Source organism: Staphylococcus auricularis, from assembly GCF_001500315.1.
Lineage (GTDB): Bacteria > Bacillota > Bacilli > Staphylococcales > Staphylococcaceae > Staphylococcus > Staphylococcus auricularis.
The window spans coordinates 1-57,671 of record NZ_LLER01000015.1 but is presented as its reverse complement, the minus strand read 5'-3'; the positions used below and the strand labels follow the sequence as shown (position 1 = coordinate 57,671).

The window sequence follows — 57,671 nt, the reverse complement described above, 5'->3', positions numbered from 1 at the left end:
TTACTTTTTCATCTACATTAAAGCCTTTCCCATCATCTTGGATACGTAATAATAAGTAGTCAACTTTATTAAATAACTCTACCGTCACCTTCGTACCCTCTGAATGGCGTAACGTATTCGAAATCGCTTCTTGTGTAATTCGGAATAAGTGGTCTTCTATTCCTTTTGGTACTTCAAAATCTTCAATTTCATGCGCGACTTTCATCGGCACTTTACGCTGTAAATCTGTAACCAAATCTTTAATCCCTTCGCCGAGAGATTTGTCTTTCAATCCAAGTGGTCTCAAGTGTAATAATAGCGCACGCATTTCTAGTTGTGAATCTTGAACCATTTTTTCTAACGTTGGAATTTGTTGGTCCAATGGAGGTTCAAGTTTCGTTTCTTTAATCGCTGAGAGCATCATACTCGCCGCAAAGAGTTGTTGACTCACTGAATCATGTAGCTCTCTTGCTAAACGCTGACGTTCATCTTCAATGATTTTTTTCACTTTAACATCATTCATGTTGTACGATTCATTGGTCATATTTTGCGTTTTCATGCGGAGACGATGCAATTCTTGGTTAAGTGGTACCAACGTTTGGTACAAAGCGATGGTTTCATTATAAAGTTCGATGTTTTGATCATTAATTCCAACCGTTTCGCCTTCGATTGCATGTTCAATTTGTGTTTGTAACCAATGATTTTGTTCGTTAATTTTATAAGCCAAGATAGACCCGACGATAATACATAACAAAATGATAATCAAATTGAGAAATAAAATGACAGGTATCCCTAAAATTTGTGTGTAAAACATGCCTTGAAAATAAATAATATTAACGAAGAAACGATCAATGAACAAAAACGTGATCAACACACTATAAACGAGTATCAACATTGAGCCAATGGTTCTAATATAGTGGTTCATCTATAGACCACCTCAACATCACCAATTAATGTTGAGACGTAAATATTAACAGCGTAATTATCTTTTTTTGTTTCTTCAAGCACTTGTATGTGATTATTTTCCACACGATATGTCTTATCATTAATGAAAACTTTGCCAAACAATGCTGCAAAATGTAAGTTCACGTTATAATTAAACGGCACAAAAATTTGTACCTTTCCGATGAGATGACGGACCACTATCGTATTATTTTCTTTAATATTCGCAGCTTTAGTCATATCGAGGTGTACTTCACCTATTGCGTGTTGAATCTGTACATCTTCCCATTTATATACATAGACTGGCGTGCGTTGCTCACCTAACCACTTCTGCTTGATGAATTGAGGTGACGTCACAGGTTCTTCAGTCGCGTTGACTTTAAGTGGCTTAAATTTATAAAATAAATATCTCACAATCACTACGAGTAAGAATAAAAATAAGATAATAATCGTATACTTATTCGACAGCAAGGTAAAGGCAATCAGTAACATACCAATCCAAAACGCTAATAACCCTCTGATCTTATGAAAATATAAGTATCCGATATAGGTAAGAATGCACCCTAATAATAAGACGAGTAAAAAGCCAATTTTCTCAAAAAAGATGTAATAAAAATTGGCAATAATCATGAGCGCAGTAAAAATAATCAACATTTCTGTTGATATATATTTGTGAGTCATTGTTCGCCACCTTTCTATTAAGCGACTAAATAGATTTGTTCAATTAAATCACACTCAGTTTCGGCAGTCGCTTTCTCTTTCGTTTGTTGTGATATCGTTGCATCAATACGTGCAACATCTGCTTCCATTTGATTGAGCTTCTGTTTAATATTATTGATTTCAATATTTTCTACTTCTTGCGCAAAATTAATCTTCATCGTTTCAATGAATTCAACATATTTATTTTCTAATGTAATCGTGAGCCTGTCAATCATCTCGTTAACGTGCTGTTTCTTTAAATTCAAATAGTTTATGTATTTTTCAATACTACTTAATTTGATATCTAAGTATTGACGATAATCTTTAATGCTCATATTTAATATATTTTCAGTCATTTTATTTAAGTATTTCGCTAAAACGTTCATAAAACCACCTCATTGTTGAATGGTTCCATTATAAAATGGTTCCGAAGCCAACAGAATAGGCTCCGGAACGATTTTAGTTTCCTACTTTAGACTTAGCTACATGAAATGAATCTTTTACTTAAGTCGTTTGTTATTCACCTGTGTTGATTGATCTCATATTATGAGTCAATTTTAGTTGTGAGCACTGGGCCATCTTTCGTTACAATCACTGTGTGTTCGATTTGAGCAACATAGCTTTTATCTTGTGTTTCAAAAGCCCATTCGTTTTTGCCTTCTGTTACAAATGTTGCATTAGAAGAAATGAATGGTTCGACCGCAATGACTGTGCCCTCTTTAAGTAACGTTTTGTCTTTCGCATCAAAGTAGTTAAGTACATGACTTGGTGCTTCATGTAATGATTTACCTACACCATGACCAGTTAAGTTTTTGATCACTTTGACATCATTACGACGTGCAGTCGCGTGTACCGCTTTACCAATTTGGCTTAACTTCGTACCTGCTTTCACTTTTTTCATTGCTGCTTCAAACGCTTCGTTAGCGACATCGCATACTTTTTGTTTCATAGGTTCGTCAGTTTCTCCAACTACGAAAGAGACGCCTGTGTCTGCGTAGTAGCCATTTTTCAGTGCTGAAACATCGATGTTCACTAAGTCACCTTCACGGATTTTACGTTTACCTGGGATGCCGTGTGCCACTTCTTCATTGACACTGATACAAGTTTGTCCAGGGAAATTTTCATCGTGGATTGGCGCTGAAGTTGCACCGTGTTCTTCAAACATGCGTTTTGCGATATCATCTAATTCTTTTGTAGTGATGCCTGGTTCAGTTGCTTTACGCATTTCATCACGAATGAGTGCACATATATATCCAATTTCTTTTAATGCTTCTAGTTCTTCTTCTGTTTTAACAATCATTTTATCCCGTTCCTTTATAAGTTTGTAATACACTTACGTATTATATCAAAAATTGCGTCATCCTTTTATAGTAAAGGTCCATGTTAGGACGCTAAATTTATCTATACCCTTTTAACAAGCGCTTTAAATAAAATGATTTTGTGCTAAAATAAATAAACAAAACGAACGATTATTATTAAAGAAAAATGAGATGTATGCAGCTCAAGTTTTAAACTTAGAACAGCACACGCAGGAGCTATGAACATGGACAATAAATGGTACAAACACATTATAGGGGCACGGACGCTAAAAACGGGATTAGCAACCTTATTAACCGCATTCTTTTGTTTATCCCTCAACTTAAATCCTATATTTGCGATTTTAACAGCAATCGTTACGATTGAACCGACAGCTAAGGCATCTTTGAAAAAAGGCTACCAACGTTTACCTGCAACGGTCATCGGTTCTCTACTCGCAGTGGTCTTCACTTATATTTTCGGTGACGATTCACCGCTTTCTTATGCTTTTAGCGCTACCTTTACGATATTGTTATGTACCAAACTCAACTTACAATCCGGTACAACCGTTGCTACACTGACTGCCATGGCTATGATTCCAGGTATTCACGAAGCCTATATGTTTAATTTCTTTTCACGATTACTCACTGCGATTATTGGTCTAGTGACTGCTGGCTTGGTAAACTTTATCATCTTACCACCAAAATATTATGATCAGGTCATCAAGTTGACGCAACAAATTGAAGAAAATTTATATCAACTCTACAATATGCGCATGCAGCAGCTCATCTTTGGTCAATTTCGTTCAGAAAAAGCCAACAAACGCTTGGAATCCTTACAATTATTAAATAATAAGGTCGATACCTTGTTGTCTTATCAAAAAGATGAATTGAACTATCATAAATCACGCGATAATGAATGGATTCAATTACGCCAGCTTTCAACGCGAGCACAAACGAATCGTTTACTCATCGCTCATTTGTCTAATATTATTTACTTGCCTAGAGATACGCAAATTCAGTTTAATTCTGAGGAAAAAGTAGCGATTTTGAAAATATCTAATCGCATCAATGAAATTATTTCTACCGGACACTTCGAGCGTGAACGACAAGCCGCTTCTGTACTCAAACGCTCAGTTAAAGGTTTAGACGAATTTGATGTCAACCAACTTAAGAGCCACGTCATTTATGAAATTCTGTTGATTTATCGTATCCTGGATTCTCGTTATGCCTAAATCACAAATTGAGATAACTTCACATACAAAAAGCCAGCTTTACCCCAACACGAGGTAAAACTGGCTTTCTCATTTATCCTTTACTTACGCGGTCTACGATCACTTTTTTAGCCGCTTCTTCTTCTGTATTATCGAGTTCTACAGGCTCAAATGGAATTCCTTTTCTTTCACAAGCCGCTTTGAGTAGATAATCCGTTAATTCATGGTTTTTCGGTAAAATAGGACCATGGAGATACGTACCTAATAAATTTTTATAATGGATACCCTCTTTCGCATCATGATCATTATTGCCGTAACCATGCGTGACATGACCTAATGTATCGAATTGATGATATGTTCTGCCACCGTGATTTTCAAAACCAACGATTGTACCAAAAGTATCACTTTCAATCACGATATCTCCTGTTAAACGGTCTGTTTGAGATTCTGTATAAAAATCTAAAATACCTAGCCCTTCTAATTCAGTGCCATCTGGAGTGATATATTTCGTTCCTAAGAATTGATAACCACCACAAACAGTTAATCCAGGTAATCCATCTTCAATCGCTGCTTTCAACGGAATTTTGATCTTCTCTAATTCTTTCGTCGCAAGACTTTGTTCTCGATCACTACCGCCGCCGATGAAGAAAATATCGCAACCTTCGAAATCAATCCCATTGGTTTCGTTCACATCGACCACATTCAATTGAATGTTACGTTTTTTCGCGCGTTGTTTTAACGCCATGATGTTACCAATATCACTATATAAGTTTAATTTATCTGGCATAAAATGGTAGACAGTTAATTCATTCATGCGTCTTTAACCTCCTCGAAAGAGCGGTTCAATTGTTCTAACATCGGTGAAAGTGATGTGTAGTTAGGGATTGCCACAGTATAACTACTGTAATCCATCGTTTTCGCCGTTGCTTTATAAATATCTTTTTCTACAATGATGGGTACTTCTACCTCAGCGAGTTTAAGTCGCAACTGTAATTCTTCAGCACGTGTGCCTGTCACGATAATCGCAGAAATATCTTGACGAGAGAGCTTTTCAAAATCTGCGTCATAAATCCATGACGTATCACGGCCATCCGCTGCATTATCGTTTAAACTCATCACGTAGACTTTACTACCTTCAATTTGCTCACCGACGGATAAGCTCGCATTCATACCTGCAGGATTCTTAGCTAAATTGATCATCGCTTCTTTTGTGCCATTACTGAAATACTGCATGCGTCCGTTATCTGCAGTATATGTTTCAAAGCCTTTACGGATCGATGCATCGTTTAGACCTAATTCACGTAACACCGTATAAGCCGCGAGTGCATTATATGCATTAAAGTCCCCCGCAATCTTCATATCAAATATGGTTTCATCTACGTCCAATTGAAGGAATGGAGATAAGTCGAAACGATTCACTTCATATGTTGGCTGTTCACGTTTAAAACCACATTGACAGTGATAGTGTCCGAGTTGGTTGTAATGTACGTAATCATATACTAATAATCGGCCACAATTTGGGCAGTAACGGCTTTCATTCATCGTGCTCTGTTCAAATTCATGCGCACGTGCTTTCATACCATAGTAAACGCGGTCTTCACTTGCTATTTTCAAACGACTCACGAAAGGATCATCAGCATTTAATAGGAGTTTGATTCCTTTATCTTTAATCGCTTCAGCTATGTTGTTCACCATGATATCAATTTCACCAAAACGGTCCATTTGGTCTCTGAAGAAATTGGTAAAGACCATCATTGAAGGTGTCATTTCTTTTAATACACGTGGTATAGAGCCTTCATCAATCTCTATGACTGCGATCTTTGTATCCGGCTGATTCTGCAAAATAAACGCAGAAGTAATGCCCGCTGCCATATTGGCTCCTTCATTATTATGGATAATTGGTATGTCATTTGCTTTTAATGTATGCCCAATTAAATTTGATGTTGTGGTTTTCCCATTTGTACCACTAATAAAAACGATATCATCTACCGTCGACGCTAAATTTCTTAATATATTTTGATCCACTCTTCTAGCAACTTGACCAGGTAAATCTGTACCCTTTTTACCTACAGCTTTACTTGCTACACGCGCCAATTTTGCTAGGTGGGTTGCAGTCCATTGTCTCACTCGTTACCCTCCTATTTAATTCACTCAATTATTATAGCATGTTCGGTCTTGAAGCTAAAACATTCTCAATTAGAAAATGACATTTTCAACCTTAGATTATAATTATTATTTACTAATGAGAATAAACTATGCTATACTACAAGTAGCTTCAAAATTGGAGGGATAAAAATGTTAAACAATGAATTATTAAACGCTTTAAATGAACAAATGAACCAAGAATACTACGCAGCACAAGCATATATGGCAATGGCTGCTTATTGCGACTATCACTCTTATAAAGGTTTCGCAAACTTCTATATCCAACAAGCAAAAGAAGAACGTTTCCACGGTAAAAAAATCTATAACTATATTGATGACCGCGGTTCTAAACCTGAATTTACAGCACTTCCTGCACCAAAAACAGAATTTAAATCAATCTTAGAAACATTTGAAGACGGTTTAGCACAAGAAGAAGATGTGACAAGTCGTTTCTACAATTTATCTGATATCGCAACAAGAGAAAAAGATTATCAAACAATCTCATTCTTAAACTGGTTCTTAGATGAACAAGTTGAAGAAGAATCTATGTTCCAAACTCATATTGATTACTTAAGACGTATCGGTGACGATTGCAATACACTTTATCTTTATGAAAAAGATCTTGGAACACGCGAATTCGAAGACTAATTTAATTGAACTTTAAAAAATATATAAACAAAAAGAAGGAGAGGCACAAGGTCTCTCCTTCTTTTTTAGGTCTAATTATTTAAATATCGTACACACGTCCATCACTCAGCTTAGTTGACATTTCACCAGTTCCTCTCAGTGCTCCCCCCACTATTTTCATCCTTCAACAATCTGCGATGAAGTCGCTTAAACTTGACGTAGCTTCAAATCTTATTTAAAGTCATTGCATAATCAATCTTCTAAGATCAGAAAGGAAATGACGATAAATGACAAATGAAGAAGCTTTCGTTGCTTTGGACTTTGAAACCGCAAATGGTAAACGGACAAGTATCTGTTCCGTTGGTATGGTGAAGGTAGTCGATCATCAAATCACCGAATCTTTTTATACCTTAGTGAATCCGAATGACTATTTTTCACAAAAAAATATTGAAGTCCATGGCATCCATCCAAAAGATGTCGAAGATGCCCCAGACTTCAATTATGTGTTGCCTTATATGTTAGATTTTATCGATGATTTACCTGTCGTCGCACACAACGCTGCATTTGATATGAGTGTGCTTCATGCAAGTATTCAAGCACTCGGTCTCGAAACACCACCGATGACTTATTTTTGTTCTTTACAACTGTCTCGTCGTACTGTCAATAACCATCGCTACGGGTTAAATCACATGATGGACTATTATGATTTAGATTTTCACGGTCATCATGATGCCTTAAATGATGCTAAAGCCTGTGCTATGATTACGTATAGATTACTTAAACACTACGATAGCTTAGATGAAATGCTATCCGTATACGGTAAACAATTAACCGATAAAGATTAATTCATTTTCTAAAAAGTGTGAAACGCACCCACTCTAAATCACAAATAATCGTAAATCGTCATATTTTCGTACGTCACTTGTTCTAAATTACCCACTGTCACTCCGACGAGTCGAATCGGTACATCCGGCTCTTTCAAATCGGTATACAAATCATAAGCAATATTGTAAATCGTCGTTTCATCTCGCACTGGATCTCTCAAACTACGTTGTTTAGAAATCGTTTCATAACGATGCGTTTTTAGCTTCACAGTTACTGTTTTGCCTGATTTTTGTATATTAGCTAAACGCTCTGCTGTCTTATGACTGAGCTCCCAAATCTTCTGCAGTATCGCTTCGTCATCATTCATATCTGTCGCAAATGTACGTTCTGTACCGACAGATTTACGAATGCGTGTCGGCTTCACCTCATTGTGATCAATACCCCGTGCTTTATTATATAAGCCATGGCCTCTCTTACCGAACAAATAAACCAGTTCACGTTCACTCTGATCATAGAGGTCTTGCCCTGTATAAATGCCATGCGCATGCATTTTCTCTTTCGATGCTTTACCCACACCTGGAAAATCTCCGATATCTAAATTCATTAATATATCATGGACATTGTTATAATCAATGATTGTGAGCGCATTCGGTTTATTCATGCCACTCGCTAATTTTGCTAAAAACTTATTATAAGAAACCCCGGCTGATGAGGTCAGTTGTGTGGCTTCGTAAATATCTCTGCGTATATACTGCGCAATTTGTGAGGCTGGAAGATCAGGTCGAACAAGTTCTGTCACATCTAAATAAGCTTCATCTAAAGACAACGGTTCTACAATTTCTGTATAACTTCTGAAAATGCTCATAATTTTGTTTGACGCTTCTTTATAAGCACCAAAATTCGTAGTGACATAATAGCCATCTGGACAGAGTTTATGCGCTTGCGCCATAGGCATTGCTGAGTGTACACCATAGTCACGTGCTTCATAAGAGGCTGTAGATACGACACCACGACCACTCGCTTTACCACCCACGATGACAGGTTTTCCTCTCAGTTTCGGATTATCACGCATTTCTACTTGCGCAAAGAAATAATCCATATCAATGTGTATGATACGTCGTTCTCCCATTTCCTCACCTCCTCATCACATACGTTGTGTCACGCTGGTTTCACAGTAGTTGTACCACGCATGAGAAAGATTTGCTAATCATTTGTCTAAATGGTTTAACGCTGACCTTTTCTCACTGTCTGCATTTTCTAACCCCTATAATTTTCGCATGAAATGTCTCGCACTTGAATAAAAACGTAAGCCTCCAGGAATCTCTTCAACATACTTTACTTGCGAACTCATAGATGACAGGACAAGACAAAAATCAAGTGCACTGTAACCGATAAAGCTACTCATGACCAATATCAATGATGAATAAGGAAAATAACTAAACACAACGCCCCATAAAATCAAGATGATGAATAAAGGGACAATGGTCATCAAAATGTAGACCCATTTATGAAACTGATTTTCTGGCATAAGGGCTCTCACCATACCAAAGCGTAATTGTAAGCCAATCGTTTTCTGGGGCGCTGCTACGCGGTAAAAGAGATAAAGTAATAAGAAATGAAACACACATAGTAAAATAAACCCAATGCCCCCTAACATTAAGTTCATCACTAATCCTTGTTCGATAATATGTGTAAAAAAGAAAGCAATTCTGTAGCCAATCAATACAGCCACAAGCGTAATGACGATTTGTGCTAAGATAAACCGTCTTTGTTGTTTATAATTTGATAACATTTCTCCTAAAAACATAATGTTGTCTCCTAATGATGATGTCTAGAGATGGCATCGTATATTCTTCGAACCATCACCATGTCATATAATCCCGAATTGTGTGATGGTTCAGTTTCATCGTTAATTATTATCACGTTTGTTAAACATCTTTGCGTATGAATTGTGCTACCGTTTCAACATGTGTCGTGTGGGGGAACATGTCTACAGGTGTAATCTGAACTAAGTCATAATTTGAGGACAGACGTAACGCATCGCGCTGCTGAGTCGAAGGATTACATGAGATATAGATAATTTTTTGTGGTTTTAAAGCTAATAATGTATCTAAGAAAGTTTCATCACAGCCCTTACGTGGTGGATCCACCATGACCACATCGGGTTTAATCCCGTTTGATTGCCAGTCTAATATAACTTCTTCTGCTTTACCACATACAAAAGTCGTATTTTGATATCCATTGATTGTCGCATTTTCTTTTGCATCTGTGATCGCTTCCGGTACCACTTCTACGCCGTACACGTGCTTCGCTTGAGGTGCCATATATAAACCTATCGTACCGATACCGCAATATGTATCCAGCACGGTTTCTTCTCCAGATAACGCTGCATAATCAATGGCTTTTTGATATAGCTTTTCAGTTTGTGAAGTATTAATTTGGTAAAATGACTGATCACTAATTTTAAATCGTACGTCGGACAAAGTATCTTCGATTTGATCTTTACCATACAACGTTACGGATTCATCGCCCATAATGACGTTTGAGTGTGTCTGATTAATATTCTGCTTAATGCTTGTGATATTAGGAAACGTAGCAACGAGGCGATCAACTAAGGTTTGACTTTGTTTTAGTTTGCGGCCGTTCGTCACGAAAATTACCATCAGTTCTCCTGTATGATGACCCGATCTAATCACAACATGACGCACGATTCCCTTTTTCTTACGTTCATTATAAATGCTGACTTGCAGTTCATTGAGCCAATCTCTCACTTTATTCATGACCTCGTTATGAATATCATCTTGAATCAAACATTCATCCATATCAATAATGTCATGACTGCGTTGTCGATAAAAGCCCATCACCGTTTCTTGTGCTTTATTTTTACCTACAGGAATTTGAGACTTGTTTCTGTAGTGCCATGGTGTTTCCATACCAATCGTATCGTGAATCGTCGTACTATCGAAGCCCGCTTTTCTATGGAATAAGTTGACCACTTGTTCTCGTTTCATGTCTAATTGTGCACGATAAGTCATATGTTGCAGTTGACATCCACCGCATTTTTGATAATACACACAAGGAGGTGTGACACGATCTTCACTCGCATCGTGAATTTCTAACAACTTACCAATCGCAAAATTTTTCTTCACTTTAATAATCTTATATTCTATTTGTTCATTGATTAATGCGTGAGGTATAAAAATAGGATAACGATCGATCTTTACTACTCCATGTCCTTCGTGTGTGAGATCGATGACCTCTCCTTCTCTCACTTCATTTTTTTGTACGACTGCCATTTCATTTCACTCCACATTAAAAAAGGTTAGGAATCGTTGTCGCTTCGCAATACCTAACCTTATAGTCTAAACTGTTTCACCTGTTATACTGTTATCTTATTGTAACCTATAGACCAATTTCACTTCAAGATGATGATTTGTAATCATGTTTTGAGTCTATCGTTTGAAATTTTGCACACACGTTGATGACAATCATTCCATGTTACGCTTCCTCATCTTGACTGTCTTCTTCGTCTTCAATGACTTCCTCGTCTTGATTGTCATGAATGAGTTCTTCATTATGTGTATCATTCGGAATGAAGATTTCAATGTGTTGTTTTAAATTCAAGAAATTAGCTGGTAACTTGCCGCCATATTCACCATCCACATTCAGTTGTAATTCTGAAAATGAAGAGATGTTGATAGATTTAGCTTTTTTATAAACCACTTTCGGGTGTTTAACGTGTTCTCCTCTAGAAGCAAGTGTCATGATATGGCCTAATTCAGCTAAATTCGCTTTTTCTACGATTAATAACGTAAAGTAACCATCGTTTAACTTCGCATCGGGCACAAGTTTTTCGAAACCGGCCATTGAATTTGTTAATCCTAGGAAGAATAGCAAGGCTTCTCCTTGAAAGACTTCTTCATCATATTCGATGCGTAAATCAATCGCGTTCATTTGAGGTAACATTTCAAATCCTTTGATGTAATAAGCAAACGGGCCGACAATCGATTTCAGTTTGCTTGGTGTTTCGTAAGAGACTTCAGTGAGCTTCCCACCTGCTGCGAGATTAATGAAATATCGACTGTTCATTTTACCGATATCGACACGTGCAGTATATCCTTCAATAATCGTATCGATTGCTTTTAAAATATCGGTTGGTAAGTGAAGTGCTCTACCGAAATCGTTCACCGTGCCCATCGGAATCACACCGAGTTTAGGGCGATTCGGTCTTTCTGCAATCCCATTGACGACCTCATTTAGCGTCCCGTCGCCTCCTGCAGCGATTAAGATATCATAATTTTCTTTAAGTGCACGCTCTGCTTCAACGGTTGCATCACCAGATTTTTCAGTTGCATACGCACTGGCTTCAAAACCAGCTTTATCCAATTTGATTAAGACATCAGGTAACATTTTTTTAAAGAGCTCTTTACCTGATGTTGGGTTGTAAATTATTCTTACTCTTTGTCTCATTAGCTATCCCTCAATTTTATATACTCATATCATATAGTAGCTGATTTGAACGCGTTATAAAAGTATTTAGCATGATTTTTGTAGTGAAAAAATCTCAGATATCTTTGCGATATTTACGCAACGTTTTTCACTATTTTAACAGAATGATTTTGTGAGGATTATAACCAAAAAACCATCCAAAAAGTTAGATGTTGATGGTTTCTTACATCAGTCTCTAAGTGAAAATGACTGATGCTGGAACACGTCTGCACTGCTTTTTACTACGTCAATTGGAAATCAATAGCGCATTTTGTCAAGTTCAGCAGACATGATCAACATGTTCTAACTTTATAGGATGGCTTTATAGTAAGTTTACTCTGTAATCATTTATGATATTTTTAATTAGCGATTATCTAATTGTTGTTTTAGTAATTTGTTAACGATTTGCGGATTGGCTTGTCCTTTTGAAGCTTTCATAATTTGACCTACGAGATAACCCATCGCTCTGCCTTTACCATTTTTATAGTCTTCAACAGATTGCGGATTATTATCAAGTGCTTCATTGACATATTGAAGTAATGTATCTTCGTCTGAAATTTGAACTAAACCTTTGTCTTCCATGATTTGTTTTGCGTCACCGCCATTTTCAGCAAGCTCTGGGAAGACTTTTTTAGCGATTTTACTGCTCATTGTACCGTCTTCAAGTAATTTAATCATACCTGCTAAGTTTTCAGGTGTTAATTTTGTATCTTGAAGTTCAACTTGGTTTTTGTTCAAGTATTCGTTCACGCCGCCCATTAACCAGTTAGATGTTAATTTTACATCTGCGCCATTTGCAACTGCTTCTTCAAAGAAATCGGACATTTCTTTAGTTAAAGTAAGCACGTGAGCATCATAAGCTGGAAGACCGTATTCATTAACATATTTTTCTTTTCTTTCGTCTGGAAGTTCAGGAATGGTTTGACGTACACGTTCTTTCCATTCGTCATCTACATATAATGGAACTAAGTCCGGTTCTGGGAAGTAACGGTAGTCGTCTGAACCTTCTTTGACACGCATCAAAATAGTTTTACCAGTAGATTCATCGAAACGACGTGTTTCTTGTAAGATTTCTCCACCGTTTAATAATTCTTCTTCTTGGCGTTTTTGTTCGTACTCTAGACCTTTACGTACATAGTTGAAAGAGTTTAAGTTTTTAAGCTCTGTTTTAACACCAAATTCTTCTTGGCCTACAGGGCGTAATGAAATGTTGGCATCACAACGAAGTGACCCTTCTTCCATTTTACAGTCAGAAACGCCTGTATATTGTACGATAGAACGTAATTTTTCTAAGTAAGCATATGCTTCTTGAGGTGAGCGGATATCTGGCTCAGAAACGATTTCGATTAATGGTGTACCTTGTCTATTCAAATCTACTAATGAATAGCCATCTTTATGTGTTGATTTACCAGCGTCTTCTTCCATGTGAAGACGTGTGATACCAATACGTTTTGTTTCACCATCAACTTCTATATCGATATGACCATGTTCACCAATCGGCTCATCAAATTGTGAAATTTGATATGCTTTCGGATTATCTGGATAGAAATAGTTTTTACGATCGAACTTAGATTCAGTCGCAATGTCCATATTTAAAGCCATTGCTGCTCTCATTGCCCAATCAACAGCACGTCTGTTTACAACAGGTAATACACCTGGATAAGCTAAATCAATCACGTTGGTATTAGAATTTGCTTTTGCTCCGAAATGTGCTGGTGATGGAGAAAACATTTTTGAGTCGGTTTTTAACTCAACGTGGACTTCGAGTCCAATTACTGTTTCAAAATGCATTGTTTTTCCAACTCCTTATAAATTTTCATACTCATCATGAAGATTGTATTTTGTTTCGTATTGATATGCGACACGGTAGAGTGTTTTTTCATCGAATGGTTTACCGATGATTTGTAACCCTATTGGTCGGCCATTAGAAATACCACATGGTACTGAAATACCTGGTAAACCTGCTAAGTTCACTGGTGTTGTTAATAAGTCGTTTGTGTACATTGTTAATGGATCGTCTAGTTCATCACCTAAGTTGAATGCAGTCGTAGGTGTTGTAGGACCAACAATCACATCATATTTATCTAAGACACCTTCAAATTCATTTTTGATGATTGTTCTAACTTTTTGTGCTTTTTTGTAGAAAGCATCGTAGTAACCAGAGCTTAACGCAAATGTACCTAAATAGATACGACGTTGTACCTCTGCACCGAAGCCTTCACTTCTTGACATTTTATATAGTTCTTCTAATGTTTTTGCTTCTGGTGAATGGTAACCGTAGCGAATACCATCAAAACGTGCAAGGTTAGCTGATGCTTCAGAAGATGCGATGACGTAATAAGAAGGAATACCATAACGTGTGTAAGGTAGTGACACTTCTTCTACAGTTGCACCTAAAGATTTCAACGTTTCTACAGCTTCTTTAACAGATGCTTTAACGTCGTCATCAACCCCATCACCTAAGTACTCTTTAGGTAATGCAATTTTCATACCTTTAATATCTTTACCGATATCTTGTGTGAAGTCCGCTTCTTCTACTGGCGCACTTGTTGAATCATTTTCGTCAACGCCACTAATCGCTTCTAATACAAGCGCATTATCTTTAACGTTTCTAGTCAATGGTCCAATTTGATCTAGAGAAGAGGCAAAGGCAACAAGACCAAAACGAGAAACACGTCCGTATGTTGGTTTTAAGCCGACAATACCACAGTACGCTGCAGGTTCACGGATAGAACCACCTGTATCTGAACCTAAACTAAATGGAACAAGCCCTGCTGCAACCGCTGCTGCAGAACCACCTGAAGAACCACCAGGCACTGCGAGATGATCGAATGGGTTCACAGTTTGTTTAAAGTATGATGTTTCAGTTGAACCACCCATCGCAAACTCATCCATGTTTAATTTACCAATGAGTACCGCATTTTCAGCTTTCAATTTATTCATTACAGTAGATTCATAAATCGGTACGAAACCTTCTAACATTTTACTTGCACAAGTTGTTTCGACACCTTCAGTAATGATGTTATCTTTAATACCCATTGGGATACCAAAGAGTTTACCTTCCATTTGGTCTTTTTCTTGTAATTCATCTAATTCTTGTGCTTTTTTGAGTGCATTTTCTTTATCTAAAGCTAAGAAGGATTTGATCGTAGGATCAGTTTCTTCTATCGCATCATAAATATCATTGACCACTTGTGATGGTTTGATTTCTTTATTTTTAATTAAGTTAATTAAATTTTCTACAGACTCATAACGAATCGTCATCTTAAGCGTCCTCCTCATTCATGACAGCCGGTACTTTAAACTGACCATCTTCAGTTTCTTTTGCATTTTTTAACGCTTCTTCTTGAGGAATACCCTCTACAGCAACATCGTCGCGCAATACATTTTGTAAATCTAAAACGTGATATGTAGGTTTCACATTACTTGTATCGGCTGTATCTATTTGATTCGCAAAATTTAAAATGCTTTCAAGTGTTTCTTGCATATTAGATACTTCCTCTTCAGGAATTTGTAAACGTGCTAAATCCGCAATATGCAATACTTCTTCACGTGTAACTTTAGTCATTAATTAAAAGCCTCCTTCTAACTCATTCATTACAAAATTGTATCAAACTTCCCGTTAAAAATCTAAGTATTTTCATATCGTCGGCTAATGAATCAGACCTTTTTCATCTGAGGGCAAACGATTACTCCTACTGTTCCCTTTTCGCATGCAAAATATGTTACTTATTTATCAAAGATTGTGCTATTTTCAAAAACATTAGTATAGTTGTTAGTTTTCTATGCATAATGCAATCATTTTATTCAAAATATCGTTTTCTACCATGTAACCGTTATCATTATTGTATTGAAAGCATTATATACCAAAATATTTTAAGAAAACGCTACATATTATGAATATTTATGTGTATAATCATTCAATAAAAACATTTTTACTCAAACAAAGGGGTTGTTATACATGGTACATCTAGGAACGGCTTTAAGTAGTCAAGTCAATGCAGGTTGGCAAACCTATATTATGATTGCACTATACTTCATCATATTACTCGTTATTGGCTACTATGGCTACAAACAAGCTACGAGTAACCTCAGCGAATACATGTTAGGCGGCAGAAGTATCGGACCATACATCACTGCCCTATCAGCTGGGGCTTCTGATATGAGTGGTTGGATGATCATGGGTTTACCTGGTGAAGTCTATTCAACGGGTTTATCAGCGATATGGATCACTATTGGATTGTCACTTGGCGCTTACATTAACTATTTCGTTGTCGCTCCACGCTTACGTGTGTACACAGAAGTCGCAGGCGATGCGATTACATTACCTGATTTCTTTAGTAATCGTCTCAATGATAAAAGCAATTTATTAAAAATTATTTCAGGTTTAATCATTGTCGTTTTCTTCACGCTTTATACTCATTCCGGTTTCGTCTCAGGGGGTAAACTGTTCGAAAGCGCATTTGGTTTGAACTATCATTATGGTTTAATCGTCGTAGCAGTCATCGTTATTTTCTACACATTCTTCGGCGGGTATCTGGCAGTTTCGATAACGGACTTTTTCCAAGGGGTCATCATGTTAATTGCGATGGTCATGGTACCAACTGTGGCGTTGATGCAACTGAACGGATGGGATACATTTAATCAAATCGCAGAAATGAAACCGACGAATCTAGATTTATTTAAAGGGACGACTTTCATCGGTATTATTTCGCTATTTGCGTGGGGCCTTGGGTACTTTGGTCAACCGCATATCATCGTGCGTTTCATGTCGATTAAATCACACAAACTGTTACCAAAAGCACGTCGTGTCGGCATTAGTTGGATGATTGTAGGTTTAACCGGTGCTGTCGGTGTCGGTTTAACAGGGATTGCATTTGTGGCAGACCGTAATATTAAGTTAGAAGACCCAGAAACACTCTTTATTGTGATGAGTCAAGTACTGTTCCACCCATTAGTAGGTGGATTCTTACTCGCTGCAATCTTAGCTGCCATTATGAGCACGATTTCATCACAACTGCTCGTAACTTCAAGTTCACTCACAGAAGACTTTTACAAATTAATTCGTGGAGCTGAACATGCGAAAGAACATGAAAAAGAATTCGTGTTAGTCGGTCGTTTATCTGTATTAGCTGTAGCGATTGTTGCCATTTCAATTGCTTGGTCACCTAACGATACAATCCTTAATCTTGTCGGAAACGCATGGGCAGGATTTGGTGCAGCGTTTAGCCCACTTGTCATTTATTCACTTTACTGGAAAGGTCTCACACGTACAGGGGCCATGAGCGGTATGATCGTCGGTGCCCTCGTCGTCATCATCTGGATTACCGTCGTTAAACCGATGGCAGATGTCAATGAAATCTTTGGTTTATATGAAATGATACCAGGATTCTTCTCTAGTGTGATTGTAACGTACGTCGTAAGTAAATTAACTCAAAAACCAGGTCAATTTGTTGAAGATGATTTACAACGCGTCAAATCCATCGTCAGAGAATAAAATTGTAAGTTGCATATAACTAAAATTAACAACTTGATGAATAAAGAAATTCATATGAATGCTTTAACTTAATTGATTTAAATAGTGTTAAGATTTTATGAGTTCTTAAAACACTATGTGGAAATAGCTTCTTCAGGAAGTATAAATATCTTAAATGGTAGGATTACAGCATCGTTCGAGACTCCTGAGGCACGTAGCTGAAGTCGAAAATCTATTTTTATATTATCACCTCATTGATAATATAAAAATGAGTTGAGACTCGGCGCCTAGGAAAGTGAGAACAGTTTAGCAATCTGGTGAATACTAAGATGATATATCATCATTGTTTTTAAGGAGCCAACTAAAAAAGCCAACAACCTGTTTTAGCAACATGATTGTTGGCTTTTATTTGTTGATGATTAATTGATGTTTCTATAAATATGAACTTGTGGTTCATCATCATTTTTACTTTTATTAATCAATGCTTGAGATTGGTTACCATCCTTGATATGAATTTCATATTCATCGATATGGTTGAAATATTTCTCAGCTTGTTCTGTGACATATTGTGTGATAGCTACTGTCTCAGCTTTACCATAATAATCGATCGGTATATCTACAGATAGCGTTTCCGGACTATTTTTATTAAATTTCACCGTACCAACCGCTTGTGTAAAGTTGTTGAAGTATGACTGAAGATTATTGTTAAACTGTTTGAAGTTTGAATTTAAATCTTCATCAATGTCAGCTGCTTCACTTGAAGGCAACAATGCTGTCGTTTGATTGAAGTTTTTCCAATCATTGATACGAGTTTTACCTTCATCCACCGTTGTACCCATCATGAACTCACCTGGCATAATGTCATCTTCACCCGATTGTTTATAGATGGCAAAATGTATTGGAATATTTTTCAATTCTTTATGTTCACGTAAACGTGACAGTATATCGTTAGCCATTTGTTTCCCTTGCTTTTTAATCTCACTATCGTCTAGTGACTTGCTAAAGGTAGCGCCATCTTTTTCTTTTTGATAGTAATATTGGCTATTCATGGCTAAGCCGATGGTCATACCGCTGATGTCTTTCCCTTTCTTATCTCCTTTATCATAAAAGTCTTGCTCTAGGATATTAGATAAGTAAGCGGGGCTGTTTTCAGCAATTTTTTCTGGGTCAGTTTCCCCTTTATGAGAAGGGTTAAGGCCTAGATTTTCTACTGCATTTTTATCCTTTTTCTCATCGTCATCCATATCATCTATTTCCGACTTCGTATATTTCGGATTGAGGTAACTATTGATCGTATCTTTATCTAAATACTGACCATCTTGATAGAGATAATCTTTAGGTGAAAAGACTTGTTTACTTAAGTCTAATAACCCACTTTCAAAATCATCACCATTATAGCTATTGGCCATATTTTCTTGTAGTAAGCCGCGGGATTGGCTTTCTTTAAATGGCAAAATCGTACGATAATCGTCACCTTGAACTTGCTTATCTGTGACCGTTTGTTTAGCTGAATTAGATTCAGATTTCGTGGAAGATGCATTATCTGATTTATCATCTTGTTTGTTATCGTCATCATTTCCACAAGCTGCTAATATAAAAACGGTTGAGATGAATAGTAAAAATATTTTCTTCATGCACTATTTCTCCTCTAATCTTCAATTTCCTTCTGTTTGTCCTGGAATTCTGCTTCTGACCAAACAGTTGTGCCTAATTTTTCTGCTTTATCTAATTTTGATCCTGCATCTTTTCCAGCAATGACGATGTCTGTTTTTTTCGTGACGCTATTCGTTACACTCGCACCTTGAAGTTCCAACCATTCAGTGGCTTCATTACGTGTCATTTCTTGTAATTTACCAGTAAGGACGATGGTTTTTCCTTCAAATTCTGGGTGTCCCGTTACTTCCGTTGTTTTGACACCTTTATAACTCATGTTAACATTTTTTTCTTTTAATTTATTTATTAACGCACGCACATCTTCATTTTCTAAGTAAGTAACAATGGATTGTGCTAATTTTTCACCGACGTCATAGATTTCGACTAACTCTTCCTCTGACACTTCTAATAAACGATCCATTGTCTCGTATTTTTCAGCAATCGTTTGACTTGCTTTGGCACCTAAATGACGAATACCTAGGCCGAATAATAAGCGTTCTAACGAATTTTCACGAGATGCATCAATGGCAGCGAGTAAATTCGCAACTTTTTTCTCACCCATCCGTTCAAGCGGTAATAGATCCTCTTTTGAAAGGTAGTAAATATCAGCCACATCTTTGATGACTTCATTTTCGTATAATTGTTGGATGATTTTATCTCCTAAACCGTCGATGTTCATCGCTTGGCGAGACACAAAGTGTATCAATCCTTCAATGAGTTGTGCAGGACATTTAGGGTTAATACAACGTAGTGCTACCTCACCTTCAATACGAACGAGTTCATGACCACAGCTTGGACAGTGTGTCGGCATGTGATAAACCTCTGCATCTTCAGGTCTACGATCAATTATACTTTTAACGACCTCAGGAATGATATCTCCTGCTTTTTTAACGATGACACTATCGCCAATACGAATATCACGTTCTTGTATCAAATCACCGTTATGTAATGAGGCTCTTGATACCGTCGTACCAGCAACACGTACTGGATCTAAAATAGCTGTCGGTGTTACAACGCCTGTGCGCCCGATACTGAGTTCAATGTCTCTCAACGTCGTCACTACTTCTTCTGCTGGGAATTTATAAGCAATCGCCCAACGCGGTGATTTTTGAGTAAATCCAAGCTCTTGTTGTTGCTCGAGGGAATTTACTTTGATGACGATACCATCAATGTCATATGGTAACGATTCTCGTTGTTCTGTCCATTTATCGATGTATTCAAGGACTTCATCAATATTGTTTGCAATTTGACGTTCTTGGTTCGTTTTATAACCCAATCGGTCAAGTTCATCTAATGCATCACTTTGTGTAGAAGCTTCAAACTGTGTGAAGTCATTGACGCTATATAAGAAAACACTGAGTTTTCGCTGTGCAGCTAGACGTGTGTCTTGTTGACGTAATGAGCCTGCTGCTGCGTTACGAGGATTTGCAAAGGGTTGCTCATCTTTCGCTTCTTTCTCTTCGTTTAATTTTAAGAAAGATTGTCTCGGCATATATGCTTCGCCTCGCACTTCAAAAGTGAGCGGTGCATCGACTTTTAAAGGAATAGCATGAATCGTTCTGAGATTTTCTGTTATATCTTCACCTGTTGTACCATCTCCACGTGTTAACCCTTGAACGAATTGTCCGTCTTCATATTTTAATGAAACGGCAAGTCCATCAATCTTCAATTCACACATGTAAGTGACTTCACCGATATTGTCTCGAATACGCTGGTCAAACTTGCGTAACTCATCAGCATTAAAAGCATTACCTAAACTGAGCATAGGTGTATCATGTTGTACTTTTTCAAATGTGGACTGTGCTTGACCTCCGACGCGAACTGTCGGTGAATCCGCTGTACGATATTCTGGATGTTCATCTTCAATATTGATCAATTCTCGTAATAACTGGTCATATTCACTATCCGGTACAGTTGGATTATCCTTAACATAGTACTCATAGCTATATTGATTGAGCATGTTGTGTAATTCGTCAACACGTTTTTGAATCTCATTCATCGCACTCTATTCCCCCTTTTTCGTAATCGGTGCGAATTGGGCTAACAAGCGTTTAGGCCCTTCGGATTGAAAGATGATATCGAGCTCTACAGACCCATTTTTTTCGTTTACATTACTTACCATACCTTCACCCCATGCTTTGTGCACGACCTTGTCGCCAACATGCCAATCCGTTTCTGCTGTCGCTTTCTTAGCGGCCGTCATGCGTTGACTGTGTGGACGTTTAGGTGGTTTCTTAGTCGCCTGACGTATTTGTGATCCTGTTGAGGTTGCTGGTCGATTGTCATCAAGTAATGTCTCTGGGATTTCTCTCAAGAAACGAGAAGCCATGTTAGCTTGAGAACGACCATATAACATGCGAGATGTGGCATGTGTCAGATAAAGCTCTTCTTCAGCCCGTGTAATCGCAACATAACAAATGCGGCGTTCTTCTTCCATTTCATGGTCATCATCACTCTTGATGGCACGAATATGTGGAAATAATGATTCTTCCATACCCATGATAAAGACGATAGGATATTCTAACCCTTTTGCAGAGTGCATCGTCATGAGTGTTACACCATCTTCGACATTGGCTTCATCGATATCACTGACTAATGATAAATCAGTTAAGAAATTAATGAGTGATTGCTCTTCCGGCGGTGTATTTTCTTCATATTCTTTCGGCACAGACATGAATTCGTCGATATTTTCTAAGCGGCTGCGGGCTTCGATCGATTGATCATGTTCTAGCATTTCTCTATACCCTGATTTTTGTAAAATTTCTTCTACAATCTCACTGATTTCAAGGAATTCTTGTTCTTTCATCAGATTTTGAATCACGTCGTAGAAATTGATACACGCTTGCGTCGCTTTTTTAGAGAGTCCGATAAAATCAACTTCTGCTAAGGCATCGAACATACTAATTTCATTATCAGCAGCATAACGTTGAATTTTTTCTACTGTAGTTGGTCCAATCCCTCGTTTAGGCACGTTAATAACGCGTTGTAAGCTGATGTCATCATTACTATTTGCGATGATGCGAAGATAGCTGAGTAAATCTTTAATCTCTTTTCGGTCATAGAATTTTTGACCTCCGACCATCACGTACGGAATGTTAGATTTCATAAATGTATCCTCTAACACACGTGATTGAGCATTCGTACGGTAAAGAATCGCCATGTCATTATACGGTTTGCCCTTACGATGGTGTTTCATTATTTCACTGATGACATATTGTGCTTCATCACGTTCTGTGTCCGCTTCATAATAATGTATCTTTTCACCCTCGACATTAGACGTCCAAAGTCCTTTCGGTTTACGTTCATTGTTATTTTTAATGACTTCGTTTGCTGCGTTCAAAATATTTTTCGTAGAACGATAGTTTTGTTCGAGATAAATCGTTGTGGCATCTGGATAATCTTCTTCAAAGTTAAGGATATTTTGAATATCTGCACCGCGCCAACCATAAATAGATTGGTCAGAATCCCCTACGACACAAATATTTTTGAATTTATCTGCTAACTGTTTAACTAAAGTATATTGTGCTTTATTGGTATCTTGATACTCATCTACGTGAATATATTGGAATTTATTTTGATAGTATTCTAAAACTTCAGGTACACGTTCAAATAAATGAATCGTTGTCATAATTAAATCATCAAAATCTAATGCTGAATTTCGGAATAATTGTTTTTGATAGCCGCTGTATACCGTCGCAACCATTTGTGAATAGAAGTCTTGTGCCTCATTTTGCGCATCTTTCGGTGTTTTTAATTCGTTTTTTAAATTACTGATCGCACTGATAAATGAGCGTGGTTCATACTTTTTACTGTCGATATTTTCATTTTTTAATACATCTTTAACAACGGATTTTTGATCGGTTGGATCAAGAATCGTAAAATTTCGTTCAATACCAATACGATCTGCATCACGTCGTAAAATACGTACACACATAGAGTGGAACGTAGACATCCAAATAACTTGCGCTTCTTCGCCGACTAAATTTTCGACACGTGCTTTCATTTCTCTCGCAGCCTTGTTCGTAAACGTAATGGCTAAGATATTGTAAGGAGATACGTCCTTTTCATCGAGTAAATAGGCAATACGATGGGTTAACACACGCGTTTTACCTGAACCGGCACCAGCCATAATAAGTAATGGACCTTCAGTCGTGCGCACTGCTTCACTTTGTTCAGCATTCATCTTATCAACTAACGGATTCATTCTGGTAACTCCTTTATCTTTACAGTTTTTAATGCTTGGTTAAGATCTTCATAGATGATATTACCAACTACAATGGTATGCGCATGCGTTGCCATCGCTTGCGCTTCTTCAAGGTTAGTAATTCCGCCACCATATACTAATTGTGTATGACTTAATATCTCAGCTGCAGCTTTCACTTTTTCAATATCGCCATAGGTACCACTGTACTCAATGTATATCACAGGCAGACGATACATTGATTCAATCATTTGCGCATATGTTTCTACGTCTTCTGAAGTAAGATGCGTTTCTGCTTGTGTCACTTCACCCACTTTGCTGTTGGGGTTGAGGACGATATAACCTTCAAATACAACGTCATCAAAATCAATCAAGTGACCGTAAGTCTTTAATGCGTCAAATAAGATGCCATTATGATACGTCACATCAGGACTATTTAACACTGTCGGAATCAAATAAGCATCAAAGCCTGGCACGATGCTATCTATTTGAGATAATTCTAAAGCCACAGGTTTTGAATAGCGTCGCACTCTAAATTTTAACTGGCTAACATTTCTTTCTGTCACTTGATCTGTACCACCGATCACAATCGCATCGGTTTCCGACGTACAAACCGCCCGCAAAGCCGCTTCACTGATAGGCTTGGCAGGATCTAATTTAAAAATATGATGCCATCCACTTATGTCATACATCTTCTTAACTCCTTTTGATTACATACCTATCATTATAGCATTTTTAACATATGAGTTCTAAGGCTAATGACATCAAAAAAGTTTGAAACACTAGCGCTAAACACAAAAAGGCTGGTTCAATATGTTGAATGAAAATGGTTGAAGAAAGTGCATCCCCTTACCGTGTCGTCCATTCAACTGAACCAACCTTTACTTATATCAATATGGTTTTAATCTGTTGTCTCTATATTCATGCGTTCTAGAATCATCGTATAGGCATCATTACCCCACTGCAATGAACGTTTCACTCTGGAAATCGTTGCAGTAGAAGCGCCAGACTCCTCTTCGATTGTCGCATACGTATAACCTTGTTTGATCATCTTCGCAACTTGTAAACGTTGTGACAATGACTGCAATTCATTGACGGTACATAAATCGTCAAAGAATTGATAACACTCTTCACGCGTTTCTAATGTCAGAATGGCTTCGAATAGCTCATTCAAAGCATCCCCTCGAATTTTTTCTATTTGCATTGAAAACAACCCCTGTTTAACTCAAATTATCTCGTTTTAACGTGCTAATACGTTAAAGTTTAGAGGTTTTGTACCAAAAATTCAACATATTTCACAATGCTTTTTAGTGTTCGAAAGAAATAATCAAACGAATTAATACGTGACTTCGTAGAATGAAGTCCATTTCTTTCACTATGACTTATTTTTGGCCATGATGATTAAGGAAATACTAGATAATGAGCTACTTTCTTATGATTCCAACCCAGCTCTTTGGAAGATGGTATCGACTTGATTTAAATGGTGTTCTGGATTGAAGCATTCATCAAGCTCTGATTCAGATAATAAATCAGTGATGTTTGAATCTTCTTCAATCAATGTTCTAAACGGTGTTTTTGTTTCCCAAGATTTCATCGCTTTCGGTTGAACTGTATCATAGGCTTCTTCACGTGCCATACCTTTATCAATCAACGCTAATAACACACGTTGTGAGAAGATTAAACCAAATGTTTTGTTCATATTTTCTTTCATATTATCTTCGAAGACTGTAAGACGTTCGATGATATTTGAAAAACGATTTAGCGCATAGTTCAATGCGATCGTCACGTCTGGTAACATAATGCGTTCTGCAGAAGAATGTGAGATATCACGTTCATGCCAAAGCGGTACATTTTCATAAGCTGTTGTAATGTAGCCACGAATGACACGAGAAATACCTGTGATGTTTTCAGAACCGATAGGATTACGTTTATGTGGCATTGCTGAAGAGCCTTTTTGACCTTTCGCAAATGCTTCTTCTACTTCTCTTGTTTCTGTTTTTTGTAAGTTGCGGACTTCAACTGCAAATTTTTCTAAAGAAGTGGCAATTAATGCTAGTGTTGCAATGTAATAAGCGTGGCGATCTCGTTGTAATGTTTGTGTTGAAACCGGCGCACAACCTAGACCTAATTCTTTACAAACATGTGCTTCAATTTCAGGTGGGATATTTGCAAATGTTCCAACTGCCCCACTCATTTTACCGACTTCGATTTCTTCACGAACACGTTTAAAACGTACTAAATTACGTTTCATTTCTGTGTACCATAATGCCATTTTAATACCGAATGTCGTTGGCTCAGCATGTACACCATGTGTACGTCCCATCATGAGTGTGTATTTATATTTTTTCGCTTTTTCAGCAAGTACATCTAAGAAATGATTTAAATCTTTTTCAATGATTTCATTCGCTTGTTTAATTTGATAGCTCAACGCCATATCCACAACATCAGTTGATGTTAAACCATAATGAACCCATTTACGTTCTTCCCCGAGTGTTTCAGAAACTTGGCGTGTAAATGCAACAACATCATGGCGTGTTTCTTCTTCAATTTCTTTCGCGCGCGCAACATCTACTTTCGCATTGGCACGAATTTTTTCCACATCTTCAGCAGGAATGTCACCTAATTTACTCCAAGCTTCACAAGCTAAGATTTCTACCTCTAGCCATGCTTCATAACGGCTTTGATCTGTCCAAATATTAGCCATTTCTTCTCTAGAATAACGATCAATCATAGTCTAATACTCCTATCTTTAGTCAGTTTCTTTCTTGAAAATATGTACATTAAAACAAAATTCAAAGTTATAGTTCGTCTTTAGACGTTTCACCTTTAGTTTATCAAAAATACAAACAAAAGTATAAAATTTTTAACTTTTTATAAAAAAACGGGGATTGTGATCCAAAATGACCGTCGTTTCTCCATCTGAAAATGAAGCGCCGCATCAGTTATTATGGTGACAATATCACCTGTTTTGGCTGATGATACTTCTTTCTGTAAAACCATCTATTGGAACATAAAATCCCCTGTTCAATCATTCATTATTTAATTTTACGCTCAGCATAGCTTCTCAATTATTCATCATCTGAAATGCGTTTCCCTACAAATTCAATCTCTTGTCTTAAAACTTCTATAGAACCATCTTTAAGTTCTTGATAGACAGGTTTTTCAAAGCGTTTCACAGGCATATATCCTGCGTCTCTCATACGTGCTAAACAATCTTGAATCGTTTCATCCGCTTCGACTTTGAATTTTTGTTGTTTCTTCATAGCGTTTCCACTTCTTCTGTATCGTATTGTTTAAGTTTCTTACTTCTTACGCCACGTGCTAAGAATCCGCCATGGATTGTACGTGGTTCATAAGCGATGATAAATGCTTTCTCATCCATTTGTTTAATCGTTTCTATGAGTTTGCGTTCAAATCGGCGAGGCGTCAAAATTTCCATCACAAGACGGCTGCCATCTCTACCATAGGCACTGTAGTGTGTCACACCATAACCTAAATCTCTGAGCTGACGTGGTAAATCTAGCTCATATTCCGATGATGTGGCATTGACCACTGTATAGCCTAACGCGAGTTTTTCTTCTATTTTCATTCCTACGATAATACCTATTGAAAAGCCTAAAGCATATGCAAATATGTTTTGGATTTGATCAAGACTAGACATGACCATGCCTAATCCAACGACATAAACAAGTACCTCTAAAAAACTAACAACAGCAGCAGTGTAGCGATAACCCTTTAACGTTAAAATGGTTCTCATCGTTAAAAAAGTGACATAAGCGACATTGATAACAAATATGGCTAACACCATTAGCCATGGATCTGAAGTAATTACTGACATCGTTTCTTTCCTTTCATCAATCATTAAATTCAAATCATTTTATCAAGTCATAAGCAGCTTGTCACTACAAAATTATTAGTTTTTGTTAATTTTTATTCTTAGGCCATGTGTAGCGGGTATAAGCGAGTTCTCTTTTATGTGCGTTACGAACATAATGTTTTTCTATCGTCTCTTTGGCTTCACTTGAAACGGTTTTACCTTCGAGATAATCATCGATGTCATTATAAGTAACGCCTAACGCTTCTTCATCCGGTAACTGAGGTTTATCGTCTTCTAAATCTGCCGTAGGTGCTTTTTCATAAAGATGACGTGGTGCCTCTAGATAAGCTAATAACTGGCGTCCTTGGCGTTTATTCAAACCGAATAACGGCGCGATATCTGCTGCGCCATCCCCGTATTTCGTGAAGAAACCGGTTAAATTTTCAGCTGAATGATCTGTGCCTAACACAATACCACTTTGGTTCGCCGCAATAGAAAATTGAACTTTCATACGTTCACGTGCTTTTTCGTTGCCTTTTTCAAAATCAGTCAACGTGATTCCTGCTTCTTTTAATGAAGCAACACTTTGATCTACAGCAGGTTTAATATTCACCGTAATCGTTTCATCAGGTTGAATAAAATCTAAAGCATCTTCGACTTCATCTGCATCTTTTTGTTGACCATAAGGTAACTTAACTGCGATAAAGCGCACATCTCTATGCTCTTTGCGTAATGATTCAACAGCCATTTGCGCTAATTTACCGGCTAATGTTGAATCTTGTCCGCCTGAAATACCTAACACAATACTTTGAATAAAGTGGTGTGATTGTACGTAGGATTTAATAAAATGCATGATATCGTTAATTTCATTTTCACTGTCAATCGTAGGTTTCACTTTCATTTCTTCTACGACGATAGACTGTAGGTCACTCATGCTCTTCCTCCATTTCTTTTACGTGTTCTGCAACTTCGAAGATACGACGCTGTTTATTTTCCCAACAAGCACTGCTCAAATCTACTGGGTAATCTTGTGGGTTTAAATAACGTTTGTTTTCATCCCATAAGTATAGAAGATTATCTGTGAGATATTGGCGTGCATCATCTTCTGAAGGTAAATCGTAAACGAGTTCTCCATCTTTAAAGATATCATGGTGTAATGGTTTAGCTTCAAATGATTTGATGAATTTCATTTTATACGTATGCACTGGATGGAATAATTTGAGCGGTGATGCTTCATTTGGGTCTTCATAATCTAAAGTGATATAGTCCCCTTCCGCTTTTTGTGTTTTTTTATTGATGATACGATAAACATCTTTTTTACCAGGTGTCGTTACTTTCTCTGCATTATTAGATAGTTTAATACGATCAATGTATTCGCCGTTTTCATCTTCAATTGAAACGAGTTTATATACGGCACCAAGTGCTGGTTGATCATAACTTGTAATTAATTTCGTACCGACACCCCATGAATCTACGCGTGCACCTTGTGCTTTCAAGCTGGTAATCGTTTGTTCGTCGAGGTCGTTAGATGCGATGATTTGTGTATCTGTAAATCCTGCTTCGTCTAACATTTTACGCGCTTGTTTAGAGAGGTATGCAATGTCACCTGAATCAAGACGAATGCCGACAAAGTTAATTGAATCACCGAGTTCTTTCGCTACTTTAATTGCTGAAGGCACACCTGATTTCAACGTATGGAAGGTATCTACTAAGAAGACACAATTTTTATGTCGTTCTGCGTATTTTTTAAATGAAACATATTCATCGCCATATGTTTGTACAAATGAATGCGCATGTGTTCCAGAGATTGGTAAACCGAATAATTTACCTGCTATCACGTTACTTGTCGAATTAAATCCACCAATATAAGCTGCACGAGCACCCCACAATGCTGCATCTGCCTCTTGTGCACGACGTGTACCAAATTCCATCAGCGTGTCATCTGGTGCAACTTGTCTGATACGACTTGCTTTAGTTGTAATGAGCACGTGGAAATTGACAATGTTTAACAACATCGTTTCTACGAGTTGTGCTTGGATTAATGGCGCTTCGACACGAAGTAAAGGCTCATTGCCAAAGCATAGCTCACCTTCTGCCATTGATCGAATATTACCAGTGAATTTAAGTGATTTTAAGTAATCTAAGAAATCATCTGGATAGCCGATAGAACTTAAGTATTCGATATCATCCTCTGAGAAATGAAAGTTTTTAATGTATTCAATCACACGTTTTAAACCATTGAATACTGCATAACCACTTTCAAATGGCATTTTTCTAAAATATAAATCGAATACTGCTTTGCGTTCGTGAATGCCGTCATTCCAATAACTTTCAGCCATATTAATTTGATATAAATCATTATGTAAAACAAAACTATCATCTTTATATTTGTACATAGTTATCGCTCCAATCGCCCTTTTTATTCATTTTATCATAAACAAATCTGATTGCGAATGATAAAAATCCGCGCCATTCCTTCATTTTGAGGTTTTTTATGAGCTATCTGATAAAGTTAATCATCTTTCGAAATGATACTTTTTTGTTGAAAATGTGACAGAGTATCATATTATTTATTAAGTTTCACAATTAATTCATTATTATACGACATAAATCATTTATAATAGCTGTGAGGTGGTCCTATGTTACAATAAGCAAAATCTTTTATTCAAACGATGTATACTGAACTCGGCTACTCAGAAAAAGACATACAAAAACGACTCAAAGAAGTCACTGATTCTATCGAACAAACCGGAACATATTGGCATACATCAGAAGAATTGACTTATGGCGCTAAGATGGCTTGGCGGAATGCGAATCGCTGCATTGGTCGTGTGCATTGGAAGTCATTAAATGTCGTTGATGCACGAGATGTATCTACTGATGAAGCTTTCATTGATTCTATCGAACAACATATCGAGCAAGCGACTAATAACGGTAAAATCAAACCCTATATTACGATCTATCACCCAGAACAACCACCCCATATTTTCAACAATCAACTCATCCGTTATGCAGGTTATGATGATGTCGGTGATCCTGCCGAAAAAGATATCACACAACTTGCCATTCATTTAGGTTGGAACGCACCCCATACGTCATTTGATATCTTACCTTTAATCTATCAATTACCTGGACAATCTGTTCAAGTTCACGAATATCCAGATGGATTGATTAAAGAGGTCAACATCGAACATGATCGTTACCCTAAATTAAAAGACCTCGGATTAAAATGGTATGCAGTACCCATCATCTCAAATATGGATTTAAAAATTGGTGGTATTACGTATCCTACTGCGCCATTTAACGGCTGGTACATGGTGAATGAAATTGCTGTCAGAAACTTTACCGACACTTATCGTTATAACTTGTTGGAACCCGTCGCAGAAGCGTTTGAATTTGATAATCTCAGAAATAATTCATTTAATAAAGACCGTGCACTCGTGGAATTAAATGACGCCGTCTACCAATCCTTTAAAAAAGAACACGTCACAATGGTGGATCATTTAACCGCTTCTAAACAATTTGAACTATTCGAACGTAATGAACAATTACAAGGTAGAACTGTGACAGGAAAATGGTCTTGGCTCGTGCCATCACTCTCACCTACCTTAGTGTCAAATTATCACCATGGTTATAACAATGAAATGCGTGAACCAAACTTTTATTACAAGAAAAAATCTCAACACGGTTGCCCTTTTCATCAATAATCATTAATATTAACAAAAAGTTAAATCACAACGAGGTAGAACCAATGAACTTATATTACTTAGGCCCAAAAGGAACTTTTTCTTATCTAGCGGCGCATCAACACTATTCTGATCAATCTGTTCATTTTAAACCGTGCGCCAATCTATACGAAGTCATTCAAGCTGTCAGTCAAGATACCACAAGCATTGCAGTGGTCCCTATCGAAAATGCGATTGAAGGTACAATCAATATCGTGGCTGATGCGTTAGCGGAACAAAATGTCTTTGCGGTGGGTGAAATTTATTTAGACATTCAATTTGCTTTGTACGGTTTAAAAGGTGCAACATTAGATCAACTTAAACACGTCTATTCTATTGCGCCAGCCATCAGTCAAACGCATCATTTCATTCAACACCATGGCTTCTCATATGCATATGCAGAAAGTACCATTCAAAGCTTTGACTATATCAATCAGACAACAGGCGCGATTGCCCCGTTAGGTAGTGGTGAGCGTCTAGGATTCGACGCGCTCGCTACGAACATCCAAGACTACCCACACAATGCAACTCGTTTTCTCGTTGTGACGAGTGAGTTTCAACAAGTTGAAGATGCGACCGACACGTTACTGCTCATCGAACCTAAATATGATAAAGCGGGTGTGCTCGCAAGTATATTAAATACTTTCGCATTATTTAACATCAACCTCTCATGGGTGGAATCTCGACCCCTTAAAACACAACTCGGTATGTATCGATTTTTCGTTCAAGCAAGCAGTCCACAAAATCTTTATTTAAACAAAGCGCTGTCCATTTTAGAAACACTCGATTTTAATGTGAAAATAATCGGTTCATTTACTCAATTAACATAAATAAAGCCCTTATAAGTGACACACTGCGCTCATGACTGTCGCATACACGTCTACTTATAAAGGCTCTTTTTATTGAACATATTATTTTTTAAGCTCTAGTGGTTGCGCAATATCAATGCCTAAAACCATTGGCATGAAGTAATAAACAACAACTACGATGATTACCACACTGATCATGTTGACCCAAAAACCGACTTTTGCCATTTCTTTAATTTCTAACTTACCTGTACCAAAAACAATCGCATTCGGTGGTGTTCCGACGGGTAGCATATACGCACAGTTCGCTGCCATCGCTGCAGGCACCATGAGTAATAATGGATGTACATTCACTGCAACTGATAACGTTGCAAGAATAGGTAAAATCATCGTTGCAGTCGCAGTATTGGACGTAATCTCTGTTAAGAACAATACGAATAAAGTAATCACGATGACGATGAGTAACGGACTTACGCCATCGAGTAACGTCAGTTGTTCTCCTAACCAATTGGCTAAACCACTTGAAGAAATCCCCTTCGCTAAGGCAAGGCCCCCACCAAATAGGATTAATACGCCCCATGGTAATTCTTTAGCAACGTCCCAATCAATAATGCGTTTATGTTTCGATTTATCTTTAGCTGGAATTAAGAACAGTAATACTGAAATAAACATGGCAATCGTACCATCTGCAACTTGAGACGTAACTTCCCACTGTTTCAATACAAACTCTCTACTGATCCACAACACACTCGCTAAGATAAAGATCGCTTGTACAACTTTCTCTTCATATTTCATACGGCCTAATTCATTCAGTTTACGTTGAATGAGCGCTTTACCCCCAGGTAATTCTTTTAATCCATGGTTAAAAGCGACGTAACGTAAATAGAGCCAGACGAATAAGAGTAGTACGATAACAGTTGGTATACCGACAATCATCCATTCCGCAAAACTTAACTCTTGGCCAAATGCTGAGTGAAATTGTCCTTTTAAAATGATTAACGGTGGCGTACCTATCAACGTACCCAATCCACCAATCGTTCCAGCATAACCAATCGCAAGGACCAATGATTTTTCAAATTTTGAAATATGTTGCTGCTCAATCTCCCGACCTTTTAATTCATTGACCTCATTCACAATGGCAAGTCCAATCGGAATCATGATCATAACCGCTGCTGTATTTGAGACAAACATGGATAGAAAACCGGTCGCAATCATAAAACCGAGCATAATTTTACCCGTACTTGTCCCTAGTGTCTTAATAATTGTGAGTGCGACACGGGTATGTAAATTCCACCGTTCCATCGCAATCGCTAAAATAAACCCGCCTAAAAATAGAAAAATAATATCATTACCATACTGAGCCGATACCTCTTCAGGTGTAAGTACATGCCCTAATGGCATCAATATCAATGGTAATAAACTCGTCGCTGCAATCGGTATCGCTTCAGTAATCCACCACACTGCTATCCATAAAGTCATCGCTAGAACGAAAACACCTTTCCATGCTAGACCTTCAGGATGAAAAAACATTAACGTTAAAATGAATAACACCGGCCCTAAGATGAGCCCTATGAACTGTCCTAAACTATAAGACTTGCCCTGTTGTTTGTGTGAGAAAAACGTCAAATAGTTTGGAAACATCGGCTTGTTCTGATTAAACATCGCCATCCCCCACTCTCTCTGCACAATTTCGGTTTAAAATGAAGCCATTCAACACGAAAAATTGCACAGCTATAAAATGATAGTTCTATGTAGTTTTAATATTTATATCCACACTATAGAATAATTATACAAATATTAAAGCGCTTACACAACTACTATTTATTCTTTAAAGCTAATTGAATGGGGTGCTCTAAGACGTGTACTACGCACAGTCATCCGTGCCTTAGCGGATGTATCTAATCTTAAATTATTGATATCTTCTAAATGAATACGCTGATTTTTATGTTTAAAATCATTACTCGCAATCAATACGTTATGATGTGGGATACTATGATAACTACGAATATGAATCGCATCCTTTTTCATTCCACCATTAAATTCATTTTGATAAATATGACAATTACAGCCTGCCTGTGTGCCCATGTCATACCCCTGTTGGTTCGTCGCATTTTTGCCATCTTTTACAGCTAAATATCGGAGACCCCCTATACAATGGTTAAAAGTATTATGATGATTGAATGTATCTTTATACTTTAATAAGGTGAGCGCATAAAATTGAATACCTTCAAACGTATTATAGCGAATGTGTACGTTCTCATAGAATTGATCATAGCGACTGGCATGGGACCCGATCGCGCGATTCCATGCACCCATTCCACAAGTGTCAGAATCACCAAAGTAACAATGTTCGATGATGACGTTTTTAGTTATCGTGCCATCTGTTGTACCAAATTTTGGAAATGCCCCTGGAACTTGGATATCGAGTTGAATTGCTTCAGAAAATGACCGTGTGCCCTCAGCATCGTTAAAACCGATGAACCGACAGTGATTCGCATAAAAACCATTCACACCACATACATCTATTCCATGACCACCTACGACATCCTTAATAGTGACATGACTGAGTTGAATATCCGTCGCATGCCCCATACACAATGCCGTATTATTATAGGGATATTGCACACCATTCATATCAAATGTACCGCCATAAATATGAATGTGACTGTTACCGTCATAGCCATGGTACAATTTGAAGCGATGCCCATTTTTTAATAATGCATCTCTTCCCTTTCTCAGTAATACCGCTTCGTCGTCGAGCCACAATGTCGTGGATTGATAAATAATTAATGCTTTAGCAATATGATAGACACCTTTAGGGACATAGATTGTAGTACCTGGATGCTTTTTCGCATAATTCAACGCACGTTGTAATGCGAACGTATCCTTAAATTTGTGGCCGCCTTTTAAGCCAAAGTCTCTGGCATTTATAATCATCTTTCCATTCTCCTTTAAATGATTCGAATCCGTTTAATCATTACCAAACCCGTTTTATGGCTCCGTCTTAAATGAACTAGCAACGAACTAAGGTACGATTGTTATAACATGAAAAGCTTAATTTGTATTTCATTTTATTATATTTTTTGTGATCTATACATCGATTCACAGACGATCTTGCTCATTTTCAGTTAATTAGCAATCTTTTTCAATCTGCGTTATGCTATTGAATATAAAATTTCATACTAAGATTGGGAGTTGAATTTTTAATGGGAAATAAAGCTTTAATTGTTGTAGATTATTCTTATGATTTTGTTGCAGATGATGGGCAACTCACAGCAGGAAAACCAGCGCAAGATATTGAACCATTTATCGTTTCACGCATGAAAGCATATGATGAAGCAGAACAAGATATCTTCATGATGATGGATTTACATTATGAAAATGACACAACACATCCAGAATATAACTTATTTCCACCTCACAACATTGCCAATACACCAGGGCGTGAACTCTATGGTGAAGTGAAAGACACATACGAAGCGATACAAGATCACGAACATGTACATTTCTTAGACAAAACACGTTATGACTCATTTCATGGTACCCCACTAGATGCCATGTTACGCGCAAGAGATATTAAAAATATCGAAATCGTCGGTGTATGTACGGATATTTGTGTCTTACACACAGCAGTTGGAGGATATAACCTAGGTTACCACATGACAATACCGAAAAGCGGTGTTGCTTCATTCGACCAAACTGGCCATGACTGGGCATTGACTCACTTTGAAAATTCATTGGGTGCTAGAGTAGAAGATTAGGACCTAAACGTGATAAAATGAGAGCAATACAATAATAAGATAAGGAGAAGTTAACAATGACAAAAACTTATATTTTCGGTCACAAAAATCCAGATACTGATGCTATTTCATCAGCATTGATCATGGCAGACTTCGAACATCAAACTGGTAACGCCGATGCAACTGCTTATCGCTTAGGTGAAGTGGGACCAGAAACACAATATGCGTTAGACTATTTCAAAGTTGAAGCACCCGAATTACTTACTGATGACCTCACAGATCAACACGTGATTTTAGTCGACCACAACGAAGCACAACAAAGTGCAGATTCCATTCAAAATGCGACGGTTCAACACGTGATTGACCATCACCGTATCGCTAACTTCGAAACAGCAGCACCGCTTTATTATCGTGCTGAACCAGTAGGTTGTACAGCTACAATTCTTTATAAAATGTACAAAGAACGCGGCTTTGAAATCAAACCTGAAATCGCCGGACTTATGATTTCTGGTATTATTTCAGACAGCTTATTATTCAAATCACCAACATGTACTGAAGAAGATGTACAAGCAGCTGAAGCATTAAAATCAATTGCCGATGTTGATCTAGAATCTTACGGCCTAGACATGTTAAAAGCAGGTGCTTCAACAACTGATAAATCTGAAGCAGACATCATCAACATGGATGCAAAAACATTCGACATGGGTGACTACAAAACACGTATCGCTCAAGTAAATACGGTTGATATCGATGAAGTATTTGATCGCCGTGATGCACTAGAAAAAGAAATGTTAGAAGTCAGTGCCGATGAAAAATATGACTTATTTGTATTGCTCGTCACAGATATCATCAACAGTGATTCTAAAGTCCTCGTTGTAGGTGCAGAAAAAGATAAAGTAGGTACTGCATTTGATGTAGAATTAGACAACGGTACTGCGTTCTTACCAGGCGTTGTATCTCGTAAAAAACAAGTCGTACCTCAAATCACTGACGCTTTAAAATAAGACAGACAAAATCGTGTCTTAACTCACAATTAAACATCTTCGACAAGAACGAGATGGAAAAGCTGTGTAAGATGAAAATAGTTGCAGTATCGCAATTTTTATTAAACTGTTCAAACAATAGAATAAATTTCTAAATGATCACAGCCAGACACGTTAAGAAGTGGAATGCGAAATCTGATGCGGGATTCAATGTTCATTAAATCATACGCACTTTTGATTTCTATTCCACTTCTTTTTATCACTATAGACGTAAAGGAGGTATACACATTGACCTCAGTTGAAACTTTATTTTCGCAAAGCAAACAATACTTCAACACACATGAAACAAAAGAGCTCAAATTTAGAAAGAAACGTTTAAAAGCTTTGAGTCACAGCATTCGTAATCATGAGAAAGATTTACTAGAAGCACTCGCTAAAGATTTAGGTAAAAACGAAGTTGAAGCCTATGCTACAGAAATTGGATTCGTTTTAAAAAATATCAAAACTGCACGTAAGGAACTTAAAAATTGGGCAAAGCGGAAACAAATCAATACGCCTTTATACATGTTTCCAGCTAAAAGTTACATTATGAAAGAACCCTATGGCACAGTATTGATCATTGGACCGTATAACTACCCTTTCCAACTCGTCATCGAGCCACTGATCGGTGCCATCGCTGCAGGTAACACAGCCATCATCAAACCATCAGAGTATACACCTCACGTATCTGCTGTTATTGAAACGTTAATCAGTGAAGCCTTTGAACCTCAATATGTAACGACAGTACAAGGAGATGCAGCAGTTACAGAGACATTGCTCGATCTTCCCTTTGACTACATCTTCTTTACAGGTAGTGAAAAAGTAGGTCGCAACGTCTATGAAAAAGCAAGCAAACAACTCACGCCTGTAACCTTAGAACTCGGAGGTAAATCCCCTGTCATCGTGGATGAAACAGCAAACATCAAGGTTGCAAGTGAACGCATTTGCTTCGGAAAGTTCGTCAACGCGGGTCAAACCTGTATCGCTCCAGATTACATTCTTGTTGATCGTAAGGTGCAACCACAACTCCTACGTGCACTCAAGACAACGATTCAAGAATTCTATGGCGCACACCCCAACAGAGTGAAGATTACGGACGAATTGTCAATGACAAACATTTTATGCGCTTAAATGATTTAGTGCAGACACACCATGCAGATGTTGTTTTCGGTGGTGACACTGATCGTGATGACCGATATATTGGCCCTACGTTAATTGAAAATATGACTGCCAATGCCAAGATCATGCAAGAAGAAATTTTTGGTCCATTACTCCCTATCATCACATATGATACATTTGACGAAGCCATTGAGTTTGTTCATAAGTATCCTAAACCACTAAGCCTTTATCTCTTTAGTGAAGATGAAAATGCAACAGATCGCATACTCAATGAAGTATCATTCGGTGGTGGTGCTATTAATGATACACTGATGCATATTACAAATCCTTCTCTTCCATTTGGTGGCGTCGGTCATTCAGGCATAGGTGCTTATCACGGTAAATATAGCTTCGATACATTTAGTCATAAAAAATCGTATACCTTTAAAACGACACGACTGGAATCGAGCTTACTCTTCCCTCCATATAAAGGAAAATTAAAATACATTAAAGCCTTCTTTAACAACTAATAACAAAAAAGCCATGGAAACGTCAGGACAGTCAGTCCCACTCGTTACCATGGCTTTTTTGTGTTTATTTATTTTAGAAATTGGACACATACCCCTTCAGGAGCGGTCTGTTGTTTATCTACTAAAGTCAGTTGACCTGTTGCTTTATTACGCTTAAATACAACTAATGCATAGCCCCCTTGTTGATGTGCACAGACGAGATAATCATCTGAAGCTGTTATATTAAAATCTCTTGGGAAATCGCCTTCACTTTTCACAATATCTACGAGTTCTATAGAAGACCCTGCCTCTTGTACTTTAAAGATAGCTATACTATTATCCCCGCGGTTTGAGATATATAAAAATTGTTGATCATGGGATAATCTCACTGCCGCAAGTTTCGTATCACTCGGTGCATCCTCAGGAATTGTGAGGTGTCGCTCAAGCTCCTCAAACGCCCCATCATCGTAGGATACAACACTCACGTAATTTGATAATTCATGCACGATATATGCATAATGGCCACCTTCATAAAATGTAATATGGCGCGGTCCATCACCTGGCTCAAAGTCAGTGACTTTATATTCATGTAAGCCATCTTCATCAAATTGATAGGTCACAACTTTATCTGTACCTAAATCCATTGCAACGGCGTAGTGGCCGTCTGGTGTTTGAGATAAGAAATGTACATGAGAGCCATCTTGACGTTCTTTCGGACCTGTTGGGTATTGATGAGCCACTTCCTGAATGAGCCGTTTGATTTCACCTGTTTCAGGATCCGCTTCGTATATACGAGCCAGTCCATTACCATACACCGCTTCAAAAATAAAGCGACCATCTGCAGAAACATCGACGTAGCATCCTGTACCACCTTGAGACGCTAAACATTGGTTAATCAATGTCAATGTCCCATCATCGTTGATGCGTAAACTTGCAAGTCCACAATCCTCACCTTCTTTAGTAATTGCATACAAGAAAGGACCATGTTGTTGCACATATGTAGAAGCTTCAAGTTCATAACCTGTAGTAACTTCAGTGAGTTTACCTTGTGCTTCATCGAGTTCAAAACGATAAATGCCTTTGCCTTCTTTTTTCGTATACGTACCTACATATCCAGTTGTTGTCATAATGCTTCACTCCAGTACCATTTCGTTATTTTCTTAACTTCATCTTACCAACTACTGAGGTCGAGGTCTAGTTGAGCCACTCTCATAGATTGTTCAACACATATGAAGTTCGTTAAAGGTGTCGAGAATTAATTTCTCTTAACGCCAAAAATATATTGCAAAAACACGAACAAATGTTCTATAATAGATTTTGAAAGGAGGATAAAAATGATACCTGAGCGTTATAAACATGAAACAGATTATCGTAAGATCCCGCGCCAATACTTGAATCCAAACATTCCTAAAGGGCGCGGTATGGTGAAATGGCAACCGTTCGCTACTTTACCCGAACAGTTCGAACGATTAAAACAATACGTCGCAGATCAAGATAAGATAGAACGTCCAGTGCTCTCAGATGATCAACTTCATGAACTTAACCTCCAACTCCATCAAGCTTTACATCAGAACTATCCAGTACAAATCGAATACTACGAAGAAGGTTGGATTAACGATATTGATATGTACATCATTCGTATCGATACTTTAAATATGGTCTTGGAAGGTAAATCTTGTGCTAATGGAGAAAAAGTCTGCTTTTCATTATTTGATGTCATGCGTATTCACCCACTCTGAGTAAAACAAGTAATTCAACTTTATGATGAACAAGCTTCATTCAAACATACAAAAAGGCTGAAATTGGAACGCATTTTATGCCCACGTTTCAATTCAGCCAACCTTCATTTTTATATTATTGATATGTCAAAAGGCTGGAACTTCATCAGTCCCAGCCTGCCCTATATGATATTCAAATTGTATTAGTTGTTTGATTCGATATCAGAAACAAGTTCTTTTGTTTTATTTTCAATATCTTCAAAGTCTTGTTTGAAGATGTAAGCGAAAGCAGCAATACCAACGCCAGTTACTACTGTTAATGTGACAGCAGTAAAGAATACAAATTTGAATAAACCTTTAATAAAATTCCACATGTTTGATTCACCTCAATAAATTTCTATTTTAGCTATCGTTAATAATAGCATAAAAATAAGTATCGATAAATATATACCCTAATAAAAAGAATATAATCACATTTACCTGAAACTATTTATTAAGCTTAACATTAAAGAAGTGTGTGTTGTCAATTTTATGGAGAAGTGATTCAAACATTACTTTAGTTCATGTCACCAATTGTAAAGAGCATATTCGCTATATAAGCAGTGTTAATTTCTCCACCATCTTCTAAATACGCCTTTTATCGTATTATAATAATTACGCATTCATATCACCTCACAAATGTAAAATATTTAATGTCTAAATTTATTGTAAATGAAAACATGAAATAATACAATTACTAATCGCTTACATAAAATTACAATTTTGTAAGAAGTGGTTAATGTAGCGGCAGTATTGTAATTTGATTGTTTTTATATTACATTTAAATGCATAACGAGTAAAACAAACAACGCATTTGAAAACGTATGATATAAACATTGATTCTGATATTGGCAGGTGTTCAACAAATGCAAGATGTACAATCTGATGTCATGTCCTTTAGGGGCTCACATTACGATCTCGGTATTAAAGCAGCTCAATGGATCAAACAAACCAATATTTTAAAAAATAGAGAGAAAGAATGGAAAAAACGAAAACCTCGTTTTAATGTGGACGTTGATGAAACATATCACGTCTTCCAAATGTACGCCCCACAAATCTGGGAAGAAATTAAAGGCATGGAAACGGTCTTAGAATTGCCGATGGAACAAATGGTACTCAACTTTGCTAATTATCGCTTCGCACCTCAAAAAGAAAGTGGTTGTACTGTGTTCTTGGGGAGTGATTACATGGTGCGAAATTATGATTACCATCCTGCTACTTACGATGGCCGATATCTCCTCTTTCAACCCAATGATGGTGGCTTAGCGCAAATTGGCCCAACTTCCCGTATTACAGGTCGAATGGATGGTATGAATGAATCTGGACTTTCTATGGGCTATAATTTTATGCACCGCAAAAATCCAGGTGATGGTTTCGTCTGTTATATGATTGGGCGACTCATACTAGAATGTTGTAAAGATGTGGAGGAAGCAATCCGCTTCTTAAAAGAACTCCCACACCGCAGTTCTTTCAGTTATATCGTGATGGATCGTCAGTTAAATCACGCCATTATCGAGGCGTCTCCACGTGCTATAGATGTAAGATACGATAAGACATGTACCAACCACTATAAGTTACTGACACACGAAAATCGTAACTACACGAAAAAATCAAAAGAACGATTACACCGTTTACTTAAACAAACATCCTCAGATTTATCGAAACAAGATGCTTTCAAAATTTTTAACGATCCAGAATACGAAATTTATAGCAAACAATTTCGAAGTTGGTCAGGTACGATTCATACAGCCATGTATGAACCTCAACAGTTAGTCGCTTGGCTTGGTTTAGGTGAAAAACAGACTCCTGCACGTTTTGACTTCAATGCATGGTTAAATGGAGAAGAGCTTAGTCAAGAAACGATTACAGGTATCATTGACACCCCTATCACATTTGCAAATATTTAGATCAATCATTCCACATAAAAAGACTTAACACTGTGCGTTTTATGTTGCTCAGTGTTAAGTCCCTATTTTAACGAAAGTTAATGATTACTATCATTAAACTGTAAGATATCCTTTTTTATTCAATCACAATATCACCTTGTTCAGTATAAAGTTCAAGCTCATTTTCACCATTACCTACTTTATCATTAACGAAATGTTCATTTTCAACATAACTTTTACCTTCTACTGGATTTAATTTCAGTATCATATTCTCAGGTTTATTTTTAAATGATACGTTGATACTACTTTGATGTGTGGAGCCTTTAATGCTTTTTATACCACTAATCCGTTCTAAATTAATGTCCTCTTCTCTATTGATTAAAATCGCTTTTTGTAACACTGTATCTGCAATATCTAAAGGTGCTTGCTCTGACTTGATGTTTGCATCTTTAATCTTACTTTTATCGATACTTAACGCTGTCGATTTTGCATTGAATCGCAGTTGATCAATAACCGAATCTTTAACTGTCACCCATTGTCCTGGTTCTTTTTCATTGGATAATACTACCTTTTTAATATCGATATCTTCAATATCCATGCGTCCACCTGATGCCTTGATCTTCGCCACGTCTATCTGTTGTTTAGGCACTGTAATATCTATCATATTTTGGGAATTTCTAAATGGATTGAAGTTTAATCCATAATCATCATTCGCTTCTTTATCTTCTTCAATTTTGACTGTCTGATCTTGTTTCTTTACGTTAGCGGCCTTTTTCCCCTTATAGTAAACCTTGAATTTAGAGCCAGGATGTAACTTCACCTCAGAGGTAGAGGCGTCAACATTAAATTGACTAATTTTAGAATCTTTATACGTTTTTTCTACGACATTCGCTTTATTATCTTGCTTCTCAAACCCAAACCACATGATTGTCGCTAGTATGAAACACGTTAAAAAAATGCCTAAGCCAATTAAAAACCACTTTCTCATCTGAGCGTACCTCCTTTAATGAGGCCAATATTCCAACGTAGATATTTGATGATTAATTTATATATATACTGTACAAGTTTTAAAATTAATACCAATATCATAATACCGAGTCCGCTAAATGAAAACGCAAAAAGATAGTTACTCATCGCGACACTCATGTTTTGATTCACAACACTGTGCACGATTAAGAATAGAGGTGCAGACATAAAACCAAACGCCATGAGCATAAAGGTTAAAACAATCAATCCCACAAAAATCATCGGTAATAAAATAATCAATAACGATACGAGCCCCAAGCCTAATGAAGCAAAGATAGCTTTACCAATTGCTTTCATACTTGGTTCTGTTTCCGCATTTGTGATCGCATGATTCGCTACGATTTTCTTACCGATTTGTTTGGGTGAATCTAGTTCCCCCATGATCTGATATTCATTTTTCCCGTTGCTTTCTTGTTCAAAAAAGTATCTCTCGTAATCATACATTTGATTGTCCCGTGTTTTTTTAGACAGCGGTGCAAGTTCTTGCTCTAATTCATTTAAAAACGTAATTTTATCCATTTGATTTCCATCCCTCCCTCTCTTAGAAACGGCATCACGTGAATGAAAATGTTTATTAATTCCCTTAATACGAATACTTGAAGTTTGAAATTGTATAGAAACTTAAGTGCACTTTAATCCTTTGATCATGACCCTACGTCATTTGGAGATCAGCCTGCTCCCAAACAAGCTATATCGCGTTGACTAAAATGACTACACAACTCAATCATCCATACCTTTTCAAACCTTTTTTCAATTTCATATTCTAAAATATTGTTATCCCCAATAAATATAACAAGATTTTTACAATCCTCATATTTTGTTCTTTTAAAATACGAAATTATGAATGAATTTTAAGCTCAAAAATTTTAATTTTCCATTTTAATATAGCATAGAGTTAGCGTTGTTTCACCTTTTTGCTAAAAAAGAGAGCAGTACTTTTGGTGTAAGCGCTTCCCGTTTCTTTATTTTTTTAAAATTGTTATAATTAATTCAATAAACTTAGAGGAGGGGTTTCAAATGACAACTTTAGAAAGTTATTTTAAAAACAGTCAACCTGTGGAGCAATATATTGATGACATGACAGAAAATAAAGAGAATGTATTATCAATTTACCAAGCGTTTTCACTTCCTCAAGATGATGAACGTTTAGATCAATTGAAATCTTCGAGCTATAGTAAAGTACTCGTAATTTCTGAAGATTGGTGCGGTGATGCAATGATGAACCTGCCAATTCTTAAGCATATTAGTGAGGCTTTAAACCTTGAAATACGTGTATTTCATAGAGATGAAGACACTGATTTGATTGATCAGTACCTAACAAACGGAACTGCACGTTCCATTCCAATCTTTATTTTCCTAAACGATAACTATCGACAAAAAACAGTGTGGGGTCCACGTGCGAGAGAGGTTCAAAACTTTGTGACTGACATTCGCTCGGATTTACCACCTAAAGATGATCCAACTTATGAAGATCGTTCTAATGAAAAAATCGGCATCATGTTGAATCGTTATAAATCAGATTCTACGATGTGGAAAAACGTATATGACTCAATTATCAATAAATTATTGGTTAATTAAATGGTAAAACGAAATAGAAATAATTAAAAAATAGCCATTAAATCAAGTTCAATAGCGAATCACGATTTAATGGCTATTTAAATCTAAAATTAAATATCTTTTTTAGAGACATAGAAGAGATTCACAATGAATAGTACAACGATTGAAGCTACAGAGATAAACCATTGCCAGTTGGTGAAGGTATAATCTCCATCCGTTGTTTTATCTGTTAAATAACTAAACGGAATGTATTTCAATGAATCTTCAATGTGTTCCCCTATTTTCGGAATCATTGGTAGGAATGGTTCAGCAAAAGGTACAAATAAGATTAAGAAAATACCTAATGTGAAAATCAAGGCCGTTTTAGGTACCACAAGGGCAAATAGATAAAGTAATAATCCATAAAACAATTGGAAAATGATATAGAACCAAAGTAAATCTAAGAATTTGTCACCTTTCACATTGGAACCATCAGTGACACCTTCAATGATTAAGATGGTCGCTGCAAGAATACCTGTCATCAATACAGCGATAAAGATGATTGAAATGGTTTTAGCTATCACGTAACCGATACGATGGCTTGTTTTATTCATAAATAACTGCAACGTACCTTGGGAAATATCACGCGTAAGTGTTTTGATTACGAAGAGTAGACCCACGACTGAGAAGAACCAACTGCCCATTTCTAATAACATTTCTGCATCTACTTCATCATTTTGTTGATTTTGTAAAACGGTAACTAAAATCATAGGTGCCCAAGTCAAAATAAGTGCTAAATACGTCAGAGGACTTTTAATTATACTGTAGATATCAAATTTAACGAGTTGTGCTATATTCATGATTGGCCACCTTTCTGATTAATGTTAAAGTAAGTATCACGTAAAGAACTTTTACGTGTTTCTATGAATTTAGGATAGATATCACGTTCAGCCAATCCTTTTAATATCGGTTGGTAATCTTGTTGAGCTTGTAAAATGATTTCACCGTTTTCTTTTTGTGATTGTTTCACGTTAAAGTGTTCTGTTAAGTAATCGATGGCTGCACTGAAATCTGAGAGCTCAACTGTTAAAACAGTTGCATCAGTTGGAGCGCCCTCCTCCATGTTGACATCCTGTACAAACTGACCATCTCTTAAGAATACGGCACGATCACAAATCAATTCGATATCTTCTAATTTGTGACTTGAAATTAAGATTTTCATGTCATATTCCTCAACGAGCGACTGAATTGTAGTAAGTACATCGATAGAACCGTCTGGATCCATACCGTTTGTAGGTTCATCTAAAATTAAAAATTTAGGTTTATTCATTAACGATACAGCTATGGCTAATTTTTGTTTCATACCCATAGAATATTTTTTAACTTTCTTTTTCACATAAGGTCTCATTCCAAAGGCATCGATGATTTGATCTGTATATTGTTTATCAAATCCTGCACCGAGAACTTGCGCAAACAATTTCAAATTATACAATCCTGATTTATTATCATATAACTTAGGATGTTCAATCAGATAGCCTACTTCATGTTCCTTACTCAGACCTACTTCTCCAGAATAGTTAACAATGTTACCATTCATCACTTTCATTAAAGTCGTTTTTCCGACACCGTTTTTACCAATTAAACCAACGATACGACTCTGTCCAAAATCAAAGTCAATATGGTCTAAAACGGTATGTTCGTTGTATTTTTTAGTTACACTTTTTAGTTCCATATGTCTCCTCCTTCTAGTTGATGAATTATTTTAATTTACGATATTGAATGAAATAATTAATGATGAAACTGAGTCCACCAATAATGAGATAGGCATATGGTAAATATGCATTATCGATATAAATGTTTATTCCTAGAGCATCGCCATTACCGAAAAAGATATATAACACATATATACCTAACTGAATTACAGATATTGCAATCGGTATGAGGATAAACGCTGTGATTAAATAAAAAATATAAGATACTTTTTCGCTTTTCTTCTCTGTGAATTGTCTAAAAGCGAGAGGAACAGCAAATAAATTAATTCCGATATATAACAGGATTGAATTAGTAAACTGAGAAGTCACGTTGTCTTGATTGCCTATTACGTTATACAAACCAAATATTGCCGCTCCGATAAATGTAAACAATAACACTGTAATATAATTTGCATTTAACATATCTTTTTTAGATACAGGTAAACTAGCAAAAAAGTGATATACTTTATTGTCCCCTAATTTACTGTGGAAACGGAAAGCATGCCCTGCATCTTTGATGATTAATATCGTCATAGCAGCTGTGAATAGTAATGAAAAAATGATTATAAAAATGTCAATTGGAATAGCTAAACGACTAAGTTGACTTTGACTTTCATTAATCGCCTTGTATGCTCCACTATTAATCCATACATATATCGGTAGTAATAAAAGAAGTATGCCATAAACAATAAGCGTAGTTTTGCGTAATTTTATGTTTCTAATAATAAGTTGTTTCAATTAAATCTCCTCCATAGAAGGTTGTCTAGTTTGGCGGATAACCGCATTATCTGTTTTTCCTAAATAAACCATTAACGCTTCAATAGTAGGTTTAGTCACAACCACATCACTACCAAACAACTCTTTAAATGCGTTGCTTTCTGTTGTGAGTGCCGTATAACCAGTTTGACTATATTCAATATGTGTGGTTAGTGCTTTTAATTCTCCATCCAGTTGATTGATATTACCTTGAACAATTTGGTAATTGTCTAACAGTTCATCGATAAAGTCATCGACTACGATTTCACCATCTTTTAAATAAATTAAGTGATCGGCAATTTTTTCTAGGTCTGAAATAATATGTGTTGAGATCAATACTGTTTTATTCTCATCAATCAACTCTTCTTGAATCATCTCGAGCACTTCGTTTCTCACGATTGGGTCAAGACCGGAAGTAGGTTCATCAAGAATAAATAATTCTGCATGATGACTAAACGCAATCGCTATGGAGAGTTTCATTTTCGTTCCGGTTGAAAGAGATTTAATTTTAGCCTCAGCATCTATACCAAATCGTTGTAAATAACCTGCAAAAATGGAATGATCCCACTGTGAATAAAACGGAGCGATGATGTTTTCAACTTTTTTAACTTTCCATTTATCATTTAAATACAGTTCAGAGTAAATAAAACCAATTCTATCTTTAATATTCACTGCGTTATCTTTCATTTGTTGTTCAAACAAAGTGATTCGACCGGTATCTTGTTGTAACAAGTCCATAATCAATCGTATAATTGTTGTTTTACCTGAACCATTGGGTCCGATAAAACCAGTTACATAACCTTTTGGAACTTTAAAAGAAATATCGTTTAATTCAAATTTTTTCTGATGATAGCTCACGTGTTCTAACTCTATCGCATTCATTCTTCTTCCTCCTCATAAATCATTGTGAGAATTTCAATCATTTCTGATAACGGCATATCAATTGTTTTTGCTTCTTTAGTCATTGATCGTGCTAATGACTCAATCACGACAAATTGTTTTTCTTTGAGAATGTCACTATTTTGTTTATTCACGAATGTGCCCTTTCCTCTGATGGTGTAAACAAATCCATCGTTTTCTAAGTTTTCATATGCGCGCTTTGTTGTAATCACACTGACGCCGAGATCTTTCGCTAATTCTCTCATCGAAGGAAGATGTTCACCGAGTGAAACTTGCCCTTTCAAGATGTTCTCTTTGATTTGTTGTGTAATCTGTTCATAAATAGGCTGTTCACTATTATTTTTTAATAATATTTTCATGATGACCTCCCAACTAACTGTATATACTCAATATATACAATATATACATTTTTGTAAACCCCTTTTTTAAATTTAGCGCAAATAAAGGGCTTAAAAGTGTTTATCTGTATATCTTGTATATATACAGTTTAGCTATTCACCTATACAATGTCATAAAAAAATACCTAAATAGTACGAACTAAGTACTACTTAGGTATGTGATATCTGAGCTTATTTTTTATCCTGATTGCGCTTTTTTCTTTCATTATTACGATTAATGAACGCACAAATCATAAACATAATAGAAGCGATTAATAATTTTATCCCCGCATCTTCATTATCCGTTGCTTGTAAATAGTAGCCAAAGACAAAGAGTGCAAGAGCTAAGATGACAAATATTTTGGTTAAATGCTTCACGTTTTCACCTCGAACACCTATATTATAAATTAAATTCTACTTAAACATATACATTTCTATTGTCACATAACAACATGAGAAAGAAAACCACCACACATGAAATCATTGTATGAAATGTGCCTTGACTTTATCTTTATGACAGTTCAAGATAAGATATAATTATGAATAAAGATAAGGAAGGTTGATGCCACGATGAACCCTCTAGCTATAGAGTTAAATGAACAATTATACAAAGCTTCCCCTGAGACGTTAAACATGTTATCCGATCTAGGTAAAAATATTTATTATCCTAAAGGTATACTCACTCAATCTGCAGAAGCTAAATCTACTTCATATAATGCGACGATAGGTATGGCGACTTACAGTGATCAAAAAATGTACGCAGATACACTTTTTGACGTATTTAATCACCTAAGTTCAGACGAAGTCTTTCCTTACGCACCACCTCAAGGATTAGAACAGTTGCGCGAATTATGGCAACAAAAAATGTTAAAAGAAAATCCTGACTTAAATGCATCACAAATCAGTAAACCACTTGTTACCAATGCTTTAACACACGGTTTATCCTTAATTGGAGATTTATTTGTAGATCGCGGAGATACCTTATTATTACCAAACCATAACTGGTGTAACTACAAACTCGTTTATACAACCCGCCATCAAGCAGAAATCAGTACTTACCCTATTTTTGATCAATCAGGCCATTATACAACTGAAGCACTTGTAGAAACCCTTGACCATTTTAATAAAGATAAGGTCATTTTATTACTTAATTATCCGAATAATCCTACAGGTTATACACCAACTACAGATGAAGTGAAAGATATCATGGATGCGGTTAAGCGTCTTGCAGAACGTGGCACTCACGTCATTGCAATTGTCGATGACGCTTACTACGGATTATTTTATGAAGATGTATATACACAATCGATCTTTACAGCATTAACTCAAGTAGATAGCAAAAATTTACTTCCTATTCGTTTAGATGGAGCTACTAAAGAATTCTTCGCTTGGGGCTTACGTGTAGGCTTTATCACATTTGGTATTGAAGATGAAACGACACAACAAGTATTAGAAGCAAAACTCAAAGGTCTTATTCGTTCTAATATTTCAAGCGGCGCAATGCCTTCACAAAGTGCAGTAAAATATGTGTTAGAGCATCCTGAAACATTTGAAAAGGAAATCCAACACAATATTGATACCTTACAAGCACGTTATGAAGTCACTAAACAAGAAGTCTATGCCGATAAATATCAAAATTACTGGCAACCTTATGATTTTAATTCAGGCTATTTCATGGCAATTAAAATTAAAGACGTTGACCCTGAGCAACTACGTAAACATCTTATCGAAAACTATTCAATCGGCATTATCGCACTGAACGATACAGACATCCGTATTGCTTTCAGTTGCATTGAAAAAGATGACATTCCACACGTATTCGAAAACATTGCCAAAGCGATTGACGATTTGAAAAACTAAATAAAGTACTATCAATATAAATAAGGTATAGCACACAACGTTACGATGTTAGTGCTATACCTTTTCTTTATACTTTTAAATTTATTTATCTAAATCTATGAGCTGCGTCCCTATATCAAAGAAGTCTGAATCATGTGTTGCCATTACAATAGTCACACCCTCTCTATTCAAATCTTTAAATATTTGGATGACATCTTCAGCATTGGTTTTATCTAAATTTCCAGTAGCTTCATCTGCGAAAATGATAGATGGCTGCTTCAAAATTGTTCTAGCAATCGCGATACGTTGTTGCTCCCCACCACTACAAGTAAATACTTTTCTACTTAATATCTCTTTTGAGAGACCTAAGGATTGCACAGTTTTTGATATAAGTGTTTTATCTTTTTTCGATACATTTAATGGAAGTGTTAAATTATCAAAGACCGTTTTATTTTCGATAAGACCATAGTTTTGGTAAATATAAGCAATATCCTCTTTCTTTAGTTTACGAATCATTGCTTTAGTTTCCACCGTCTTACCATTAAATGATATTGCTCCACTTGTAGGTGGTTCAAGTAAACTCATGATATTCAATAATGTTGATTTACCTCGACCACTTTCGCCTTTGATAATGACAAACTCACCATTCTCTACAGAAAGATTTACATTTTTTAAGATGGCCGCATTATCAAACTTTTTCGATACATTATTTAGATTAATCATAGTTTATTCTTTTCCTTTCAAAATATCGTTTTTGTTTTTTTGATTTAATATGAGGAATTCAAAAGCTACAATGATAATCTCTAATACTAAAATGCTTCCAAATATAACTAATCCCTCAACCAAATGATGATTTACTAGCAACATGAGTAAAATAAAATTCATTAAAATAAGTAATAAAAGTGGGTATTTATGTGTAGATAAAGTACTATAACCTAAATTATATTTGATAAAAATCGTATATTTCCAGTTAACAAAATATAAATGGATAGCTGTAATTAGTGCAATAATAAATGAAATAAGTGTTAATAATGCGAGCACTACATACTTCACAATTTCACCTTTAATCTCTTTCATTTCATCTATTTTAGTATTATAAACAGATTCTATTGCAGGTAGATCACTAGTCAAATGATATTTTTTCAATATAGGCTCAATATCATTATATGGTTGTTTACTTTTACTTTCGAAAAAGTAACACATAGCCATATAATGTTGGAAATTTCTTTTACTAACATTGCCTGTTTCAACTATAGCTATTGGCGCTTTGATTTTATTATCTTTTCCACCTATTGTCTGTTCATAGGTAGGATATTTAATGTTATTTCTAACGTAAATAATATTTATATCTACAGGTGTCTTAATCTTTTCCGAGTTATCACTTAATGTTCTTTTAAAATTAAAATCTTCTTTGAAATTTTTAACAATCTTTTTTTCATCTGACTTAAATTTAATCGGCACTAGAATATTACGTGTGTATTTTTTATGTACTATCTGATTTAATACATCTTTTCCGTTTATATTTTCTCTTTTATGAAGCTTGAGATAATTTTCATCAATAGTTATAGTCTTACCGTCTGCTTCAATATTACTATCTTCCTCTTCATTAACTAGATATAGAGGGTCACCTTCATCTTCGCCCATAAAATTCTCCGTATCTATTAAAAAACCAAAATTATTTTTACTTTTGAATAATTTTTCGAATTTCTTATCTTGTGTTAATTCAATTGATTTTTTATGATGCGCTCCATTTTCAGCCTTAACAATTTTATAGACATTTTTCGTATAATCCCAATTTTTCATTGATGAAGCGATAGAACGATACTCTTTACTATTAGATAACAATTGATTAACTGAAGTAGTAAAGAAAACGGTCATTACAATTGCTAATAAGATATATGTATAAATGAATAACGTTATATTAGGTTGAGTTTGATTTTTATAGAATCCTTTCATAAAAATAGAAATGTTAATAAACGTGATTAAACTTAATAAGATCAAACCAGCAATTATCGTAAATATAAAAATAATGACTGGTTTAAATAAATTTACGTCATTGTATATAATTATGTAAATACCAATTCCTACCATTACAAAAATGATAGCATAACTTATTAAAGTTTGTTTTAAATCTCTAAAAATAAAATTTACTATTTCTCTCACACTATATCCAAAATCAGCTAGTGTTTTATAATTATATTTATTTCGTTGAAGATAGTGACAATACGCAATAATGACCAAAATACCTAATAGCATTAAAAAAGAAAAACTGTATGTATCAATAGTTAAGTAAGATAAAAAATCCTCTGTTTCTGTACTAACGGTTTCCCCTACATTTTTATTAATAAGTGCTATTACTTTTTCTTTATCTGTAGAGCTACCTGTTAAGTAGTATGTACCTTCCTCTGTGAGATGATGCGTATTCGCTAAATTTTCAACAGTTATATTTATTTTACTATCGAATAAATTTAGCTGATGTTTGTTATCTCTTTTATTCAGCAATTTTTTCTCGTTTGTATTGAACAATACATCATATTCACCTGTATATGTAACTTTAGTTAATCCGACATGATGATTATTTGCAATTTTTCTAAAATATTTAGATGCATCATCTGTATGTTTTTTATGTTCACTTGAATAGCTAAAATTAATCTTATCGTGGTCTTTTATTATCGTATTGAAAAAAGATAATTCTTTAAATATATTAATAGTTATTAAGCTGAACGCTAATGAAATTGCTAAAATCAAAATTAAAATTATTTTCTTCATGTTAACCTCTCATCATTAAAGTAACCACCATCTAAGGTGGCAACTTCACTAGTTAATCAAATAATAAAAAACCCTCATAAAATAATTATTTTCCCAAGCTTGTATGTAAATTTGTTCAAAAATATGTTATCAATGTTATAGTTTATAATCAATATGTTTTACAATTACTTAAAGTATTTATTACGTTTAATTAATTATTGATATTAAAAATAAAAATGGTTTATTAATAAATATTCTACTCTGTAACGACATCTTTCCTCTTTACACATTTATCAAGTTCTGCAATGAATAGAATCTATACACTGTAATACAAAAATAAAAAAGCCAATTTCTATCGTTGAAAGATAGAAATTGGCTCTATTTTTAGGGCTATATTTTAAATTTAGAAGTTGAGATTACATCATACCTGGAATGCCGCCGCCCATACCTTGTTGTGAATCATTATCTTTTTCAGGGATGTTTGCGACTACTGCTTCTGTTGTTAAGAACATAGCAGCTACACTTGCAGCATGTTGTAATGCAGAACGTGTCACTTTAGTAGGGTCAACGATACCTTCATCTAACATGTTTACCCATTCATTTGTTGAAGCGTTGAATCCAACACCAGTTTCTGCATTTTTCAATCTTTCTACAATGATTGAACCTTCAAGTCCAGCATTTTCAGCGATTTGACGTACTGGTGCTTCTAACGCTCTGAGTACAAGGTTTACACCTGTTTGTACGTCTCCATCAGCTTCAATATCTGCAACTTTGTCATAGATATTCATGAACGCTGTACCACCACCGGCAACAATACCTTCTTCAACTGCTGCTCGTGTAGAGTTTAACGCATCTTCAATACGTAATTTACGTTCTTTCAATTCAGTTTCACTTGCTGCACCGACTTTAACGACTGCAACACCGCCAGCTAATTTAGCAAGACGTTCTTGTAATTTTTCTCTGTCGAAATCTGAATCTGTTTCATCGATTTGGGATTTCAATTGACTGACACGTGCGTCGATGCTGTTTTGATCTCCGTCACCATCAACGACTGTTGTATTGTCTTTAGTAATTTCAGCTTTTTTAGCTGTACCAAGCATGTCTAAGCTTGCTTCTTTAAGGTCTAAGCCAAGATCATCAGTGATGACTTGCGCACCAGTTAAGATAGCTAAGTCTTCTAACATTGCTTTACGACGATCACCAAAACCAGGTGCTTTAACTGCAACAGCTGTGAAAGTACCACGCATACGGTTTAATACGATGTTAGTTAATGCGTCACCTTCAACTTCGTCAGCCACGATAAGGATTGGACGGTTCGTTTTAACCACTTGTTCTAGTAATGGTAAAATATCTTGGAATGAAGAGATTTTTTTATCTGTGATTAAAATGTATGGTTTATCTAATTCTGCGATCATTTTATCTGAATCAGTTACCATGTATGGTGATTGATAACCGCGATCAAATTGCATACCTTCAACGACTTCTAATTCAGTGCTTAAACCGCTTGATTCTTCAATTGTAATGACACCATCATTACCTACTTTTTCCATTGATTCTGAAATGTATTCACCAATTTCATCATCTGCTGCAGAAATTGAACCAACTTGAGCAATGTCATTTTTGTTTTCAACTTTTTGAGAAATATCTTTGAGTGCAGTTGTTGCAACTTCAACTGCTTTGTCGATACCTTGACGAATGCCTACTGGGTTTGCACCGCTTGTTACGTTTTTAAGGCCTTCTTGAATCATTGCTTGTGCAAGTACTGTAGCTGTTGTTGTACCATCACCAGCAATTTCGTTTGTTTTGTTTGCAACTTCTTGTACAAGTTTTGCACCCATGTTTTCATATGGATCTTCTAATTCAATTTCTTTAGCGATAGTTACACCATCGTTTGTAATTAATGGAGAACCATATTCTTTATCAAGTACAACGTTACGACCTTTAGGGCCAATTGTAACTTTGACAGCATTTGCTAATTTATCTACACCTCTAAGCATTGCTTGACGTGCATCTTCTGAGAATTTTAAATCTTTTGCCATGATAGATTAACCTCCAACCTGTTTATTGTTATCTTTTTATTACTTTAATTAATCTTCAATGATAGCTAAAATATCGTTTTCGTTTATAATTAAATAAGCATCTTGTCCATTTTTAACTTCTGTTCCAGCGTATTCTTGGAACACGACAGTGTCACCTTCTTTAACTTCTGGTGCCACGCGTTCGCCATTATCTAATAAGCGACCTGAACCAACCGCGATGATTTTCCCTTCGTTTGATTTTTCTTTAGCGCTATCAGTCAATACGATACCGCTTTTTGTTGTTTGTTCTCGTTCTATTTTTTCAATAACCACTCGGTTTCCTACTGGTTTTAACATGCTTATTTCCTCCTTGTACTCAAAACTTTAGCACTCAAATAGCCGGAGTGCTAACTTACTTTCAATAATAATCAAAGTTGGTCAATATTTCAAGTCAAAACACTTATATATTATTCTTTGTTCCTATTAGAAAATTACGCTACAATGAAGGATAAAGAAAAGTTGGAGGTTAAAAACAATTATGTCTCGATTATGGATATCCATTTTAACCCTTTTCATCTATGCGCTAGCTCAATTTGGTGTTGCGATTCTTCAAGCCACAGGTGCGTATGGTGATCTACAAGGGCAAGACTTGGCCATTGCAGGTATCTACACCCAAGTCACTCTATTTATTATTGCAGCGATACTCATTATCCTGCTCCATCTCTTCACCAAGAATCCAACCCAACTCGAACAACAACCTAAAGAAGAAAAACGTTACATTGTATTATGGGCTATTGTAGGTTACATCGCCGTAATGATTTATCAAATCATTGCTAATATGATTAACATCTACATTTTCCATTTGCCACAAGAAAGTGAAAATACGACACAATTAATGGAAATTGCGCAACAAATTCCAATCTTTATTGTGCTCATATCCATAGTGGGACCGATTTTAGAAGAATACGTCTTCCGTAAAGTCATCTTTGGTGAACTCTACAATGTGATTAAAGGTAACAGAGTCGTGGCATTCATCATTGCGACAACGGTCAGCTCACTCATCTTTGGACTAGCCCACGGAGACCCAACACATATGCTGATATATTTTGGTATGGGTGTCATTTTCAGTGGCTTTTATGTGTTGACGAAACGGTTATGGGTGAGTATTTTGATTCACATGTTCCAAAACGGTTTTGTCGTCATTATGCAATTTGCCTTAGGACCTGATAAAATTAAAGAACTACAAGATCAAGTAGACTTTATACTTCAATTCTTATTTTAATAATCTATAGAAAAATGCGTAAAAGTGTTTTCCAATTCATTTAGGATATCTGAGTTCGATACAACATATAAAAACCCCTAATATAGAGTGCTAAATTCTCTATATTAGGGGTTTTTAATGACTCATATCTCAGTTTTTTTCGTTTTCCGGTATAAATAGCCACCTATCACACCTAAAAAGATAGCGATGATGCCTATGATGAGAACAAAATTGGCACGCTCGAATGATAATCCTTTATGATCGCTATCATCTTCTCTCTGAACTGTATATTCTCCACCTTTAGTATCGTGATATTCATATTTACTATGTGATTTATCTTCAGATGGATGTCTGAGTTCAGGCATTGAACCAATTTCTCCAGTAATTAAAGCTAATACTTGTTTGTCTAAATTTTTATAATAAGCATCCGCATTTAATGGATTAAAGTATTGGAATCTAAAGTAATTTGTGGATTGTTGTAATTCATTTAAATAATGATTATCTGCAAAATCTTGACGTTTTAATAAGCGATAAAGTTGCTGATCGGTGACTTCTTCATCTTTCTTACCTAAGCGACGGACTTGATCGATCACAAATGGATTATATTTAAACGATCCATAATTTAATTTATTAAAACGCTTAATCAATCCCTGATTGTTATTGTTTTCTTTACTTTGACCACTCTGACTTTGTGATGAAGCATTACTATTCGAACTTGCTGTTACCGTTTGTCGGTTATCAAATGATTGTTGTGAAGTTGTCGTTTGTTGAGAAGTTCTTTGTGGTGACTGATTAGAAGTCGTGTGATTTGTGTTAGACGATGTTGTATTTTGAGACGTCTGATTATTTTGATCTGAATTTGTAGATGATGACTTTCCATTATTTATAGGTCCTGAATGATGTTGACTGTTCGTCGTTTGATTGTCTGATTGAGTCGGATGTGTTGAATTATTTCCAGTTCCACTATGTTGGGACGTTTGCTGTTGATTCGTTTCACTCTGATTTGGTCGATAACCAGATGTTGAACCGTTCTGTTGACTATGTTGAGACGAACTAGATTGTGAGCCATTACCTTGATGATTGTTGTTACCATCTTGTGCAGTATGACCATTTGCATTATGGTTACCTGGCGCATTTGTATTGTGACTATGACCTGAATGATGTTCGTTGTGATTGCCAGGTTGATTTGGTCTCGGTCCTAAATCTTGTCCTCCTGGTCTGTTTGAAGGTGTATCGCTTGAACCTTGACCATTTTGACCTGGACGTATGCCAGGTTTATTATGATTTGGATTATCATGTGATGGATTGTCATCCTCTGGCGGATCGTCATTTGGTCTCACATGCTCACCATCTTGGCCGTCATGACCATGATTTCCACCTTGACCCTCATGAGACGGATCTTGCTCATGGGGTGGTTTTTCATCAGGATTGTTTGGTTTTTGGTCTTCACCTTGGTCATCACCATCGCCGGGTTTTGATGGTTTGTGTTCTCCGCCTTCGTCATCATCATCGCCTGGTCTTGTTGGTTTGTGATCTCCACCTTCGTCATCGCCAT

55 protein-coding genes (1 of these 55 running past the window's edge) are annotated in these 57,671 nt (G+C 36.2%); 15 read left to right on the top strand and 40 right to left on the bottom strand.

What is annotated here, in order from left to right; all coding sequences use genetic code 11:
• The 4 genes from vraS to map all read right to left on the bottom strand — a co-directional run.
• A protein-coding gene (gene vraS, locus APS80_RS08245; RefSeq protein ID WP_059107799.1) for a sensor histidine kinase VraS crosses the window boundary here: on the bottom strand, window positions 1-904 show its 5' portion. It extends 143 nt beyond the left edge of the window; the window shows 904 of its 1,047 coding nt (coding positions 1-904); the start codon lies at window positions 902-904; its stop codon lies beyond the left edge, outside the window.
• Window positions 901-1,602 carry a cell wall-active antibiotics response protein VraT gene (gene vraT / locus APS80_RS08240; RefSeq protein WP_059107798.1) on the bottom strand — a complete coding sequence of 234 codons (702 nt, stop codon included), beginning with the start codon at window positions 1,600-1,602 and terminating at the stop codon, window positions 901-903. Before vraT ends, vraS begins: the two co-directional genes overlap by 4 nt.
• A 17-nt stretch (window positions 1,603-1,619) precedes the next feature.
• On the bottom strand, window positions 1,620-2,006 hold the full coding sequence (locus tag APS80_RS08235) for a hypothetical protein (protein WP_059107797.1): 387 nt from the start codon (window positions 2,004-2,006) through the stop codon (window positions 1,620-1,622).
• 158 nt (window positions 2,007-2,164) lie between these two features.
• The gene (gene map / locus APS80_RS08230; RefSeq protein WP_059107796.1) at window positions 2,165-2,920 is read right to left on the bottom strand and encodes a type I methionyl aminopeptidase; all 756 of its coding nucleotides are present in this window, start codon (window positions 2,918-2,920) and stop codon (window positions 2,165-2,167) included.
• Window positions 2,921-3,163: 243 nt separating this feature from the next.
• Between map and APS80_RS08225 the strand changes: the two genes are divergently transcribed.
• A complete protein-coding gene (locus APS80_RS08225; RefSeq protein WP_059107795.1) occupies window positions 3,164-4,150 on the top strand; it encodes an FUSC family protein in 987 nt (328 codons plus the stop codon).
• A gap of 73 nt (window positions 4,151-4,223) precedes the next feature.
• Here the strand turns inward: APS80_RS08225 and gatD are convergent, their stop codons facing one another.
• Window positions 4,224-4,943, bottom strand: a complete 720-nt coding sequence (gene gatD / locus APS80_RS08220; RefSeq protein ID WP_059107794.1) for a lipid II isoglutaminyl synthase subunit GatD — start codon at window positions 4,941-4,943, stop codon at window positions 4,224-4,226.
• Window positions 4,940-6,256 carry a lipid II isoglutaminyl synthase subunit MurT gene (gene murT, locus APS80_RS08215; RefSeq protein WP_059107793.1) on the bottom strand — a complete coding sequence of 439 codons (1,317 nt, stop codon included), beginning with the start codon at window positions 6,254-6,256 and terminating at the stop codon, window positions 4,940-4,942. The genes gatD and murT overlap by 4 nt, the downstream gene beginning before the upstream one ends.
• A gap of 168 nt (window positions 6,257-6,424) precedes the next feature.
• Between murT and APS80_RS08210 the strand changes: the two genes are divergently transcribed.
• Window positions 6,425-6,922, top strand: a complete 498-nt coding sequence (locus APS80_RS08210; protein WP_059107792.1) for a ferritin — start codon at window positions 6,425-6,427, stop codon at window positions 6,920-6,922.
• 266 nt (window positions 6,923-7,188) lie between these two features.
• Window positions 7,189-7,746 (top strand): 3'-5' exonuclease, encoded by a 558-nt coding sequence (locus APS80_RS08205; RefSeq protein ID WP_059107791.1) that lies wholly within the window; start codon window positions 7,189-7,191, stop codon window positions 7,744-7,746.
• Window positions 7,747-7,784: 38 nt separating this feature from the next.
• On the opposite strand, the gene dinB is transcribed toward APS80_RS08205, so the two are convergent.
• The 7 genes from dinB to gatC all read right to left on the bottom strand — a co-directional run bounded on the left by dinB (window position 7,785) and on the right by gatC (window position 15,782).
• Window positions 7,785-8,855, bottom strand: coding sequence for a DNA polymerase IV (gene dinB, locus APS80_RS08200; RefSeq protein ID WP_059107790.1), 1,071 nt, complete (start codon window positions 8,853-8,855; stop codon window positions 7,785-7,787).
• Between the two features lie 135 nt (window positions 8,856-8,990).
• Window positions 8,991-9,533, bottom strand: coding sequence for a metalloprotease family protein (locus APS80_RS08195; RefSeq protein ID WP_059107789.1), 543 nt, complete (start codon window positions 9,531-9,533; stop codon window positions 8,991-8,993).
• A gap of 121 nt (window positions 9,534-9,654) precedes the next feature.
• Entirely contained in the window at window positions 9,655-11,022 is a 1,368-nt protein-coding gene (rlmD, locus tag APS80_RS08190) for a 23S rRNA (uracil(1939)-C(5))-methyltransferase RlmD (RefSeq protein WP_059107788.1), read from the bottom strand.
• Between the two features lie 202 nt (window positions 11,023-11,224).
• Entirely contained in the window at window positions 11,225-12,196 is a 972-nt protein-coding gene (locus tag APS80_RS08185; RefSeq protein WP_059107787.1) for a diacylglycerol kinase, read from the bottom strand.
• A 381-nt stretch (window positions 12,197-12,577) separates the two neighbouring features.
• A complete protein-coding gene (gatB, locus tag APS80_RS08180; protein WP_059107786.1) occupies window positions 12,578-14,005 on the bottom strand; it encodes an Asp-tRNA(Asn)/Glu-tRNA(Gln) amidotransferase subunit GatB in 1,428 nt (475 codons plus the stop codon).
• Between the two features lie 15 nt (window positions 14,006-14,020).
• Complete coding sequence (gatA, locus tag APS80_RS08175) at window positions 14,021-15,478, bottom strand: Asp-tRNA(Asn)/Glu-tRNA(Gln) amidotransferase subunit GatA (RefSeq protein ID WP_059107785.1); 1,458 nt, start codon at window positions 15,476-15,478, stop codon at window positions 14,021-14,023.
• A 1-nt stretch (window position 15,479) separates the two neighbouring features.
• Window positions 15,480-15,782, bottom strand: coding sequence for an Asp-tRNA(Asn)/Glu-tRNA(Gln) amidotransferase subunit GatC (gene gatC / locus APS80_RS08170; RefSeq protein WP_059107784.1), 303 nt, complete (start codon window positions 15,780-15,782; stop codon window positions 15,480-15,482).
• Window positions 15,783-16,175: 393 nt separating this feature from the next.
• Here gatC and putP point away from each other — a divergent pair, with 393 nt between their 5' ends.
• Window positions 16,176-17,711 (top strand): sodium/proline symporter PutP, encoded by a 1,536-nt coding sequence (putP, locus tag APS80_RS08165; protein ID WP_059107783.1) that lies wholly within the window; start codon window positions 16,176-16,178, stop codon window positions 17,709-17,711.
• Window positions 17,712-18,109: 398 nt separating this feature from the next.
• On the opposite strand, the gene APS80_RS08160 is transcribed toward putP, so the two are convergent.
• The 10 genes from APS80_RS08160 to APS80_RS08115 all read right to left on the bottom strand — a co-directional run bounded on the left by APS80_RS08160 (window position 18,110) and on the right by APS80_RS08115 (window position 29,757).
• On the bottom strand, window positions 18,110-19,324 hold the full coding sequence (locus APS80_RS08160) for a CamS family sex pheromone protein (protein WP_059107782.1): 1,215 nt from the start codon (window positions 19,322-19,324) through the stop codon (window positions 18,110-18,112).
• Window positions 19,325-19,338: 14 nt separating this feature from the next.
• Window positions 19,339-21,342 carry an NAD-dependent DNA ligase LigA gene (ligA, locus tag APS80_RS08155; RefSeq protein ID WP_059107781.1) on the bottom strand — a complete coding sequence of 668 codons (2,004 nt, stop codon included), beginning with the start codon at window positions 21,340-21,342 and terminating at the stop codon, window positions 19,339-19,341.
• A gap of 6 nt (window positions 21,343-21,348) precedes the next feature.
• Window positions 21,349-23,547, bottom strand: a complete 2,199-nt coding sequence (pcrA, locus tag APS80_RS08150; RefSeq protein ID WP_059107780.1) for a DNA helicase PcrA — start codon at window positions 23,545-23,547, stop codon at window positions 21,349-21,351.
• On the bottom strand, window positions 23,544-24,236 hold the full coding sequence (gene pcrB / locus APS80_RS08145) for a heptaprenylglyceryl phosphate synthase (RefSeq protein WP_059107779.1): 693 nt from the start codon (window positions 24,234-24,236) through the stop codon (window positions 23,544-23,546). Before pcrB ends, pcrA begins: the two co-directional genes overlap by 4 nt.
• Window positions 24,237-24,445: 209 nt before the next feature.
• On the bottom strand, window positions 24,446-24,748 hold the full coding sequence (locus APS80_RS08140) for a YerC/YecD family TrpR-related protein (RefSeq protein WP_059107778.1): 303 nt from the start codon (window positions 24,746-24,748) through the stop codon (window positions 24,446-24,448).
• 228 nt (window positions 24,749-24,976) lie between these two features.
• Entirely contained in the window at window positions 24,977-26,275 is a 1,299-nt protein-coding gene (gene purB / locus APS80_RS08135) for an adenylosuccinate lyase (RefSeq protein ID WP_059107777.1), read from the bottom strand.
• Window positions 26,276-26,612: 337 nt separating this feature from the next.
• Window positions 26,613-26,807 carry an NETI motif-containing protein gene (locus tag APS80_RS08130; RefSeq protein ID WP_059107776.1) on the bottom strand — a complete coding sequence of 65 codons (195 nt, stop codon included), beginning with the start codon at window positions 26,805-26,807 and terminating at the stop codon, window positions 26,613-26,615.
• Complete coding sequence (locus tag APS80_RS08125; RefSeq protein ID WP_059107775.1) at window positions 26,804-27,382, bottom strand: DUF2179 domain-containing protein; 579 nt, start codon at window positions 27,380-27,382, stop codon at window positions 26,804-26,806. Before APS80_RS08125 ends, APS80_RS08130 begins: the two co-directional genes overlap by 4 nt.
• 85 nt (window positions 27,383-27,467) lie before the next feature.
• Entirely contained in the window at window positions 27,468-28,295 is an 828-nt protein-coding gene (nadE, locus tag APS80_RS08120) for an NAD(+) synthase (protein WP_059107774.1), read from the bottom strand.
• On the bottom strand, window positions 28,288-29,757 hold the full coding sequence (locus APS80_RS08115; protein ID WP_059107773.1) for a nicotinate phosphoribosyltransferase: 1,470 nt from the start codon (window positions 29,755-29,757) through the stop codon (window positions 28,288-28,290). The genes nadE and APS80_RS08115 overlap by 8 nt, the downstream gene beginning before the upstream one ends.
• A 267-nt stretch (window positions 29,758-30,024) precedes the next feature.
• On the opposite strand from APS80_RS08115, the gene APS80_RS08110 reads away from it, so the two are divergent.
• Both APS80_RS08110 and APS80_RS08105 read left to right on the top strand, forming a co-directional pair.
• Window positions 30,025-31,068, top strand: a complete 1,044-nt coding sequence (locus APS80_RS08110) for a nitric oxide synthase oxygenase (protein WP_258026021.1) — start codon at window positions 30,025-30,027, stop codon at window positions 31,066-31,068.
• A 44-nt stretch (window positions 31,069-31,112) separates the two neighbouring features.
• Complete coding sequence (locus tag APS80_RS08105; RefSeq protein WP_059107772.1) at window positions 31,113-31,916, top strand: prephenate dehydratase; 804 nt, start codon at window positions 31,113-31,115, stop codon at window positions 31,914-31,916.
• Between the two features lie 81 nt (window positions 31,917-31,997).
• Here APS80_RS08105 and APS80_RS08100 read toward each other — a convergent pair whose 3' ends face one another.
• Complete coding sequence (locus APS80_RS08100) at window positions 31,998-33,560, bottom strand: SLC13 family permease (protein ID WP_059107771.1); 1,563 nt, start codon at window positions 33,558-33,560, stop codon at window positions 31,998-32,000.
• A 153-nt stretch (window positions 33,561-33,713) separates the two neighbouring features.
• Window positions 33,714-34,829: a glycosyl hydrolase family 28-related protein gene (locus tag APS80_RS08095; protein WP_059107770.1), complete on the bottom strand. Its 1,116-nt coding sequence runs from the start codon at window positions 34,827-34,829 to the stop codon at window positions 33,714-33,716.
• Between the two features lie 269 nt (window positions 34,830-35,098).
• Between APS80_RS08095 and APS80_RS08090 the strand changes: the two genes are divergently transcribed.
• The 4 genes from APS80_RS08090 (at window position 35,099) to APS80_RS11200 (ending at window position 38,282) form a co-directional block, all read left to right on the top strand.
• Window positions 35,099-35,653: a cysteine hydrolase family protein gene (locus APS80_RS08090; RefSeq protein ID WP_059107769.1), complete on the top strand. Its 555-nt coding sequence runs from the start codon at window positions 35,099-35,101 to the stop codon at window positions 35,651-35,653.
• A 56-nt stretch (window positions 35,654-35,709) separates the two neighbouring features.
• On the top strand, window positions 35,710-36,636 hold the full coding sequence (locus APS80_RS08085) for a manganese-dependent inorganic pyrophosphatase (RefSeq protein WP_059107768.1): 927 nt from the start codon (window positions 35,710-35,712) through the stop codon (window positions 36,634-36,636).
• Window positions 36,637-36,903: 267 nt separating this feature from the next.
• The gene (locus APS80_RS11205) at window positions 36,904-37,785 is read left to right on the top strand and encodes an aldehyde dehydrogenase family protein (protein ID WP_373364592.1); all 882 of its coding nucleotides are present in this window, start codon (window positions 36,904-36,906) and stop codon (window positions 37,783-37,785) included.
• On the top strand, window positions 37,776-38,282 hold the full coding sequence (locus APS80_RS11200; RefSeq protein ID WP_373364591.1) for an aldehyde dehydrogenase family protein: 507 nt from the start codon (window positions 37,776-37,778) through the stop codon (window positions 38,280-38,282). The genes APS80_RS11205 and APS80_RS11200 overlap by 10 nt, the downstream gene beginning before the upstream one ends.
• 68 nt (window positions 38,283-38,350) lie before the next feature.
• On the opposite strand, the gene pglS is transcribed toward APS80_RS11200, so the two are convergent.
• A complete protein-coding gene (pglS, locus tag APS80_RS08075) occupies window positions 38,351-39,388 on the bottom strand; it encodes a 6-phosphogluconolactonase (RefSeq protein WP_059107767.1) in 1,038 nt (345 codons plus the stop codon).
• Between the two features lie 207 nt (window positions 39,389-39,595).
• On the opposite strand from pglS, the gene APS80_RS08070 reads away from it, so the two are divergent.
• A complete protein-coding gene (locus tag APS80_RS08070) occupies window positions 39,596-40,000 on the top strand; it encodes a YolD-like family protein (RefSeq protein WP_059107766.1) in 405 nt (134 codons plus the stop codon).
• Window positions 40,001-40,182: 182 nt separating this feature from the next.
• Here the strand turns inward: APS80_RS08070 and APS80_RS10770 are convergent, their stop codons facing one another.
• Window positions 40,183-40,353 (bottom strand): hypothetical protein, encoded by a 171-nt coding sequence (locus APS80_RS10770; protein ID WP_103170803.1) that lies wholly within the window; start codon window positions 40,351-40,353, stop codon window positions 40,183-40,185.
• A gap of 531 nt (window positions 40,354-40,884) precedes the next feature.
• On the opposite strand from APS80_RS10770, the gene APS80_RS08065 reads away from it, so the two are divergent.
• A complete protein-coding gene (locus APS80_RS08065; RefSeq protein ID WP_059107765.1) occupies window positions 40,885-41,925 on the top strand; it encodes a C45 family autoproteolytic acyltransferase/hydrolase in 1,041 nt (346 codons plus the stop codon).
• 115 nt (window positions 41,926-42,040) lie between these two features.
• On the opposite strand, the gene APS80_RS08060 is transcribed toward APS80_RS08065, so the two are convergent.
• A complete protein-coding gene (locus tag APS80_RS08060; RefSeq protein ID WP_059107764.1) occupies window positions 42,041-42,892 on the bottom strand; it encodes a DUF4097 family beta strand repeat-containing protein in 852 nt (283 codons plus the stop codon).
• Window positions 42,889-43,449, bottom strand: coding sequence for an HAAS signaling domain-containing protein (locus APS80_RS08055; RefSeq protein WP_059107763.1), 561 nt, complete (start codon window positions 43,447-43,449; stop codon window positions 42,889-42,891). The genes APS80_RS08060 and APS80_RS08055 overlap by 4 nt, the downstream gene beginning before the upstream one ends.
• A 498-nt stretch (window positions 43,450-43,947) precedes the next feature.
• On the opposite strand from APS80_RS08055, the gene APS80_RS08050 reads away from it, so the two are divergent.
• Window positions 43,948-44,508 carry a thioredoxin family protein gene (locus APS80_RS08050; protein WP_059107762.1) on the top strand — a complete coding sequence of 187 codons (561 nt, stop codon included), beginning with the start codon at window positions 43,948-43,950 and terminating at the stop codon, window positions 44,506-44,508.
• A gap of 89 nt (window positions 44,509-44,597) precedes the next feature.
• Here the strand turns inward: APS80_RS08050 and pmtD are convergent, their stop codons facing one another.
• From pmtD to APS80_RS08020, 6 genes are all read right to left on the bottom strand, one after another.
• Window positions 44,598-45,326: a phenol-soluble modulin export ABC transporter permease subunit PmtD gene (pmtD, locus tag APS80_RS08045; protein ID WP_059107761.1), complete on the bottom strand. Its 729-nt coding sequence runs from the start codon at window positions 45,324-45,326 to the stop codon at window positions 44,598-44,600.
• Window positions 45,323-46,198, bottom strand: a complete 876-nt coding sequence (pmtC, locus tag APS80_RS08040) for a phenol-soluble modulin export ABC transporter ATP-binding protein PmtC (RefSeq protein WP_059107760.1) — start codon at window positions 46,196-46,198, stop codon at window positions 45,323-45,325. Before pmtC ends, pmtD begins: the two co-directional genes overlap by 4 nt.
• Window positions 46,199-46,223: 25 nt before the next feature.
• Window positions 46,224-46,955 carry a phenol-soluble modulin export ABC transporter permease subunit PmtB gene (gene pmtB, locus APS80_RS08035; RefSeq protein WP_059107759.1) on the bottom strand — a complete coding sequence of 244 codons (732 nt, stop codon included), beginning with the start codon at window positions 46,953-46,955 and terminating at the stop codon, window positions 46,224-46,226.
• The gene (pmtA, locus tag APS80_RS08030; protein WP_059107758.1) at window positions 46,956-47,855 is read right to left on the bottom strand and encodes a phenol-soluble modulin export ABC transporter ATP-binding protein PmtA; all 900 of its coding nucleotides are present in this window, start codon (window positions 47,853-47,855) and stop codon (window positions 46,956-46,958) included.
• Window positions 47,852-48,232 (bottom strand): PSM export ABC transporter transcriptional regulator PmtR, encoded by a 381-nt coding sequence (gene pmtR / locus APS80_RS08025; RefSeq protein ID WP_059107757.1) that lies wholly within the window; start codon window positions 48,230-48,232, stop codon window positions 47,852-47,854. Before pmtR ends, pmtA begins: the two co-directional genes overlap by 4 nt.
• A 210-nt stretch (window positions 48,233-48,442) precedes the next feature.
• Window positions 48,443-48,628 (bottom strand): SE1626 family protein, encoded by a 186-nt coding sequence (locus tag APS80_RS08020; RefSeq protein ID WP_059107756.1) that lies wholly within the window; start codon window positions 48,626-48,628, stop codon window positions 48,443-48,445.
• A gap of 192 nt (window positions 48,629-48,820) precedes the next feature.
• On the opposite strand from APS80_RS08020, the gene APS80_RS08015 reads away from it, so the two are divergent.
• Window positions 48,821-50,110 (top strand): aminotransferase class I/II-fold pyridoxal phosphate-dependent enzyme, encoded by a 1,290-nt coding sequence (locus APS80_RS08015; RefSeq protein WP_059107755.1) that lies wholly within the window; start codon window positions 48,821-48,823, stop codon window positions 50,108-50,110.
• Between the two features lie 81 nt (window positions 50,111-50,191).
• Here the strand turns inward: APS80_RS08015 and APS80_RS08010 are convergent, their stop codons facing one another.
• From APS80_RS08010 to groES, 4 genes are all read right to left on the bottom strand, one after another.
• Complete coding sequence (locus APS80_RS08010) at window positions 50,192-50,812, bottom strand: cell division ATP-binding protein FtsE (protein ID WP_059107754.1); 621 nt, start codon at window positions 50,810-50,812, stop codon at window positions 50,192-50,194.
• Between the two features lie 3 nt (window positions 50,813-50,815).
• Complete coding sequence (locus APS80_RS08005) at window positions 50,816-52,858, bottom strand: DUF1430 domain-containing protein (protein WP_059107753.1); 2,043 nt, start codon at window positions 52,856-52,858, stop codon at window positions 50,816-50,818.
• Between the two features lie 395 nt (window positions 52,859-53,253).
• Window positions 53,254-54,876, bottom strand: coding sequence for a chaperonin GroEL (gene groL / locus APS80_RS08000; protein WP_059107752.1), 1,623 nt, complete (start codon window positions 54,874-54,876; stop codon window positions 53,254-53,256).
• 48 nt (window positions 54,877-54,924) lie between these two features.
• Window positions 54,925-55,212: a co-chaperone GroES gene (gene groES / locus APS80_RS07995; RefSeq protein WP_059107751.1), complete on the bottom strand. Its 288-nt coding sequence runs from the start codon at window positions 55,210-55,212 to the stop codon at window positions 54,925-54,927.
• Between the two features lie 181 nt (window positions 55,213-55,393).
• On the opposite strand from groES, the gene mroQ reads away from it, so the two are divergent.
• Window positions 55,394-56,137, top strand: a complete 744-nt coding sequence (mroQ, locus tag APS80_RS07990; RefSeq protein WP_059107750.1) for an intramembrane glutamic endopeptidase MroQ — start codon at window positions 55,394-55,396, stop codon at window positions 56,135-56,137.
• A 122-nt stretch (window positions 56,138-56,259) separates the two neighbouring features.
• Here mroQ and APS80_RS10870 read toward each other — a convergent pair.
• Window positions 56,260-57,671 (bottom strand): SdrH family protein (locus APS80_RS10870; RefSeq protein WP_059107749.1); only part of this gene is annotated, 1,412 nt, incomplete at its 5' end.

Bases quoted from the DNA above. Each gene is read 5' to 3' on its own strand.
- gatD (WP_059107794.1), bottom strand. From the start codon at position 4,943: ATGAATGAATTAACTGTCTACCATTTTATGCCAGATAAATTAAACTTA.
- purB (WP_059107777.1), bottom strand. From the start codon at position 26,275: ATGATTGATCGTTATTCTAGAGAAGAAATGGCTAATATTTGGACAGAT.
- APS80_RS08210 (WP_059107792.1), top strand. From the start codon at position 6,425: ATGTTAAACAATGAATTATTAAACGCTTTAAATGAACAAATGAACCAA.
- ligA (WP_059107781.1), bottom strand. From the start codon at position 21,342: ATGAATGAGATTCAAAAACGTGTTGACGAATTACACAACATGCTCAAT.
- map (WP_059107796.1), bottom strand. From the start codon at position 2,920: ATGATTGTTAAAACAGAAGAAGAACTAGAAGCATTAAAAGAAATTGGA.
- gatC (WP_059107784.1), bottom strand. From the start codon at position 15,782: ATGACTAAAGTTACACGTGAAGAAGTATTGCATATTGCGGATTTAGCA.
- APS80_RS08100 (WP_059107771.1), bottom strand. From the start codon at position 33,560: ATGGCGATGTTTAATCAGAACAAGCCGATGTTTCCAAACTATTTGACG.
- APS80_RS08105 (WP_059107772.1), top strand. From the start codon at position 31,113: ATGAACTTATATTACTTAGGCCCAAAAGGAACTTTTTCTTATCTAGCG.
- APS80_RS08130 (WP_059107776.1), bottom strand. From the start codon at position 26,807: ATGAAGAAACAACAAAAATTCAAAGTCGAAGCGGATGAAACGATTCAA.
- APS80_RS08195 (WP_059107789.1), bottom strand. From the start codon at position 9,533: ATGTTTTTAGGAGAAATGTTATCAAATTATAAACAACAAAGACGGTTT.
- nadE (WP_059107774.1), bottom strand. From the start codon at position 28,295: ATGAGTGACCTACAGTCTATCGTCGTAGAAGAAATGAAAGTGAAACCT.
- APS80_RS10770 (WP_103170803.1), bottom strand. From the start codon at position 40,353: ATGTGGAATTTTATTAAAGGTTTATTCAAATTTGTATTCTTTACTGCT.
- APS80_RS08085 (WP_059107768.1), top strand. From the start codon at position 35,710: ATGACAAAAACTTATATTTTCGGTCACAAAAATCCAGATACTGATGCT.
- gatA (WP_059107785.1), bottom strand. From the start codon at position 15,478: ATGACGATTCGTTATGAGTCTGTAGAAAATTTAATTAACTTAATTAAA.
- dinB (WP_059107790.1), bottom strand. From the start codon at position 8,855: ATGGGAGAACGACGTATCATACACATTGATATGGATTATTTCTTTGCG.
- pmtC (WP_059107760.1), bottom strand. From the start codon at position 46,198: ATGGAACTAAAAAGTGTAACTAAAAAATACAACGAACATACCGTTTTA.
- APS80_RS08010 (WP_059107754.1), bottom strand. From the start codon at position 50,812: ATGATTAATCTAAATAATGTATCGAAAAAGTTTGATAATGCGGCCATC.
- APS80_RS08050 (WP_059107762.1), top strand. From the start codon at position 43,948: ATGACAACTTTAGAAAGTTATTTTAAAAACAGTCAACCTGTGGAGCAA.
- APS80_RS08090 (WP_059107769.1), top strand. From the start codon at position 35,099: ATGGGAAATAAAGCTTTAATTGTTGTAGATTATTCTTATGATTTTGTT.
- pmtD (WP_059107761.1), bottom strand. From the start codon at position 45,326: ATGAATATAGCACAACTCGTTAAATTTGATATCTACAGTATAATTAAA.
- APS80_RS08225 (WP_059107795.1), top strand. From the start codon at position 3,164: ATGGACAATAAATGGTACAAACACATTATAGGGGCACGGACGCTAAAA.
- APS80_RS08060 (WP_059107764.1), bottom strand. From the start codon at position 42,892: ATGAGAAAGTGGTTTTTAATTGGCTTAGGCATTTTTTTAACGTGTTTC.
- rlmD (WP_059107788.1), bottom strand. From the start codon at position 11,022: ATGGCAGTCGTACAAAAAAATGAAGTGAGAGAAGGAGAGGTCATCGAT.
- APS80_RS08140 (WP_059107778.1), bottom strand. From the start codon at position 24,748: ATGCAAATAGAAAAAATTCGAGGGGATGCTTTGAATGAGCTATTCGAA.
- APS80_RS08125 (WP_059107775.1), bottom strand. From the start codon at position 27,382: ATGTCAGTAATTACTTCAGATCCATGGCTAATGGTGTTAGCCATATTT.
- APS80_RS08115 (WP_059107773.1), bottom strand. From the start codon at position 29,757: ATGTACAAATATAAAGATGATAGTTTTGTTTTACATAATGATTTATAT.
- pmtA (WP_059107758.1), bottom strand. From the start codon at position 47,855: ATGAATGCGATAGAGTTAGAACACGTGAGCTATCATCAGAAAAAATTT.
- APS80_RS08235 (WP_059107797.1), bottom strand. From the start codon at position 2,006: ATGAACGTTTTAGCGAAATACTTAAATAAAATGACTGAAAATATATTA.
- APS80_RS08055 (WP_059107763.1), bottom strand. From the start codon at position 43,449: ATGGATAAAATTACGTTTTTAAATGAATTAGAGCAAGAACTTGCACCG.
- APS80_RS08095 (WP_059107770.1), bottom strand. From the start codon at position 34,829: ATGATTATAAATGCCAGAGACTTTGGCTTAAAAGGCGGCCACAAATTT.
- mroQ (WP_059107750.1), top strand. From the start codon at position 55,394: ATGTCTCGATTATGGATATCCATTTTAACCCTTTTCATCTATGCGCTA.
- APS80_RS08005 (WP_059107753.1), bottom strand. From the start codon at position 52,858: ATGAAGAAAATAATTTTAATTTTGATTTTAGCAATTTCATTAGCGTTC.
- APS80_RS08185 (WP_059107787.1), bottom strand. From the start codon at position 12,196: ATGAGACAAAGAGTAAGAATAATTTACAACCCAACATCAGGTAAAGAG.
- APS80_RS08160 (WP_059107782.1), bottom strand. From the start codon at position 19,324: ATGAAGAAAATATTTTTACTATTCATCTCAACCGTTTTTATATTAGCA.
- vraT (WP_059107798.1), bottom strand. From the start codon at position 1,602: ATGACTCACAAATATATATCAACAGAAATGTTGATTATTTTTACTGCG.
- APS80_RS08070 (WP_059107766.1), top strand. From the start codon at position 39,596: ATGATACCTGAGCGTTATAAACATGAAACAGATTATCGTAAGATCCCG.
- APS80_RS08065 (WP_059107765.1), top strand. From the start codon at position 40,885: ATGCAAGATGTACAATCTGATGTCATGTCCTTTAGGGGCTCACATTAC.
- pmtR (WP_059107757.1), bottom strand. From the start codon at position 48,232: ATGAAAATATTATTAAAAAATAATAGTGAACAGCCTATTTATGAACAG.
- groES (WP_059107751.1), bottom strand. From the start codon at position 55,212: ATGTTAAAACCAGTAGGAAACCGAGTGGTTATTGAAAAAATAGAACGA.
- pcrB (WP_059107779.1), bottom strand. From the start codon at position 24,236: ATGTATGACATAAGTGGATGGCATCATATTTTTAAATTAGATCCTGCC.
- APS80_RS08205 (WP_059107791.1), top strand. From the start codon at position 7,189: ATGACAAATGAAGAAGCTTTCGTTGCTTTGGACTTTGAAACCGCAAAT.
- pcrA (WP_059107780.1), bottom strand. From the start codon at position 23,547: ATGAATCCGTTAGTTGATAAGATGAATGCTGAACAAAGTGAAGCAGTG.
- gatB (WP_059107786.1), bottom strand. From the start codon at position 14,005: ATGCATTTTGAAACAGTAATTGGACTCGAAGTCCACGTTGAGTTAAAA.
- APS80_RS08015 (WP_059107755.1), top strand. From the start codon at position 48,821: ATGAACCCTCTAGCTATAGAGTTAAATGAACAATTATACAAAGCTTCC.
- groL (WP_059107752.1), bottom strand. From the start codon at position 54,876: ATGGCAAAAGATTTAAAATTCTCAGAAGATGCACGTCAAGCAATGCTT.
- pglS (WP_059107767.1), bottom strand. From the start codon at position 39,388: ATGACAACAACTGGATATGTAGGTACGTATACGAAAAAAGAAGGCAAA.
- APS80_RS11200 (WP_373364591.1), top strand. From the start codon at position 37,776: ATGCGCTTAAATGATTTAGTGCAGACACACCATGCAGATGTTGTTTTC.
- putP (WP_059107783.1), top strand. From the start codon at position 16,176: ATGGTACATCTAGGAACGGCTTTAAGTAGTCAAGTCAATGCAGGTTGG.